Origin of the sequence: Bacillus sp. XF8 (assembly GCF_017498755.1) — a bacterium.
GTDB lineage: Bacteria > Bacillota > Bacilli > Bacillales > Bacillaceae_G > Bacillus_A > Bacillus_A bingmayongensis.
The window spans coordinates 1-46,802 of record NZ_JAGDQK010000047.1; the positions used below are offsets into that span (position 1 = coordinate 1).

Genomic DNA, 46,802 nt, shown 5'->3' on the forward strand with positions numbered 1-46,802 from the left:
CGAGTAGACGAGACGTATATTAAGGTCAAAGGAAAGTGGATGTATTTATATCGTGCAGTTGATTCAGAAGGAAACACCATTGATTTCTACCTAAGCAAAACAAGAAATCACAAGGCTGCAAAGCGTTTCTTCAAGAAAGCTTTGCAGTCTTTTCATGTTTCACAGCCTCGTGTGATAACCATCGATAAGAATCCAGCCTATCCTAAAGCAATTGAAGAGTTGAAGAATGAAAAAAAGATGCCTGTAGACATCCAAATAAGGCAAGTGAAATATCTCAATAACATCGTGGAACAAGATCATCGATTTATTAAAAAGCGAGTACGTTCGATGTTAGGATTCAAATCATTTCGTACAGCCACTTACATACTGAGTGGCATAGAAGCGATGCATATGATAAGAAAGAAGCAACTTCATCAAGGGGTAAAGTCTGCCCAAAATCAAAAAAATTTCATTGATAAATTGTTTGGTATCGCATCATAATCTGTAATTTAGTAGGAAATTCAGGTCCTACTTTTTTATAATTTATTTTTGCACCAGAACCTTATTTAATATATCCATTTCATACTCAAGCTCTTTTGTTTCTATATCCAAAAAGTCCATTGTCATTGCAAGCACTTTACCATCTTCTTTTCTTCTAGATCCCCATAAACGAACCGCTTTATTTATATTACTATCCTCAAAAGTAACTTGAACTGTTCTCAATTCCTTGCCATCTACATATTCGCGAGATATCCAACATTCTTTAAATTCTAGGGTATTTTCTGGCATACTAAAAACATAATTAAACATTGCTTCTTCTAATTCTGGAAAACCAAATCCTTTTTTCTTTAAACAAATATCATCGAATTGCTCAAGATCCCTAAAATGGTAGATAAGCTCTTTTTTAGTTTGCATCTTTTTTCTCCCCATCCTTTGAAATATTAGATCCCTATGTATAATGAATATCTGTTACATTGTTAACTCTTATATATACTACCTTATCATACTGATTCATTATCCTTAATTCATTTCGAGTCATATCATAAAAATGAATATAACCAATTACCGAATGTAATTTATGTTGTTTATGATATAAAATATTTACTTGTCTATTTTCGGCAATCGCTTCACAAACAATAAGATTCAACGATTCTAATTGCTGTTCATCTACAATTGGTATTGGAACATGATTTTGTTTTTCATATAATTCATTCAATCCCTCAAATTGTTCCTTTATTGCGGAAAACGGTACCCATTTCATCATATCTCGATCAATCATGATTGTATTCCTCCTTATGCTTTGTGAACACCAATTTTATTGTTCCTATCTCGTTGATTTGGAATCCTTACCTTGTAAGGATTCTTTAAGTGTTTGTAAAGGTATACCTTTACAAACAGGTGAAGAACATCTAGGAAACATTGAAACGTCAAGTTTATAAAGGTGGTTGTAATTGTTTTATAAACGTTTATTTTTAATGAACACCTTTATAAACAAAAGTGATATAATTGTGGTAACAAATGTAAGGAGCATCTCAAACGTGGCAAATATTTATGGATATATACGTGTAAGTACAAAAGATCAAAATGAACAACGTCAATTACATAAGATGATGGAACGAGGAGTGGAAGCTCGACGTATTTTTGTCGATAAAGCAAGTGGACGACATTTTGATCGTCCTCAATATCAATTATTACGAAAAATATTAAGTACAGGTGATATTGTTTACATAGATGCTTTAGATCGTATGGGACGCAATTATGATGAAGTAATTTCAGAGTGGAAATACATAACAAGAGAATTACAAGCTGATATTGTTGTGTTAGAAAATGAAACTTTATTCAATAGCCGTAAGTTTCGTGAAATGGGTGACATGGGTCGGTTGATGGAAGATCAATTTTTATCTTTGCTTTCCTATGTTGCAGATCAAGAGCGTAAAAAAATCCATCAGCGACAAGCGGAAGGGATTGCTGTAGCTAAATCTCAAGGGAAACATTTAGGACGTCCTCAGGTGAACCTTTCAACCCTAAGCAAACAACAAATGCATATAATAGAAGAAACTTATTCTAAATGGAAAAGTGGAGAAATAACAGCTCTTATGTTTATGGAAATTTTAGAGCTAAAGAAAAATACGTTTTATAAAATAATGAAGGAATATGAGGAAACAAAGTAGCATCTTTCCTATGAAAAATCCTACTTTCCCCCTGGCTGTAAAAATCTTGGAGTTTTTGCACCAGAACAGTATTATTCGAGAAAAAATAAAAGACAACTCTAATTAAGAGTTGTCTTTTTGTGTAATAAAATTTACAAAATATGAAGATATACAAACAACTAGAATACGTTATGGATATTATTATAACAAAATCGAATACTATTATGAATAAAAAGAATATTTAAATGAGTTTTTGAGCTGTTTGTTAAGAAAGTTTCAAAAATAAATTTTGTATAAAGGTTTCCTTTGAATATGATTATTTATTTTAAAAATATAATCATGGTTATTGTATTTCGAGGGTTTCCTTATAAACCTTAGCTATATATTTGACAAAATCAATGACGGGATAGTGTATGAGTGAACGGTGCTGCGCAAAGAGAACCCCTTCTTTTTCTATTTTGGAAATGAGTTGTTCAATTTTTAACTCTTTTTGTTGTATCCTATTATAATTTTGGTATACAATGTTTTTCCATTGATAGGAGGAAACGTGAAAATAACTCTCTCCTTTTACCCTGTGACTAAATATTATTTCTATTTTTTCTCTACGTTGTTTTTCCTTCATATGCGCTTCCGTTGACTGCATGTTTATCGACTCTTCCCTTTGAGCTGTATACTGTTTCCAAAAATACGGTCTAACTCATCATAGCCAATGTACAGTAATCTTGTTGGGGATTGTCGTTTACGGCTATCTCATCCACTGTATATATTTTTCAAGCGCTTAATCTAACATCTTGGATCTTACATCTAAATAAGTTGTTAGTCTGTATAAAATACCATTAATCTTTTAAGTTTTTGCTACCAATAACAAAATTAGAAAGTAGCGCGAACGCATAAAAGATTAATTGTTTATCAATCTTTATTATAAAACGATTCTTTATAGGTATGCACCTTTCTATAAGCACCAAAATTTACAACATGACGAGTATCTTCATCCATAAATGTTATCCTCTAATTGCTGAGGATAGTTTTTTTATTTAGGCTAAGCAACATATCGTATTGCTCAGAACCCTTTTTATAAAAAAGGACAATATATGTAACGGTTTCCCTTTTGATATGAAAAAAATCATATAGAAATAAAGCGTTCTTAAAGAGGTTTATTAAAAATTTGTTGTGTTTGACTAAAAAAAGGAAAGTAATATTTATTTGCAGAAAATTTTTAAGGATAAAAATGCATGTAAAAATAGAATGACTATCTATGATAAGAAAAGGGGGCACTTATATATGCTAACAAATGATTTAGATTTCCGATTAGAACCACGTTTAAAAGAACTGTATGAACAACATAAAATAAGAGCGCAGAAGATAGACTGGGGTTATCATGAGTTTTTACCATGGGATAAGGGAATGGACTTTAAAAGAGTTCCTTGGGATGAAAGTCAAGTTACTCTTCCTTCTGGTGTAATTACGGCCATTGAAACAGCTTTATTAACAGAAGTGAATTTACCGTGGTTTACAACGTATTTATCTGTGACTTTTAAAGGGTCCCTTTCTGTTATTACAGACTTTATTCATACTTGGACTTCAGAAGAAGATCAACATTCGAATTTATTGGAGACATATTTACTACTCACTCGAAGTGTAAATCCTAAACGATTACATGAATTAAGAAAGTCAGTCGTTGAGGGTGGATTTGAGCCCGATTTTCACACACCAATTGAAACAATGACATATACGACGCTACAAGAACTTGCAACGATGGTGTTCTACAATAATGTAGCTAAGGTTGCAAGTAAGCACGATCCAGATCTTGCTACATTATTACGCCGTCTTGCAAAAGATGAAACTCTTCATTATGCGTTTTATCGAGACGTCATTCGAACACATTTGGAATTGGAACCTAATTATTGCTATCATATTGCCAATGTGATTAGGAATTTTAAAATGCCAGGTGCTGTCATGCCTGATTTTGAAAATAGAATGGCTGTAATTGCAAAAGAAGCTAACTATGGGCCGCTGCAATATTTTGATCAAGTACTTGATGTAGTAGTTGATTATTGGGGGTTAAAAGACTTACGACCAATTGCACCTCTAGCTGAAAAAGCAAGAATTGAGATTTTGGAGTACCACACAAGATTGAAAAAAATACGGGATCGATTTGGTCGTTTTTAAGGGAAAACTGATCTACGTTAATTAGTAGAGGTTTCAGAATATACGCGAGGAAATGACCCTTCCTTTTATTGGAAATCTGACACGCTCCCTATTATTTTGTGGCTGTTATTACTTAATTTGATTTTAAAAGAAAAAAGTAATTGACGCTAAAAATAAATTTATGATATTATTAAATATTTGATAAAAAATAACATATATGTTAAGGTTAAGAAGGTTACCATATATGGAGGTGGATTATATGTTTCAAATTGGCGATAACATTGTTTATCCAATGCACGGAGCAGGTATAATTGAAGCCATAGAAGAAAGAGAATTCTCAGGGAAAAAACAACAGTATTATGTCATAAAAATGTCAATCAGTAATATGCAAGTCATGATTCCTACGGGTAAAATATTGAGTTCGAGTATACGCCCAGTTACTGATATACTTGCATTAAAACACATTATACACATTTTTCAGCATGGAGAATCAGATAGATTACTGCCGTGGAAACAAAGGTATAAAGTGAACGCGGACAAAATAAAAACGGGTGAAATACAAGAAGGTGCTGAAGTTGTACGTGATTTAATGCGTATGAAGAAAGAAAAAGCACTTAATGCAAGCGAAAAAAAAATGTTGGATAACGCACATGAATTTTTGATTAGTGAACTAGGATTAATTAAAGGGATCACTGAAAATCAAATAAAAAGTTTCTGTTAAGGTTCATTATAGATAATGTATTACATCCCCCGAAAATATCCTGAATTTTTCGGGAATATGATTATTATTAAAAGTAAATCATTTCAAAGACATTCAATTTCTTCAATTCACTTTTAGAGTAGGAACCTCTTTTGTTATTACTTCAATCTAATCCATTTTTATTTTTAAATTTCTTTTACGAACGTTCGAAGTTTCATCAAATAACTCGATCAAATAGTCACTTGATTTTTGCAATCCTGATTCACACTGGCACGGACAAGGAGCCGTAAGGATGAAAGAGAGGTAGGGCTTTCATTGTTTTAGGTATATATATCTAAGTCATTATTCCTAGAAGAAAAAACAATCAATCTCATCTCTATCTTTAAGAATTTTTTTACATTTACTGAGACAGTGAATAGTAATTGTTTATCTTCTTTTCATAAAAGAGATACGCGAGTTGCTAACATCTAAATATATGGTCAACGATAAAAAATGATGGAATTTCTAGAACTAGAAACCATTTTTATAATTCATTTAACATAATAAGATTAAATGAAACAATAAGAAGGAGTGACGATATGAAACACATGCCAACGCAAGAATTAAGTAACGAGTTAAAGAAGCGGAAAGGGATTACTTCTATTAAGGTTGAGTCTTATGAAAAAATTGAAGTTGGTGGAATTCTTGTAGATGGACCGGCTGTTATTTTAATTAATCAGGAATACCTAAAAATTGTTGAATAAACGAAGAAAAGGATGATCCTTTACGAAAAGGGATGATCCTTTTTGTTTGCTGTTGATAATAATAGGATATACATAAATTTCATCTGATGTGATGGGATTAAAAGAAAGGAGAGGGTCGGGATTATCATGGTGGAAAGCTTAATATTGGTAGTATTTCTTTTTATGTTATATAAATTAGTTGCTAAAAAAACAAACTAATTATTTGAAACGATATATTGTTTTCTTTTTAAGGGCGAGATTTATTTTATAGTGAAATGGATAATTTAAAGGAGGAATTTAGATGGATGCAAGGAAAGAACGTATAAAATACGAGAAGATGTCAAAGAACTATGACCGTATTTATTTAGTTTCGTTTCTCCTATTAATTGTACTTGTTTGTAGTAGTGTGATTATCATAGGAGCTACAGGGGGAAAATATGGAGTGTTTTTGTTGTTAGCTAATTTTACTTAACGCATGTATTACTAAAGAATCTCAAAAAAAGTATAAGCAGTATTCTAATAAAGGGCGTATATAAAATGATAAATATCTTGAAAAGAACAACCTGAATGTACATTCAAAGTATCCCTATATCATTACCTATTAACTAGTAAAAAAGAATCTTATATAAATAATTTTTTAGTAATTTAGGAATAGAAAACGTACCTTATTAAAATGTTATTTACGTTCATATAATGAATTATCCTTCTAGCATATTTATAAGATTTATATCATATATTATGAGAAAGAATGTGAGTTAGAAAGGAGTCCTATAGAATGAGTTATTTGGAGGGAAATGACTTGAGTGAACAAAATATGGTAAGTGTACCTAATCCCTACGTATATCAGACATTACAATCAGCAATTGGTAAACATGTGGTTATTGAAACTGTAAGAGGTAATGTAAGAGGAAAGTTAAAGGATGTGAAACCAGATCATTTGCTTATTGAAGATACGGTACCATATATTGTACGCATTCAACAAATTGTATGGATTATGCCAAAACAATGATCAAATTACATCTAATTTAATTTATAACAGATTGGCGTCAGACGACCAAATAAAAACACAGGGTTTTATCTCTGTGTTTCTTCAAATTTTCGTTTTTGAATATATGCTTGAGCATGAATAATTTCTTTCTGAAGCTCTTTTAATTCTTTCATAGATTCTGATTCAATAGCCATGTATGTAGTAACTAAACTGATCATCATATCCATCTTCTCTACTATATTTTGAATGACCTGTTCAGATTGCTCTTTTTTAGGGTGTTGTATTGCTGTTAATACATCTTCTATATAATTATTCTTTCTTTGCTGGATATCATAAATAAACTGTTTTGTGTTTGAGTTCATTTGTTTTCCCCCCGTTTTGGATATATTTCCATTCTATCATATTTGAATAGAAAATATTGGATTCCCCTAAAATTACACCTGTCTCGTACATCCCCTCAAATATACAAACTAATTCCTTAACGTACAGGGAACTAATCAAAATATGTCAATTTTGTGTCTAAACGTACAATTTTCTTTTTTTGATATGGTGACCCCATGCCCATCAACTTAAGGATGCATGCAAAATGAACCCCGTTCATATAAACGGAAAAACTCTTAAAATATTTTGTAGCCTAAAAAATGAACATGCCAAATAAACCTCAATCGGCCAAATTTCAAAAATTATGCAGCTTTCTTTTGCTTGTTCACTCTATTATACTCATAGACAACACCCAAGATATCAAAGACAGTCTTCTTTTCATATCGGTGAGATTTCCGTCCATTCTTCTGTAAGAGGTGAAACAGACGGATAAGAATCTTTGTTATTTCTTGGGTGTTTTGTTGTGTGGCTTGATACAAAATTTGTAAATGATCTTGAATCATTCCGATTGCTTTATATTCGCTTAATTCCTTTTGTTTCTTTTGTAAAATTAATTGGCGCATCTTAAACATAGTAGAAGAACATAGGAAAATGGCAATAAGTTTTCCATAAACATGGCATTCTAATCGTTCTTGTTTGATATTTTGCCAATGATGAATTTGAAATAGGGATTTCCAAGTTTTAAAGATAATTTCGATTTGCCAGCGGAGAGAGTAAAAATCATGTATTTGTTCCATCGGAACAATCTCCCAAGGTGTATTGGTAACATATATGTTCATGCTAGCTAATCGTTTGCTTTTTTCTGAATACGTAATACCTTTTTTACTTTCTGTATACACTTGTTTTTTCATACGCTCACGAAGTTGCTTTTCAGTTAATCGATATATAATTACCCGGGTGAATAGTTTCTTATCCTTTCCAATATAAGCTTCTTTTATTTCATAGCCCTGTCCTGGCTTTAAGGTATTCATAATGTGTTCTAAATCAACTTTAATGTACTGAGACTGTTTTTTTATTGTCCCATTTCGAAAGTATTCAGGAAATTCATTTTTGACATACACCATATTGTTTAATTTGAGCCGCGATATATAATACACACCACGTTGGTCCATTTGATCTAAATCATCCAGTGAATAATAGCCTAAATCACGAATACATAAGTCTCCAGGACGTAATGTCGCTAAACATTCTGTTCCAAAAGTTTTATCATTATTTTTTCCTGGCTCAATTTGAAAATTTAAAAACTGTCCACTATGTAAATCATATTCTAACTGAATTTTTATACCCGCTGTTTGCGCACAACCACCTGATCCAGGATATACACTAGCTAAATGTTTTGGCACTTGGAAAATTGTTGCATCTAAAATACGAATCCGTTGAAAATAAGCTATTGAAGGGTTTGGAATCACAGATGTTTCACAAATTTTATTTTTTAATAATGCAGAGAAAATATGTTTTAAAAGGCAAACGGCTTTTTTATTGAAACGCTTATTGAGTCCTTCTGGACTCATAAGAGTTCCTGTAACAGCATGAAGTTGACTACACAGTCGTACTAAAGAATCACTCGCTACCCGTTGACTTATCCAGACACAGATAGTAGCTAAATCACGACCTGAAAACTTACGCTTTCGTTGTACAAAAGCTAGTTCTCTAGCAAGTTTTTCTAAAAATGAAGGGGTAAGATGTTGATGTAATTCTTCAGCAAATAATTTTAGCTCATCTTGAATCGAAAGATTCATAAAAAACGTCATCCTTTCTAATAATCTTATTTAGAAAGAATAACGTTTTTTTGTGCAAAGATAATGTAAATCGATAATATAGTTGTTTAATTTTATTATGAAAATATAAGAGCCTTGCTACAATCTAGTGTGTGTTAAGGCTCTTTAAAGTTGTTTAATTTGTGGAAGGCGAATAAATAATCGCCCCCCTTTACAATTTTAAAAACCTTTCAATTACCAGTTGATCTGGAGGACTTATATTAATTGCTTGTTTCATTTTTGTACGCTCCTTTAATTGATTGGGATTTTTTGTTAGCGAAACGAGTTAGCGCCCGTTAGCGTATGAACAGAGTGTAGCAAGAGGCAAGTCATAGTAGATAGTGAACTTCTGTCATATTTATAAAGAACAACAAAAATTGAGTGGATGAGGCTGTATTGATAGTTATGTCATAAAAGTCATGACATTTTGACACTACCGTATGTGACAGAAAAACCCTTAGAATCAAGGAGCAGTTTTTAACGCATTAACAATAAATGAGGAGGGGAGATTTTCATTGTCTATGATAAAAATATAAAGAGGCGTGAAAAGGGAAACAAGTAGGACCTATTTATGAAAAACAAACCAGTAACAAGAGTGATTCAAGGAAAAGAAGTAATTACTAGGATTAACATACAAGTGGAAAAAGAGAAATTTACCGTTTGTTAGGACACAATAGCATTTGTGAAAATAATACTAAGTAAGATAATTGCAAATCAACTCTTGTCCATTTGTCTTTAGTTAAGATGAAAGCTGTATGACTAGTATAAAACAGCAAATAACTACCGATAAAATATGAATAGAGGAGAGGAATATCTTTATGAAAAAGCATTGTCAGATTACATCTACAGGTTTAGTCCTTTTAATGACTGGAAGTTCTCTGTTATATACAACACCAACCTCAATTGTAAAAGCAGAGCCCACTCAAAATGTATCTAGTTCGTTACAAACAAGTACCCAACGAGATCGTACTTCTGTTAAGCAAGCAATGCGGGATACACTACAACTTGGATACCCTGGAATACTTGCTAAAACTTCTGAGGGTGGAAAAACGTGGGGTTATGCCGCTGGGGTAGCGGATCTGAGCACCAAGAAACCAATGAAAACAGATTTTCGTTTTCGCATTGCCAGCGTGACAAAGACGTTCACCGCAACGGTTGTACTTCAATTAGCTGGAGAGAACCGCCTGAATCTAGACGACTCCATCGAAAAATGGTTGCCTGGTGTCATTCAAGGAAACGGATATGATGCTAAACAGATTACTATCCGGCAGATATTGAACCATACAAGTGGTATCGCCGAATACTTAAGGTCAAAAGAAGCTGATTTTTTTAAGAATACAAAAAAATCATTTACTGCTGAAGAACTAGTGAAGATTGGACTTTCACTGCCCCCAGACTTTGCCCCAGGAAAGGGCTGGTCTTATTCAAACACAGGATACGTATTACTTGGTATCCTTATTGAAAAAGTAACCGGAAACAGCTATGCGGAAGAGATTGAAAATCGGATTATTGAACCGCTTGAATTGTCGAATACATTCCTACCTGGCAATTCAAGCGTTATTCCAGGCACCAAGCATGCCCGTGGATATTTACAACCAGACGGAGCAAGTGAGCTAAAAGACGTTACTTATTATAACCCAAGTATAGGTAGCTCGGCTGGAGATATGATTTCTACTGCTGACGACTTAAACAAATTCTTCTCTTCCTTGCTCGGTGGCAAATTACTGAAAGAACAGCAACTAAAACAAATGCTTACTACAGTTCCTACAGGAAGAGAAGGAATCGATGGATATGGTCTTGGAATCTATGAAACTAAGCTTCCAAACGGTGTCTCAATATGGGGACACTCAGGTGGCATTCCAGGATTTAGTACTTTTGCTGGAGGCATACTTGGAGGCAAGCATACATTGGCCGTCAATTTGAACAACCTTAAAGCTGATAGTACCGATCCTTTTAAAAATATTTTACTTGCTGAATTTAGCAAGTAGGCAAAAAGGAAAAATGGATAAACTTTGTCATAGTTTTTATGGCTCTAGTGCAAAAAATCTAAGAAGCTTGGACATACTGATAGTATCAATCTAGGGGTACCGCCCCATCGCCATCAAGCTAAGAAAATACACCTCCCCCAGAACGAGATTTTGTCCTAACTTGTAATAAAAAAGCTCATTTTTTCGTTTTGGGGTGGATTTGTTTTCTTAAGTTGATGGGCATGTGGCGGTACACCTTTTATTATTAATAAATATGGTACGTGAAATTTTTTAGATTTCAAATTTAATAGCCCCCGTAGACCATAAATCTATGAGGGCTGCCTAAGGGTATTTCTCATTCGACTTGATTCTATTGTAGCAAGCTTTCACCAAATATCAAAAACATAACGATCCAAAACCAAATAATCAAACTAAGTGTACTCTTGAAACCTCCTCACAAAGAAAATGTTTCCTCTTTCATTTTTATCATCCTTTCTACTTATCCCTTGGTTCTCCAAACCATTCATACATTGCTTTGCGGCTTATGATCCACTCCTTACGCTTTCCTTCTGGATGCAAAAAGTACTTCACTAAACCTTCTTCTAACATACGATCTAGTTCCTTCAATTGCTTATCATTCATAATAGAAGGGCTATATTTATTCTTCAATGTTTCACGAGGAATCCTCCAATAAAAAGATGCTTCAGTTGGTGTCATGTATTTATCAATTTCTTTCATGAGAATTCTCCTTTGTTTGTGCTTTTCCTTTTATGTTACAATATATAAAGAAGGAAATGGACTAGATTTCCTTCTACGTCAGTCACTCATTAACTAAACCCTTTGTTTGCTGCTAAGCAAATGAAGGGTTTTTATTTTGTTTGTTTATATTTACTATCTATGACAGCCAGACGGATCAACTTCAACTTAATATCATTGCTAAGTGAAAGCCATTCAGATGCACCAATTTTCATTTCTTTTTCCTCCCTATTTCCTTTTCAAATTCCAAGTAAATTAACCCCTTAAAACATTCATATTTTACACCAATTTAACAACTAGAGAAGCCTCGTCATATTCATGAATGTGTAAATCATAGTACATTTCTGTTGCATCTAATACCTTGCAAAACATCTCATAGTAAGCCGGATTACTTACTTCCATGCCAATTTCTCCATTCCTGAACAGATACTGTAAATCTTCAATGATTTCTTTTACTGTATTCTCCAATATTTTCACTCCTTATTCTTATCAAATAACCCTATAAGGTTATTCTATAACAAAATCATTAACCTTACAAGGTTATTTTATGCAATTTTCAGATAGTTGCTGAAAAAACCTTAATAATATCCTACATTCTCTTAAAACCACTTATTTTTGCTTGTAACATTTTTTGTGCTGTTTGGTTCTTATGACATTCACTTCTAATTGAACATTTGTTACAACCAAATCTGAGAAGTCATTTTTTGATGAAAGCATGATTTTTTGAAAACAAATTCCTGAAAATAACAAAAGAGCTGGATTTTCATCACAGCTCAATTATTTAATGGTTCTGTATGTGTACATGTCGGATATTGTGAACATCCAAAAAACTTATTTTCGGTTTTACTTGAATTTCTCACGACTAATTGATGTTTACATACCGGACATTTCCGGGCTACAGGATCTACACCGTGATACACATCTTCAGCCGAATGCTCTGGATTAACTTTATTAATCATTTTTTGAAGCTCTACACGATCTATTAGTTTTACATGACATGCTTCCGCTAATTCTTTCGCTTGTTTTGTATATACGCTGTTCGTGACAACCCATGCCTCATTTGCTTGATAATATGCTTTGGCTGCATATATCTCCTGTACAGCACGAATACCAACTCGATTTTTCATTCCATATCGCTTCGCTTGAATGACAATGCGATTTTTCCCTTTCAATACAAGATCCGCTCCATAATCATTTGATTGTTTTGTGACTTCCGGACGATATCCAAGTTCTCGAAAGAGAGCTTTTAAGTACACTTCAAACTGATGACCGTCCATTCTATCTATATAGCGAATACCTGACTTTGCCATTCGCTTCAGTATTCTTCGCTCCTGGATCTTTCGATACACAAATTTACAAATATGAAATAAGACATAAAGGATAAATGTAAAATGACAATAAAGTTATCTAATTTTAAAAGCTCAAACAAGCATAACCCCGTTCTAAATTTAGGACGGGGTTAAAAATATAGTTGTTTAATTTTTGATGTAAGATACTTCACTACACTAAAAAATATAACAATAAAGTCGTTTGAAAATCTAAGTTTTATTCAACAATCGCGCCCGATTATTAAAGATCATTATTCAAATCTTATTGAAGAAAAGCCCCCTTTAGTGTAAGTACATCTTTTCACATTTAATCTAAATCAAACTCAAACTTAAAACCTGCAAGTTTAGCTTATCAAATACGTTTCATGAAGTCCTTTTTCGTTGGGCACATGAAACTGGACATATTTTAAAGAATCCAGTTGCAACAATATATTATGTCTTCTAGTTTGAATACCCTCTTTTTAACTTTAGTAATAAAAATAAGCCAAAACTATGCAACTCTGTATAAAAAGCTGCATAATATCGGCTCTAAGGATTTTATACGTTATAGAAGATTAGCTTTTCGTTACATTAACAGAGCCTTTCTAATTAAAAATTATAGGAAAAGTAAATGTAACGAAAGCTGCCCAAAGTCCGTAGACCGGCAAATACTTAGTAACGGCATCTTGGATAGTTGAAGGTCCGGATTTGTTTTGTAGAAAACGCATATAGGAGAGCATAATCCAAATTAGATTTGCCCAGATAAGTATGTTTACTCCTAAAATAGCAAGTCTATTAGGCGTAATCCCATAAGAAGAAAGTCTGAACACGATGGCTGACAAAGCCACACTGTCAATGATAAGCGCAAGAACAATTAAGGAAAAATTTATATAATCTGAAATGTTCTTTTTCTCGTCTGAGTCGCTCTCGGTAATGGAAAATATGGTAACGGCCAATACACCAAGGAGTATTCCGTTGAAGACTATCAGGAAATTGCGGTCCAAGAATGGATTTTTTCCGACCCATATAACCGTTATAAGATAGACCAACAATGTGACCAGGACAAGAGGACTAAAAATTTTAGCTATATATGGTGTAATATTCTTAGCAAGTTTAAGATTCATTGATACCAGGTATGCAGCCACAATAGCGAGAGCGGCAGCACCAAATAAAACGACATTACTAAAATAGAAGTCTTCTATATCCAAGCCAACAAAGCTAAATAACTGCATGGTTAATGCTGCTAGTACCATTCCGCTAACTGCCATGCTGGCGTAGAGAATACAATATTCCAAATTAAATTTAATAAAGGCTAATCTTGTACTGCCTTTTGAATATTCATTTCCTGTAAATGCAAGCCCTACCAATACCCATAAGAATATGGGAAGGTGTAAATAAGCAAGGATAATACTGTCTTTATAATTTAATGGCAGCATATTAAGATAAAACCCGGAAATTAGGAACAACGCTGCAAGGGAATAAATAACACTTTTTTTCGGAGTATTATTGTAAACAAAATAGGCAGCAATAAAGGGAATTATACCAAAAGCCAGGTTAATTGGAGCAATTGCTTCCTGTTCGACAAAATGGAAAATGATCCTGGTGCTTATCCCGGCCAGAATGGCTAAAATGCCCATGAATAAGAAACCTTTTTGAAGCAAGGAAGATTTTTCTGTATTTGCCGTCTCCTTGAAATGCAATCTTTCATACCAAACGTCAAGAACCTGAGAATCAGGATTTTGTTCCCATGCGTGTGAGAATGACTTTTTAAAAGTTTTCGGGTCCTTTCTATACATTCTCTCCAGCTCATGAGGGTTAGCAATATTTTCAATAATCAAATTGTTAATATCCATAGTTATACCTCCCCTGATAATTTTTATATTAAGTTTCATTGATTAATTTAACTGTCTTCGTCACTTTTGTATTCTAAAATATCTCCAGGCTGACATTCTAAAGCCTTACAAATTGCCTCTAAAGTGGATAATCGAATCGCTTTTGCCTTTCCATTTTTCAATATAGAAAGGTTCGCCATTGTTATTCCAACCTTCTCCGAAAGTTCTGTTACGCTCATTTTCCTTTTTGCTAACATCACATCAATATTGATTATAATTGCCATTGTTATTCACCTCAGACCGTTAAATCATTTTCTGATTTGATATTAATTGCTTCTTGTAAAAGTTTTTGGAGAACAGCCGCAAAGACTGCGATAACCATCGAAGCAAAAGGAACAACCAATCCGACAAAGATAACTCCTGGTGCGTCGTCTACTTCCGCAAAGATATAGAAGAGAGGCCAAACTAGCACATGCAAAATACTGATTGTGATGGCACAGTATTTGATTTTCTTTAAAGCTTTTACAGATAAATCGGAGAAAGCTTTATTTTTGTCAATATAGCGTAAGAGTTTGAAAGCCTGATACAAAGCAAAGTAAAAAGGTATCGCCGATGCATCAAAAGCGATGAAAACGAGATATTTTATAAAAGCAAACTCTGGAAGCAATTTTGCTGCAAGATTCGCCATCTCAGGCACCAAAAAAATACACAGAGCAAGAACTGGGACTCCTAAAAGAATAACAGCTATTTTTAAAAACAACGTTGTTACTTTTTCCATAAAAAGCACCTCACTTATTTATTCTGATTTTGATTTTAATATATATTTTATCGTTTTACAATAAATTTTTATTAATTTGGATAACATTTTTATTGTAGGTTTTTGTTTTAAGCAAAAATAAAAAGCATTCCTCATTCAAAGAAATGCTCTATAACTTTAAAGCATTAAATTTATAACTTGTACAGCTAACCTGCCAGTTAGCTTAAGTACGTTTCTTCACAATATTCTCTATATGCTTTAACAGAAATATCTAATTTTCTTATTAAGTGTTATTCCACAAAATGGCCCGATTGTTGAATGGAATGACTCACATTTTATTAACCAACTTTATTATTTTTTAAACGACTTTTTTGTAAATTAAACAACTTTTTTGTCACTTTATAATAAAACCACAAATCAAAATTTGTAGTATGTTGGGCATGGTTGGTAGATTAGACACTTCGCTCCACCTCTTTTATTGGGTTTAGTTTCTTTGGTTGTTTTGGTTGAGCTGTTTCTTTTATTTGCTTCTCTTGCTTGGCTACCTGTTTCTTACGTACATCGTTCCAATCTTTTTCATGTGTCGGGATTTCTTCTTTTAGATCCACTAAACATTTCATAGTCTGAATAAACTCTTTCCCACCTTTGTCATTATCAACTGCCATGATGACCTCTTTTATATCATGTCCTTCTTTTTTGCATCAATTAATGACTGAATGACGGTTTTTGGTTTTAATCCATGTATAGATACCAAACGAGCATTTTGTATTTGATTTTGCTTGATACTCCAATGTGATAACATGTCGATTGGATCTTCATAAAAATAGATCTTATTCGGCTTGCCTACATCGACTGTAAAACCTGCATGAATCCTTTCGTAATTCGGGACGATTTGTTTGAAACTCCCTCGTTTATTCTCCATTTTGATAGTGCCTTGACGGTTCATTCCAATTATCTTTCCTTTACCGCCTTCTTCTCTCCATTTGAACACGACATTATTTCTTTTATCCTGGGCGATAAGATCCTTTTTAATCAGCCAGTTTACCAAACGAGGATCTATTTTCCGTTCAGCAATTAAGTACTCTTTTATCTCCGTTTGCTTCTTTACTTCTAGGTTTTTGGGATAAATAAAAGGCTGCTGTCCTTTTTTTCTTTCTTCTTCCGCTTTTGAACGATCAAACTCTTTATAATCCCCCTTGTCGATGTCCATCACAGCTTGTGGAAATGTCATTTCATAGTACATCATCGCAAAGCTAATCGCTCCGTATCCCTTTTCTCCTCGACTATTCCAAGCATATTGATTCCCTTTAATAATGAGACTGTCATGTTCCGTATGACGATAATAATTCCCTTCTTTCTTAAACCTTTCTCCCTTAGCTTCCAGATACGAAATCAAGTCTACATTTCTTGCCTTCATCGAATCCTCCGTACTGACATGTGCCATTACGGAATCCCCCTTTACTCTATAAAATGAAATAAAAAAGAGGACTATTCCGTTTCATAGTCCTCTTTTTTCACCGTATTCAGTTCATTGTTATTTACCAAATAAGAATCCCCCATCAGTGGAACCCCCTATTAATCTACAATTTCATTTTGACTCTTATATTTCTTGCTTCTTATCTTTTTAATAATCCCTTGAATGAATAACAAAAAAATATTCAAACTCACTGCTACAAGTAACATACAGCCTGCAAATAGCCATGCATTCATGAGATGACCTTCCATTCTAAATCCTTTTGTAAAAACACATACAATTGTTTTTGCTCTGACAACATTTCACGTATAGATTGGATTTCGTTTTTAGATAAAGAAATAAAAATAAGTTCCTTTGCCTCATCTCTTTCAGCCCAAACACCTTTATAATCAATGTCTACAATCTCTACAATATTCCCCATTTTCGTTCGCCCCTTTCTCTCTAAAAACAAGAAAGAGGACATCATACATTGTCCTCTTTCACAATTTCCCCCATAAAAAAAGCACTTTTCGCTTCCTCTGTAGCTTTGAAATAAAGTTTAATCAAAAATACCTCGCAATTCCAAGTTTTACGATAAATAAAAAGAATCCATTTTGAAAAAAGATGAACAGCTCCCTGTCAAGTAGACAGTGGAAATAATAAAAAATACTTTAAGCGGCTTGAACCCTGTATTCCAATGGGCTTAAGCCGTTTAATCTTTCTTGGTAACGTTCGTTATTGTAAAACTGGATATAATCATCTATTGCTTGTTGTAACGCTTCAAATGTTTCATACTTATGTAAGTAATATTTTTCACACTTCAACGTTCCCCAAAACGATTCCATTGGTCCATTATCTATACATTTTCCTACACGTGACATGCTATGAATCATTTTTGCTTTTTCTATTTTTCTCTTAAACCCATGTGACGTATATTGATACCCTCGATCACTATGAATCAATGGATGTTCATTCTCTTTTAATATAGTGATAGCTTGATCCAACGTTCGAAATACCAATTTATTATTGTTTGAATGTCCCAATACATAACTAATAATGGAGCCATCGTAAAGATCTAAAATGGCGCTTAAATACGTTTTCCTTCCGTTTCCTAATTTGAACTCCGTGACATCTGTTACCCATTTTTCATTGGGCTTGCTTGCAGTAAATTCGCGATTTAGTCGATTTTCAGCGACGTATTGTGCAGGTGAAGGAACATAGCGCTTTCTTTTCCGACGAATCACGGACTGTAATCTAGCGATGTGCATTAAGCGATAAATACGTTTGTGATTAAACTTTTTATGATATATCCTATTAATATTTAATTTCATTCTTCGATACCCATAAATGCCTCCTACTCGTGCATAAATAGCTTGAATATCCTGAAGAATTGCTTCATTCTCTAATTCTCCAGCTGTTGGCATACGCTGTAGCCATTTATAATAAGCAGCACGAGATACACCGGCAATTTCACATAAAAGGATTACTGGCAGGTTTTCAGTCGCATGTAAATCTTGAATCGCTCTATATTTATTGTGTAGACGAACGCTTGTTAACGACGCCTCCTTTCGAGTTCCTCTAACTTTTTTAAAAAAGCATTTTCTGCACGTAATCGTTCATTTTCTCGCTCTAAACGTTTCATTTCCATCTTAAACTTTTCTTCATCTGTTAATTCATATTCCTCTTTCTTTCGACCGCGTTTATCTTGTAGTGCTTCTTCACCATGTGCTTCAAACTTCTTGACCCATTGATATACCTGTTGATAAGAAACTTCATAGTTTTCGGCTGTGAGCTGATAGTTTTTTTGATGTTGTATACAGTAATTTACAATTTGAATTCGTTCTTCTAACGTTGTTTTTCTTCTACTTGTCATAGAGTTTGTCATTCCTTTACCGGTATCATTTAATTCTCTATGACTATTATACTTTTTAATCCATTTTCTCAAAACCGCAGTACTGGATACATTGTATTTTTGGATAACCTTGCTTAACGAGTAGTGTCCTGATAGATAATCATTGACGGCTGCTAACTTTAGCTCTTTTGAATAACACTTCCAAGAAAGAGCTTCTTCTAGGCCGTCTTCACCATTCACTTCATACCTTCTCTTCCAATCTCTAATGGTCCCAGGATCAACCAAAAATTTAGCAGTAATGTCGGCTATGGAATGATGACCATCTTTATAAAGAGCTAAAATCGCCAGCTTTTCAGCTTTAGAATATTTCATTCGAGCCATAAAAAATACTCCTCTTAGATAAACAGATTTTTATTTTTTATCTGTCTACCTAATGGGGAGCATATCAAGATTGATCAAAATGGATTCTTCTTCAGCAGATTTTTGTTTCGGCTTTATAAAAAAGTTTGATCATTTTCTGCCTGTATTGCTCCATAATCGCGCCCGATTGTTCTCTAAAAAGTGAATAGTTTCTATTAAACTTTCTTAATATACTCATACACTTCTTTAGGTTTTATATTAAGCAGGTGAGCAATTTCCGTTATTTTTTTTCCTTCTTTCTTCATCTTTTTTACTTTTGCCTCCAATGTTTGCTCGTATTCTTCTGCAATATCAAATAATGGACTCAATAAAGAGTGCCATATTTCAAAATCAGCAAATTTATTTTTTTCCAAAAACTTATTTAGCAATGTTTTTAATTCTCTATTTTGTATAATTCTTTTTCCTTCTAACACTTGTTTCTCAGTAAGAAAATTACCTATATCTTTTATAAAATTGATAAATGAGTCCATAGAATCTGCAAGGAAACCGCCAACATCCCAACTGTCCATTCCGTGCATTAATGAAGATATAGGGTATCCATCCTCATTTAAATCAATAATAATTGGATCTCCACACATAGTTTCATATGCAATAACAATCCAATTTGCATCCCAAGTATCTTCCTCATCGGTTACAAGGGAGTTTCCATCGGTGTCAATGCTATATCCTACTTGAAATTCATCTAATTGTTCAAAAGAAAATATATCAAAATTTACATATTCTCTAATTTTTTCATGTTCTAAGTTAATAAGTTCTAAATTCCTCTTAATTTCTTCTTTTTGATGATAAGAATTAAATTTTATCATTGTCATTTTTACTACATCCCTATTCATACTTTATATTTATTCTTTTTTTATCTGTTTTTTTACTAAAAACCTAAGACAAGAATATTAATAATAGATATTGGATTACCTAGGTTCAATTATTTTCTCTCCTTAAAATAAATTACAATAATGCCCTATACTTTACCTAATAAATTCGATGTAATTATTGTAAAATCCTTTTGCTACTAAACTGCCCCTTTAGTTAAATAAAAAAGATCCTGTAAAACAGGATCTAAACAAACTTTAGAACATCGCTACATTCTTTAAAACGTCGCGACTTTATTATAAACATCGTATCTTTTTTAGAAACATCGTGACTTTATTTCAAATCGACATCCTCAATTGAGTAACAAAAAATGATTGATTGTTATCCTATATAATTGCTTATCGTTCCATTTCCATTGCTTCTTTTTTCTTACTTGGTTTTTTTGTGGGCTTTTGCTGCACTACATTACCTACTGCTACAGGTTCCGGCTCCTTATCCTTTTCTTTATGGTTTTGCTTCTCGTTTAACAGCTGATATTTCTTATCCATAGATAAGTCACTTGAAATCGTAGATTGATTAACTGTTATTCCTTCTTTCCCCAATTTCTCATCTACCTGATTTTCTAATTTGGTTACATGCTCCTGGCTTACCAGTTCATTATCAATTGAGACATATTTTGTTGTATAATACCGTTCTTCTTCCTTTACACGAGTGACAATACTATCAATATCATCTGGTGTTTCTTCATATTGTGACCGTCTGTACGCTTCATATTTCCGGCTTAAATCTTTATCTAATAGAGATGGATTCTTCTCTTCCGAAGACTGCATTTGCTTATCGCTTTTGTTACAAAACTACTGCCTTAAATTCGGTCTTCAGCTTTTCTTGAAATCTCACAAACGTTTCGTTTGAGAATCATACAGCTGCATTTGCGATTTTGCAAAGAATCTGATCAGGTCTTCTGCTAAGTAAGAACTCCCCAATACTTTCTTTTTCTCTTAATGAAAACCAATAAGCGAAGTTCCCGAAGTCTGTAATTGCTGTAAATATGCCTGATGAATCGATTAGAAATACTCCGCAGCCTTCTCCATCTACTGATGGAACTGTATAACGATATACTGTTGCATCTGCCATTTCTGATTTCCCCTTTTTAATAAAATTCAAATTTGAAACTATTTTGTTCCCGTACTACCAAACCCTTCTACTCCGACCTCACTATCCGATAACTTGTTCACTTCTACAAAGTATGCTGTTTCTACTGGCTCTATAAAGTCTTGCGCGATGCGTCTTCCTCTCTCAATTACATCCACCTTAAGTATGTAAATTATAGGTTCAAGTACTAAGTTTATCCATTGAAAATAAACCATAATAATCATTATGTAAACAAGTTACATTTTTCGTTCAATCTCTAATACACAGAATTTTTCAACTGATCGATTATATTTATACATACGATTGGAGAAAATAAATATTAATAGCTAAAAATATCTATTTTCCAAGAAACCTTTGCTTCAAAAAAACACAAAGGTATTAAGTGAGAAATAACCCACTAAATATCAATGTCTTGTAAACAAATTTACTGATTACAGCAAGGTAATTAGCATTAACGTATCAACTGACATTAACATGTTAATGCAAACAAAGATAAAAATGTTAATTTTATATCAACAGTAGCTTAATGTATTAAACTAAAATCGATATAAAGTTAATAAATATATTAATAGAGCGATTTTTTTATTCATAACTCATAATATATCGTATGCCACTAGCACTGATCGAAAAAACTATCAAACGAATAGCCCCTTGTAAAGTCTATTTAGTTGTAATAAAGAAAACACCTTCACAAATACTCTACAAATAACCTCTGGTAGATCCCTTCATTCTTAACACTATTGGTTTAAATAAACTATAAAACTTAGAAATCGTTTCAAATACTGTTTTGAATCACTTTAAATTATGATGAAAACTCAAGAATCAACTATATATAATTTCCACAGAACGAAAAACATCGATATTTATACATTCATAATTGATATAACATTAACAACAAAAGAGGATTTCATCACTATAGTTAATGTCTTGTTAATATCATCTTTGTTACATATCAATTTCACATTTCATGTTAATGTCATTCTCTCTAATGAACCTAAGTCCTATACATAAAAGTAAAATCCAATTCCCAGGCTGAATAATATTTAGTACTCAATTGCGTAAAAATGCTTACCATACGCGAATATACTATTTATAAAATTCCACCTCTAACTTATCAATGAAAGATTTTAGACGCATTGGATCGATTGTTTTTGACTGTGATAAGACATAATTTTTCCAAGGAAGAAGACTATATTAGCAGCGTAGCGATTCGTATCCAGCTTAATGTTATTACACAGTTTTAATATCATTATATTTTATTTTTAAATCTCTATTTTTCTTTTTATAAATACTGTACAGATCGTTTTGTTAATCTCGTAGTAACTTTAAGTCGTTTTACTAATACAAAATAAGCTCACTATCATCGATATGCATATAGTTTTAGTTGATATGACATTAACAATGATAATATATTCTATTTTTATAGTAATGTCTTGTTGATGCACTCTTCACTACATGTCAATTTCACATTTTATGTTAATGTCTGTTTTTAAGGGTGTTTGAGATAATAGAGAGCCCCAGTATCTAACATAGCAATCTCAATCCCTCTAATTTGCTTAAATCATCCTATAAACAACAGTTAAGTTCGCGCTATAAGCTAAACAATATCCATACTCAATTACATATGAGCACGTATCTGTACATAAGCATAATATTTTGTACGTTTTATATAAGATTACTCGTGTTAAATTAGATTCATTAAACCAACTAAATTCTATATCATGACAAAATACTCTTGCAGGTTTATATAAAATAAACAATGAAACCAATATTAAAAATAACAGAGAAGAACATACTAGTAATACAAAGATTCATATCACTTCTATAAGAATAACAGGGCTAGGTAAACATTAACTCTATTTAAAGGATCAATAACTTACTAGTATTATTAAGCTACTAGTATCATCATATTAGTAGTGTTGCCTTTTTCTATCTTTTTATACATTGAAATTGGAATTTAATAATCTACTTTTCTCATTTTCCACAGAACACGGTCATTATATCCTCATAATTTGTTTACAAAACACTTATATTTCCTTATCATTAATAATAAGAAATATACTATGTTAATCTCATGGCAACTATAAGCCATATTTCTAGCGCAAAATATACATACTATCATTAATATAACATTGATATTTATATGTTTTTAGTTAACAAAACATTAACAATCTAAATAAATTGTAGATTTATAGTCAATGTTTTGTTAATACACTCTTGGTTATATGTTAATCTCATATTTCATGTAAATACCTGAGTTAGTAGGTATTTACATTGATATCATCGAAATAACTATTAACATGTTAATTTCAGTCCACATGTTAATTTTAATTCAAGTGTGTATTGAATGATTTTTCAAGGAGGTAGGACAATGATTGATCAAAAAAGTGATTCACGAGACCATCAAAAAAGAGATGATGATATATTAAACGATAATGTTTTTGAGAAGGCATGGAGGATAACAGAATTCTCTAAATTAGTCGGACGTCACCATAATACAGTATATAATTGGTTCAATATTTTAGAAGAAAAAGGGCTACACGAAACTTTAAGAACCCATAACACAAACGAAAAGCTCTATAACACTTTAGATCTTGAAATCGCTCTTTTTATAAAACAAAAAAGAGATGAGAAGTGGTCTTTAGATGCTATTATTGAACTTTTACCACATCAATTTGATTTAAGACCAGTACCACTAGAGAATCAAGCAAATGAAGTATCTACCCAATTAAACCTTCAAGCAACTGCAGAAATCATTGAAAAAATGGTGAATAAGCAGATAGAAGAAAAAATAAAAACTATTGAGTCTCAGTATGAGGAGAAGATAGGAAATATATTAAAACAGCTGCCACAACCTGAAGATGCAGAAACTTTAAAGATACGTCAACGTCAAGAAAGACTGGATAATTTCATTATTGAACATAGAGCACGCCAGGAATTAAGAAAACAAGCAGAAAGCCTCTGGAATAGCAAACCTGATGAGGAACGTATTAAAAAGGTAGGATGGTTTAAAAAAGAAGAAGACTTAGCTAAAAAGCAACTCTTCATTGAGCAGTACATACATGATAATATCATTGATTATATGAAATCTCTCATGAATACGGTGGAATAACAAAAAGTCTGGAGCGAGCTCCAGACTTTTTGTTATTTTGTAGTACCAAACATCTTATCTGGATCTAAAAAGTCCGCTAATTCAGCATCTTCATTAGCTCCAGCTTCTGTATTTTCTTCGTCACTACCCATATCGATAAAATCACCAAAGGCAAAACCTAAGTCCTCATCCTCATCAATACTTTCTATCGTACTAATTTGAGACTTTTTATACTGAATTTGACTTTGCTTCTCTTTAAATTCATTAAATTCTTCAACTAATCCCTTAGATAATCTTGATGGTAATGCATCAGTTTTATAAAACGTATATACACTTCCCAAGAAATCATTCTTACTTACTAAATATCCATTAAAAACAGTACCGTTTATAGGTAAATTATTTGAAACTTCTACTTTAGCATCATCCATGAAGGAATCATCAATGTTTTTTTGTTCATCTAGGATAGCAAGCATACCAAAATGGTGTACTTTTGATGCTTCAACAGAACCATCGTTATTCTTTTTCATCAAATCAATTGGATGATGGAAAGAGCTTCCTCTTAATGATTCTTGAAACATTTCTACAATTGCATGGCTATTTTCAATCTGGTTCATATTACGTGAAACCTTATTAATTACTAAACAACCTGTTTTCTCAAGTAAAATACGTTTAAAGTCTTGAGAATCAAGTATTACAGATGTTCCAGAACCATTTGCAGCTGTATTTAATTCATGAATAATTTCACTAATGCGTTGATTTGCATAATCACGTGCATTGGCAATACCTTTTTTCTCATTTTCATTTAGCTCTTTAAATTCATCATAAAAGTGCTGATTATCAGCAAATACTACAAATGCTACACCTTTTGATTTATCATTAGCTAATTTCCAAATCTCCTGAGAAAACTTATTAACTTGTCTTAGTACATCCGGTCCATCTGCTCTTACTGGAAGTGTTACAACAATCCCCATTTTAATAAAATCTTTACGCTCAATAGCATTTTCAAAAGCGATTCTCGCAAATTTTGCTTGATTTGCTTTTATCTCTGCCATAGGGTATTGTTGTGCAACTTTTTGTAATTCCTGTCTAATTACAGGCTTGTTATGAAAAGCAGAAAACTCTTCAATCGCCTTAATGATTGTAGAAGTTCCTGTTCCTCCACCTAGGCCTGCAAAAAATAACACAAGTTCATCAGATGGTCTTACACGTTCCGTGATAAATTCTTTTAATTTTTCTTTTGCCTCATCATTTGAATCAAGTACCTTTACTGCACGCTCAGGATTTTTACCTAAACCACCTAATTTGAGTGACACTTGGTTGCTTTTTGGTACATTTTTTAGTTCTGCTAGATCTCCATCATTACTGTTTAATGCTAAGCAGTTATATACTGATGTTCCATCTGTATGTTTATATTCAGCAAATTTATCTACCATTCTAGTACCAGCCTGACCAAAACCAACCATCGTCATCTTAACTGCTACTTCATTCTTCAAGAAATTTTTCGCCATTATTTTATCTCTCCTTATTTACTTATTTACTTTTTTTCTTTTCCCTAACTCAATAAGTACTTGTTGTCCTCTATAAGTTGAGATTAAAAATTTATACGGGTGCATAGCCTTTTCATAGATCAAAGACATTGATGATAGTGTACTAACACTTATTTCAGCTGAACGTCTTGATATATTGGTGCGTTCAACTTCTAATGAATAAGATTTTCCTTTTGTTTTCTTTACTCTCCTATCAATGACTACATTTTCTACTATTTCATTAATTGATATGCCCCTCATATATTTGGTTTCTTGAAATTGTTTATTTACGATGTTTCCTATGTATAGAAATACACTATATAGTATCTCGTCTTGTTCAAGAATATCTGCGAACATGTTTACTACTTCATCCGTAAATTTTATCGTTTGATACTTTTCACTTAAAACCTCGTTCAAGTTGTCCCCCCCTTAAACCATTGGTTAATTATTCCTAGAAACATAGTACATCATTATAAGGCGTATATCAAGTCATTATATATAAAACTTATATATAGAACTTATAAATCTCATTATTAAAAAACTCTTTATTTTACAAGCTTTCATATATACGGCGTATATATACAGCGTATATATGGTATATTAATCTTATATTTCATGTGATTCACATTCTAAACTCTTAATAGAATAGATTTCACTAATATTACTATATTAAGTAAACATATCTCCCAAAAAACAGCACAATACGTTAACATGAAACTCACATATTAAATAACAAATTTTATATACATCGTATATATACGTTTTATTTATACGATGTATATAAAAACCTTTTTATAAAAGGGGTTTAACCTTGGATATATCAATTTTATATCAATATTAATAAGATAAGTAGTTTATATAAGACTTACATATAAAGCTTATATAAACTACTTATTACTGATAACAAAAAATGCAATGCTTTCATAGCATTGCACTCATAATATTTATACTGTTATGTAACTTTCATGTAATGCTTGGAACAACTCATTCTGGTTATCTTTCTTTGTTAGTAGTTTGGTTCTATACATTTCATCTATTGTTAGGGGAGAAGTTGTCAATTTCATGTTATATTGATGTATCTCTTCATTTAACTCTGTTGTTAGTTCACAAAATTGCATATACAGCAGGAAGAAATGTGCTTCTTTTGAATCCAATTCATAATCTTTTTCAGTCATTTCTAGAAATTTATTTGTGAATGTTGTTAATTTCATATCTACAAAATCATTCTGGCTTACCAGTAATTCCAGAACATCTTTAAAATTTATACTATTCATGATGTCTCTATTTAAATCAAATGTAATTTGTAAATCGATTTAAATATAATATTTAAAATATTTCGCAAATAATATAAAAATGGGAGTTGAGAGTTGTCAATTTCATACAATCATTACAAATAAGAGTCTGCGAACATCTCGCATTTGGTTGTGATGAAATGTTATATTGCAAATGATGTATATTAAGATATTATTACATCTATAAGATAAATACTATTAAACTATGATTACAAGAGGGGGAGTTAGAGTGAACAAAATGTCTTTGGGTCTTACTTTTGTTTCAGTAGGTATTACAGATTTTTCGAACGGGAAAGCCCACTGTGGTGCGATAGCACCCCCTTTAGGGGTGGGATGAAAGTGAGGTTAGATACGAAGTACCACTGAAAACCGTAAGGTGCGTGGTACTTCAAGTATCCAAAAGTGTATCCTCATTTTTTATATCTCTATGTTGCAGTTTGATAAACAAACTAATACAATTGGTATATGGAAAACTATAGAAGAACCAATACAACTATATCACTAATTCACTATCATTTCGTTTTTTGTCCTCGATACAGGCGAAAGATATTCTTAAATTCAGATGTAGAACAACGCTTTAAAGAGTTGGTACAAGAAATATGCGACGAATTAGAAATTGTCATTATTACTTTAGAGTGCGACAAAGACCATACACATATGTTTCTAAATACACTACCAAAATTTAGTCCTGCTGATATTATGGCAAAAATTAAAGGAGGGACTTCTAAAAGGTTGAGGGAAGAATTTCCTCACCTTAAACATTTGCCGAGTTTATGGACACGTAGCTATTTTGTATCTACCGCAGGAAATGTATCGAGTGCGACTATTAAACGATATGTGGAACAACAAAAGATAAGGGGCTGAGAAAGGTGCAAATTAAATGTAGTTATTGCGGATTTGAACAATTTATGAAAGACCATAAATTCAACAGAGAATATAAAGATGACTACAATAAAGCCTTATTTGTTCTGTGTGGGAGAAATGCTTGTGATACTTCCCAAATTAAAATCCCGAATGGTTATATCAGAGAAATGATGTGGCTTGGTTCGTGGTCAATTGTGAGAGATATAACTTTAGACGAATACAAAAGTCTTAAAAGAGCTAGATTTCTTAGGGATTTAGGTGAAGAATAATGTACCAAACTGTAACAGTAAAAATCAAGCTACTTCCTACAAAAGAACAAGCTTCCATCTTAAATGCTATGGGAAAAGAATATATCTCTACAATTAACGCACTTGTATCTGAAATGGTTGCGGAAAAGAAAACGATAAAGAAGACGACAAAAAATGTTCCTGCAAACCTTCCAAGTGCAGTAAAAAATCAAGCTATCAAAGACGCTAAGAGTGTGTTTCAAAAAGTAAAGAAGGCAAAATACAAAATAATACCAGTATTAAAGAAACCTGTTTGTGTGTGGAACAATCAAAACTATTCGTTTGATTTCACCCATATCCGTCTACCTTTAATAATAGATGGAAAAGCAAAGAAAGTGCCTGTTCGTGCCTTATTGATTGATAAACACAACCGTAATTTTGATTTATTAAAACACAAATTAGGCACGCTTCGCATCACGAAAAAATCAAACAAATGGATTGCCCAAATTTCTGTAACCATTCCCACTACTGAAAAAACAGGAACAAAAATCATGGGTGTAGACTTAGGGTTGAAAGTTCCTGCTGTTGCAATGACTGATGATAATAAAGTACGTTTCTTTGGTAATGGCAGACAAAACAAATATATCAGACGTATGTTTAAATTTAAACGTAAGAAATTAGGTGAATCGAAGAAACTGAATGCGATTCGTAATCTTAATGATAAAGAACAGCGATATATGAAAGATCAAGACCATAAAGTTAGTCGTGCGATTGTAAATTTTGCTAAAGAAAATAACATTTCTGTCATTCGCTTAGAACAATTAGCGAATATTAGACAGACGGCAAGAACAAGCCGTAAAAACGAAAAGAATTTGCACACATGGTCATTTTATCGCCTATCTCAATTCATTGAATATAAGGCAAATTTAGAAGGTATTAAAGTTGAATATGTAAATCCTGCGTACACTTCCCAAACATGTCCTAATTGTTCTGAAAAAAATAAAGCACAAGACAGAAAATACAAATGTAAATGTGGGTTTGAAAAACATCGTGATTTAGTCGGTGCTATGAATATTCGATATGCACCTGTGATTGATGGTAATAGTCAATCAGCCTAAGATGCTGTATGCACTGTCTTAGGAGGGGCAATGAGATGCCCTCATCTTGAAGGCTGTTCAAAACAGAAATGGACTGCGAACGTTTAGTCATTCAAGAATCGCACCCGTTAATCCGTAAGGGTTAGGGCTTGCGACTTTAGTCGTGGGAGTCTCAAACATGAAGATTTAATAAATCATTGGAAAATTACTGAACCAAGCCGATCTGTTCCAGTAATAAATAAGGATAACATTCTATTAATCTCCGCAAAAAATGACCAGTATGTTCATATTCAAGATACAGTTTACTTATGGGAATCTTGGGGGAAACCGACAAGATATGTATACAATGGTGGACATGCAGGAACTGTCCTAAATCGTAATAAAATTGCTACTGATACTATCCAATTTATCCGAAAACGGATAGAAGGGTAATTTTACTATGATTGCCCTAGTATTTTTGTTGTGGATGATCGCTGCGATTCTGTTTTTCACTAATCCCCAAAATGAAGCCACTAGATGGGGAAGTGCAATAGCCCTATTTGGTGGGGGGGCTTAGGTGTAATGCTAGGAGATGGACCGAATCGTGACGAAATACAGACATCCTTATATAAATGAAAATATAAAAAATAGGCTTGAGGAGATTGCCCACAACCTATTTACAAAGTGGAACTGTACAATTATTGAAATGAACGGTGAAGAGGACCACATACATATCCTTTTTGATGCACCGCCACAAATTCACTTAGCTAATATCATTAATAGTTTTAAAACCGTTACTTCTCGCTATATACGAAAAGAGTTTCCTGAGGAATTGAAACCTTTTTACTGGAAGCCGTATTTTGGGAGTAGAAGCTACATGTTATTAACAACAAGAGGCGCACCAATTGAAGTTATACGTGCGTACATAGAGAATCAAGGGAAATAAATAAAAGAAGGCTAACCTCCACTAAATCGAAGATTTTGAAGAGGAATGCGCCTTCTTTTATTGTTCAAACTTTATTACAAAGCAACATCAAAAGTCTTTCGAGTTGTTTTTCATTGGGATAACATGTTGCTCCATTCTTTCATAAAGGCCCAATAATCGCTTAATGAAAGAAAGCTTTGGTGCTATCCAATACACAAATAAGGCTGAAATAATGCCTACAAGAGCTCCTGTAACAACATCGATAGGGTAGTGAACCCCTACCCAAATACGGGAGATGGCTACACAGAATGCAAGCATAAGCCATAACCATCCTTCCTTTTTGCGAATAAGCCAGATAGAAGCGCAAAGAGAGAAAAATAAAATCGTATGGTCACTTGGAAATGAGTTATCGATTTCATGCTCAACAAGTTGATTAACATTTGGAAGTACTGCAAATGGTTGCTGATGCGAATAAAATTGACCAACAATCTTCCCAATAATTTCAGCGACAATGAATGCTAGTCCACCTTGAATAATCATCATTCTATTTTTGTTGTTTCGGGTAAACCAATATATAAGAACACCCAAGACCAAAGCATATAACATATATTCGGCAACAAAAACCATCATTGGATTTAGAGACGGGTTTTGTTTCCCTAGATCATTAATCCATCGAAAAGCATCGATATTAAACTGCGAAAACGACATGTTTAAATTCCTCCAATCATTGAAATTTCAAATCTAAAAACACATCACACATATCCAGATATTCAATTGTTTATATTAGGGAAGGGAAAAACCTGAAACTCATATTTCCATTGTAGGAAAGCGATTTTAAATGCTTCTTAACCTTTTCTTAACAATTTCTTAACAATAACAAATAAACCTTACAACAATCACATTGTAAGGCTTTACATTCATATATTGGAGAATCTATCTCAACTTTTAGGTGAGTTGATAGAACTGATTTTTGAAAGGACTTCTCTTTAAAAATATGAGTAACGTTTAGGGATGAAATCGGGGAATCACGTTCAAATATATAGTTAGATCATCTATAATTGTAAACCAAACTTCACATGAAGTATTGGCTTATTTCATTGCTACTAAAGCAAGAAATACGCAAATGTAAACTGAGTAATAACATGTGCTAAAGCGTGTGCGATTATCGCATATTGCAATCCTAACTTTTGATACAACCAACCAAAAAGTATGCCAGGAACGCCATTAAGCAAGAAGCAACGTATCAAGATAAGGGCACTCAGACCACCAAAGGTCATAATCGTTGCTGGAATATGTCCTGCTGCAAACAAGAGTGATGATACAATGTTCGCAACTACAAATACCCATACTGGAATATTCTCTTTTGCTTTGCTACGAGCAAACAGCTTCCATAGAATAAAAGCAGTCAATGACATGAAAAATAATCGCATCATGATTTCTTCTACTACTCCGCCGTAAATAACCGATGCTGCCAGATGGAGCAGAGAGTAGTTATCCCTCGTATAAACTGCCGCAACTTCGGGAATCACTTTGGCAAAAGTGAAATAATCCAATACTAAAAATAGAGCAACTATCATGCTAATTAATAAAGTAATTAGAACACTTCTCTTTGTAAAAGTCAGCTTCTTCAGCAAGTTCACCTTATCGGCTAAAATATAACCGAAAAACCCCATAATGCCGGTATATAAAACGCCCGTCTGAATACCCGAAATTAGAATATATGTTTCTTTTGGCATCTGCGCTACTATCTGGTCACCCGTTTTCAGATTCAACATCATACATCCTATCAGCATTCCAGCAATAATACCGATTGGCAACACACAAAGTGAAAATTTTAATGCCCGTTTATATAGGTTTTTCACGCTCATTCACTCCTAATTTGAATTTTAAGGTGCCAATGATACTCTTATACCTCGGTAGTTCCGCCAAGGCAGCAAATGCAGGATTATCTACAATACTTTGCAGCATATTTGCTTTGATGGTATCTTCGTGACGGACAGTCTTCGATCCAAGCTGAAACTCCTCAAACCAGCCATCAATTGCATCAAAATAAGAATCACCATGTAAGTTATATAGGGAAAAATCTATTGTACAGACAGACGAATACTTTTGCAGCATATCGAGTGCCTTTTCATGATTTTTCTGCATGCAATATACCAGTGCTGCCGCATAGTATACCTTTATAATCATATTTGGATGCAGATTTTCTATTTCATAAGCATCTGCAAGAACAAAAGCGCGTTGTAAGATTTCCTCTGTTTTTTCTACATTTGAAGCATTCAGCATCAAATAAGGTGGTATTCCTTCGATCAGCAAGATTAAGTGCTGATACATACTAATTTGCATAACCTCATTAGCTTTTTTTACATTTCCCATCATTTGATACGCCTGTGCTATCATTTCATCGTCCGGGGACTTTGGGCGGATGGTTTCACCAAGTAAGTCCAGAATCTCCTGCGGTTTTTGTAACATAAGATAGCAAATGGCTTCCATCGATACCGCATCTTTAGCGAGCGAAACATCTTCACTTTCTGTTCTCACCCGGACGCACAAGTTGACAGCTTCCTCAAGAGTTTCTATTTGTTTTTCCGATTCTGACGCTAACATATGGTGGTTAGTGAATAGTACCGCCATCTGAAGCAGTAGGGGAAAACAAGAGTAATATTTTTTGATGATAGTCCTGCTCTCTACAATCACTTCATCAAAAGGCTTTTCAGCAAAGTTAGATGCGAGCCTGTGATACAGCTTTTTAATATCATCCTGCGTCATTTGGGGCGCATATCCTATTAGTTCGTCTATACTGATATTAAAATAAGTTGCTAACTGAGGAAGAAAGGTAATATCGGGATAACTTTGGCTTGTTTCCCATTTTGAAACTGATGCTTTTGTAACACCAATATAGGTCGCTAGTTCATCCTGCGTAATACCTTTTTCTCTACGTTTTGCAATAAGTGTTTTAGCAATATTGATTTCTTTCATTTCATCACCTCAGTTATAATTATACGGGTTATGGCTGCACAAACCATGGATTTACAGTTGACTTTTGTTGATGAAATCAACCAGAGGGAAACTCGAAATTAAATTGCAAAACAAAAGATCTTATAGCGGTATCCTGGTAGTTTACAACTCCATCTTGAAACGACAACGCTTCTTTAACGTTTCAAAAATAAACATCTAAAAAATTTTCAAAAAACCTGTTAAACCCTTGATATAAAAGGATTTTTACTCAAAACTAGATTTCAAAGTAAAAAGTCTTATAGCGGTATCCCGGTAGAAACTTTTTAACAAAAACGCCTCAATTCCTTATATATAAAGGGATTGAGGCGTTTTCTTAATAAATCTTCATTTCACAAAACATGAAACGTTATAGCGGTATCGTGGTCATAAAAAAATTTTTTACCACTCTTTGAATCCCTTGGGGGACAAGGGATTCAGGACCGTTTCATCGTTTCATATTTCTTCTTAAAGGGCCGCCATTCAGCAAAATTCGATTTGATATAATCAAAAATGATATTTTGTATCCTATTTTGGTAAACATTACATTGAGTGAATGGAGGTGAAAAAGATGGCGAAACCATTTGTTATTAAAAACAAACGTAGCTTAAATGGAGAACCGACTACTGCAGTACTAGTTACAATTAAATCTTGGCAAAAACTCGTTGAGGCTATGGAAGATAAGTACTATAGCTATAAAGATTCATATTTAGAAGATACTTTAAAGTCTATGTCATACGAGGAACGACTTGCAGATGAGGAGCAGTTTGTTGAAAAAAACCAGCCATCTTTTTCACTTCAAATGAAACAAGCCTTTTCTAAAGTAAATGGGCGAAAACATATGGATAATTAGTGTTACCGTAAGTCAATGTTATTGTTAGTTTGGATTCGACTTTTGTATAGTTGACGAAATTTGATGAAAGAGATAATTCTCCAAGGTAAGATATATCCCAGCGCTAAAGTCATAAATAGTGCTGCTTCTGTTTCTGGACCTAGCCACTTTAAATAATCACGAAGTAAAAACCGGGTAATAAGTACGATGAGAAAGGTAATGATAAAGCCCTTGTTTCTTACAGCATAAATATGCTGATCGAATCGGAGTTCATAATGAGTGGTCCAAATAAGTGGAATTGACAAAAGGAATCCAAAGATAGCTGCACAAATCCATTCCCAGCCAGCGGCATGTGCTCTTGGATTTAAGATGATGGGAATGCAGGGTAATAACAAAAATAGTATGGGTAAGAGAATGCGGGTTCCGTTTCCTTTAATAGGGCGATACATGGCCAAAGTTCTACGCCATACGACCAACGCAGCAATTATGATTACAATAGAGTAAAACGAAGAGGACTCCATAATTTCACCTCTACATATAGAATATTTCAATTATATGAGAAGTATAGATAATTGGATTGTAGTATTCGTCTTGGTTAAAAAAATGTAACAATTCTTTGTGGCGATTATATATAGTTAGTTACCGTAACATACTATTGTACAATGTAAACAGAGTGGCTAATCCCTTACTCATCAAGGATAACGCCTGTGGTGATTTGCAACATGCATTTATTTGTAAAATGAAACCGCCAGTAGAACAAAAATATAATAACTCTTCTCTGACTAAACAACACACAAAGTTGTATGGCCGAAGTTGGGAAGAGTTGCAAAGACAGCATGTATAGTTATATGACGAGAGTGAAATTAAATTTAAAGTATAACATTCCGTATTCTAGGATAGGTTTTTTTCATATTTATTTTAAATTCAGTTTCTCAATAAACGAGGTAGCTACAAGGACAAACTCCATTCATTGGCTTGATTTCATAGCGCAACTAAAAATGATATGATTGTATTGTCAATATTATCTAATTATTAAAATACAATATGGGAAAACAGCAAAGGGGAGAAGAACTCATGGGCTTTTTTAGTAGATTTTTCACAAAAGTGGAACAAGTAAACAATAAAGAGGCAACCCTCAATGAATTAAATGAAGAATTATATGTTGAATCTCCAATAGAAGAAGCAAATAGCTATTGGGTATCAATGGCACAAAATTTAATTGTCAATACTGTAAAAGCCGCTGACAATAATGTGGAACGTGCTTTTATATTGCTTAATTTGAAAAAAGGTGAGGCTTCTTTTGATATTTTTTATCAAATTAACGGGCAATTGTATTTTTGGAATCAGCTAGAAGATCAGACGATTAAAGAAAGAATTAAGAATGAGTTGTTACCTCAAGCTTCAGAAGTTTCAGATGCAGTAAACCAGCAATTTTATGAAGCGGACCATCCTACAATCTCGTTTGCAGAATTGCAATTTGAATGGGAAACAAAGGCCTGGTTTTCACATATCATCTGGGAAGGCGACCCTGCCTCTCAATTACCAAAAACTCAAATATTAAACGAATGGTTCAGCCTAATCAAAAAGGAAACTCAGAATAAACCACTTGATAGTGATACAAAATTTTCTTGGTATCCATCAATCTCTTAAAAATGAATCAAGTCTATCAAAGAATCAAAAAGAAATTATAGATTAAATCATGAGGAAAATTCAAAAACATGGTCAATATGCTCATAATTTAACGAAATATTTACAACGTGTGGAAATACTAGAAACTCCATAAAAACTTCATTTTGTACAAAACAAAACCCTAGTTTCCTAGGGTAATGGGTATAACAACCCGATTTAATCGAGCTTCTATATTATAAGGTGTAATCGCAACGGTTACTAATAGTAAATATAACCAAAAAGAGCAGTTAGCTTTTGCTAGCTGCTCAAGGCTCTCCAGGGGGACGGAGAAATTATTATGGTATCTGTATTATTGACTGAATATTTAAATTTATTCAATCGATAATATTATTTATTATGTAAGTAATAAGATACAATTCCTATAAGAACTAAAGACTCACATACAATCGCAAATATATTTTTTCGCGGTTTTCGCAAATCACTTATCAATGATAATACTGCACCGATCCCTATAATAATCAAAAAAATAAGACTGTATATATCAAGCATTTTCTTCACTCCTGATGTTTGAATAATTCAATTATATAATAATTACCGTTTTGTGAGAAATGTTGTTTAACTTATTCCAAGTCACAAACTAATTCCGTAATAAAATCTAATATAAATATATATCTTATATATATTTAAAATATAAAGATAAAACTTATATAGGACGAGTAAATAGGGGAAAGCTCTTACTGTAACAAGGACTTTGAACATACTATAGCGTAAAAAATCAGAAATAGTAGTATTTAACAACGGAAAAGTAAGCATAATATTGATATAAAAACTACAAATAATCATAAACAAAATCATATATTTCTACATAAAAAATGAAACAAATTTATACATTGTTAAGCATATTTATTCAAGTGCTTGATTGCGTAATAATCCACTTTATTTCCACAATTTTATTTTATTTACCCACAAATTATTCACATTAGGTGCTAAGTCATTAACATAATCCAGATTTATCACATAACTCACACAAATATTGATGATTTTTGATAGGTAAGTTACTAGAATACCTTTATATCAGTAATTATAGTATTATGTTTTTCACATTCGACTATATTTATCTACTTACACACAAAATTTAACTTTTTTCTTGTGATTATTTGTAGGTATTTGAGTGCGCTAAGGCAGTTCATAACGTGTTTATATGAAAGTATGTGTGGAAATTTAGTTAGTTACAGTACAGTTCTTGTATAGGAGTGCATAAAAAAAGACTCTATTATTAATAGAATCGAGGAAAGTTGGTTGTTATAAGGAATTAGTGCAAGGCTTTCAAATAACAGGATCAACACGAATAGCCCTCTACTTTTAATTTTTTCAAAAATAGAGAGCAGGGTATTGTTAATTGGTTTCGATTACTTCAAGTACTTGTTCAGCTGTTGTTACTTGAATACCAGCACGTATTAACTTTTCAAAGGCACGCATAAATGGAATCAAATTGAAGTCATCTGGTACTTCAATAACACGAAGCGTTTCTTTAGGTAATCTATCTATCTTTTCAATGAACAATTCGCGAACATCACTAGGAATAAAGCGCTCTTTATGTCCTCTTGTTTTTAAAAGCTCACGTATTTCAATTTCTAAAGCCATATAAGCATTTAGATTTGTACCTTGTTCATAGGCGTACTTTCTAAACAACGTTTCTTCTTGATACTTTAGATAGTTGCGGTGATAGGATTCCTCTGTAACAGGTACAGCAAATTTGTATTTTAGTAACTCATATGTTTTACGGAACAATTTCTTGATGTTTCGGAGAGAGTACATAGAGAAATGCAATCCGAAATCAAATACAGCTTGTTCTTTTTGCTCTTTTGGTACATGTTGTGTAATAAGAGGATAGATACCTTCCTTAGCTGCCGTATCAAGAATTTGATATTGTGACGTTTGATTTAATAGTTTCTTCAGTGTATATACTAACTTACTTGGATATTCCTCATTACGATCTATCATGTCACGCAAGCTTTGAATTACACTGCGAATTTGTCGATGGCATGTATATTTAAGTACATGAATAAATTTATTCATGTCTTTTGTAAATTCACCAATATTCATATCTTGAAGCACAGATTCGATAAAACGAGCTTTACGAGCATAAGTAACCTTTGGCGTGAATGGATCACGATATTGTACTTCTCCTGCTTCTTTTGTACATAAGAAATCCGTATGTAAGGAGAGATATAAAGTCGTATATCTTTTTTTATTATTAACCCCTTTTTGTAATTTGCAAATTTTGAATAGGGGAGTTCCTGTACATGGTAGTGCAGTTGTTAATTCTGTCATAACCGCACGGATTTGATGCGGGTATTTCTTATGTAAAAAGCGGTACATCCCACCAAAATGAGTTTTATTTCCTCTTTCATCCTGTTTGTCCAAGGAACGTTTTAGTGTAGTTTCTCTGTGCTGTTGCATCGCAATGTCCAAGAATAGTTTCTTAGCTGCAACTGACAGCTCAAAGAAAGCCTTTGTAAATACCACTGGGCTAATATAAACATAAGGGTTTGCCTTTTCAGTTTCTTCATTCATAAAATGAGTTAGCTTAATGGTATAGCGGCCATCTAATTCCTTTTCAATCGTGACAATGTTATGTAGACTTAGTTTTTTTAATGCAATATAGAATTGAGAATGCTGTATGTAAGCAAACTCTTCTTTATATTGCTTGTAATCTTCCCACATCATATGTACTGTTACATTTGGAATGACCCCATTTGTGTAACATTTCTTGTGTAGGTATAAGAAGACTTCTAGATCTGCGTTTGTAATACCATATAATTTATGTTTCCTTCCTATTGTTTCAGAAACAGCAGACAGGGTACGACGTGAAAAAGATGGTTTCGCTTGTTCTACAAAGCTATCTACATCTGCAACACGTTCTTCATATGTCATATGATCTAGAATATCTTCAAGGTATGTATCTTTATAGCTGTAGTATTTCTCTTCGAACGTTTCAACAAGTTTTTGCCAAGACTTCAGTGTTACTAATACTGCATTTGTAGATTGTCCATTTAGACCACGTTGGTTATGAATAATAAATGATTTCCCCATCTTTTTCACCTCCTACCTGTAAACTCAGAAATATATGTCAGGAAACTATAAAATATACCAATTCTGATTATAGCAAATCGAAAATTGTCAAAAGGTGCTCCTTTAAGGGGAATTTTGAGAAGATGAAACACGACATAAAGCCAGTTGTGACAAGGGATACAGGATTTTCTTTATTTTTTTTTGTGTCAAGGATATGGTAAAAAACGTTTCATGTTTTGGATATGTCAAATTATTAGTGAAACAGTAGGGAAATGTTGATATACAAGGGATAAATGAATATGTTTCATGTTTTTACGTCAAGGATATGGCAAAAATGTTTCATGTTCATATATAAGTCATTTATTATAGAAACATCCATTGAATGTAGTGGTATGAAGGGTTATAAGAGAATTGAAAAGGATATTAGGTCGAGGATATGGCAAAAAACGTTTCATGTTTTAAAATTTACAAGGTCAAGGATATGGCAAAAGTGTTTCATATTTTATATGTAGTAGAAAAAAGAAAGAAACACTCATAATCCCTTGATACATAAGGGTTTATGAGTGTTTCTTATATTTGATAAGGTCAAGGATATGGCAAAAATGTTTCAGGATGATTTAGGATCTGTTTTGTAGGCAGAAGGGAAAACGGTTGATATATATGAGTTTATGGGATGTTAAAAAAATTTTTGAAAATATATAATCGAAGTAAGAAAAATTAACTAATGTTTCATCTTTTGAATTTTAGGTCAAGGATATGACAAAAATGTTTCAATTGTTTGTTTCAAATAGATATGAATGAATCTAGCTCATTATATACGTGTTATTCATGTAAAATAAAAGCTTGTATAAGGGTATGGTAGAGAAAGTGATAAGGGAAAAAGTGTGTTTCATATTTATAAATAAGGTTAGCAATATGTCCAAAAGTGTTTCAGTTATTAATTCGTTAGATTAATTGATGGTATATTGGTTGGTAATGTATAATAAATGTTATTTCACTTGTACAAACAAGACAAAAGTGTTTCATTATTTTTTTGAACATAACAGAATCGGAAAATAAGAATGATTTATATATAATTCGCTAAATATTGAGTTGTTTGAAAGGAATGTACGAAAGGAAGGAGTGACAACGTGGAGAAATTAGCGCAATTGTTTACTGATGCTTTGTTAATATCTGAACCTTTATATGGAAATAACGAAGTTATTTGGAAGAAATGGACTTCTTTTAGTGCAGATGTCGAAAAAGATAGTAGTAAGGTTATAACTTCACAATATATTTCCCCATCTTTTTCAGCATTAGTATCATGGCTTAGTAAAAAGAATGTAGAAGGAATAACCTCATTACAAATTGCTATTAAATTGAATCAGTATAAGAATGAAATCCATTCAGAAATTGAACATCTTTTAACAGAAGAGTTTAAAAATGATAATAAGCCAAAATTAAGTGATGAAATAGTAATTCAGGCAGAAGAAAACAAAGATGAAACAGATGATAAAGATTATTTTGAGGTCAATAATTCCGCGGTTTATTTTAAATTACGTGATGGGATCTCCAAGAATCATTTTGAAGAGGATTCCAATATGGGTGTTAAGTCTTATCCGATTGAAACGAAAGAAAGTAATGCGATAGCTCAGCTTTCTTCGCATCGGGATGAGGATTTGAAGCTTATTAAAGATGATGAAGCGTCCCGTTGGAACACTTTAGTTAATGATGTAATGAGTAATATGGATGATCTTACAGCGGATGTATTGGATTCAATTACTATACAATGGTTAGCTCAAGCTCAGTCACCGGATGAGTTCATCGAATTTTCATATGAGCAAGTATTAGATATGTGTAATGTACCTAAAAAGAAAGTAAGTAAGGGAGAATATTATAGACCTGAAGATAAAATTAAGGTTGCTAAGAGGATTGCTGCTTTAGCGAGTATTTTTATATATCTAAATGATGATAATGAAGTAGTAGTTTTAAATGATGAGAATGAGAATGATGAGGAATATAAAGTAAAAAGGGAAGTAATTAAAAGGTTATTTGTTCTAGACTCAGTCGTGTTATGGAGACATAATACAACGAATGAGTATATGGGTATTGAATCCTGCAGAATTAAACCGGGAAGCTTCTTGTCAAGTTATTTATATGGTTCAAATAATACTACAGCCTTATTATCTAAAAAGGCACTTGAATATAATAGTTACCGACATAAATATCATAAACGCTTAATTCGCTATTTAACATGGCAATGGAGAATTAGACAAATATATTCTACTTTAAAGCGCCCATACTCAATTGGAGGCGACAAAGGATTATTAGCTGTCATGGCAATTCCACTTACATGGAAACCAAGTCGTATTCGAGAACACTTAGAGAATGTTCTTACTGACTTAGAGAGAGAGAATGTGATTTCTAAGTGGGAGTATTCGAGTAAATTAGATGAAGAACGTTTAAATAAGAAAAATTGGTTCAAGGATTATTGGATCAATTTAAATATTACTATTCTTCCACCAGAAGAATTAATTAAGTCTATGTACAATTTACCAAAGAAAAAAACATTAGAAATAGAGAATAATAATGAAACAACTATAGAATATAGTGAAAAGACTAAAGATATTATTGATGTGCCACAAATAATAGTTAGTAAAGAACCTGACATCTTTGATGAAGAAGTTGTTCGAGAAAAAATACTAGAGCGACACAATGTTGATAATATAAGTATACGGGAGCTTGCAAAAGAAATAAAAATATCGGCACCTACGCTATCCAGATTTTGCAATAGACAAACCAAGCGTTTATCAGCTAATGCAGTTGAAAAAATGTCCAAGTGGTATGAGAGACAAATGATACTAGAAAAAATGTAATGGTAAAATATATATTCATAGAAATGTGAGAGAGCCTATTTTATGGTAGATATAAAATAGGCTCTTTAATTTTAAATGTGCTTCGTTTATCGATTAACCTTTTCTTTAACTAACACGCGGGTGTATTAGCTGAAAAAGGAATACAAAAGCAATCAATCTTTTTAATCGGTTACAATGGTTATTAGTATTAATTCGATCAATTTTTATTGAAAATCAACAGTTTGATTATTAATATTTTTTGAAGTGTTGTCTTTTTTTAAATGCAATTACATGTTGTAGAGTTTTTAGGTTCCCATTTACCAAGTTGTTCTAAAAACATAATGGGAACTTTTATATTTTTTCCATTCCTACATAGGGTACAATAACAGTTATTATCTAAAGATAAATAAGAGTTCCCAGGTCTTTTTTTATATTTCCCATCACTTCTAACCCACTTAATATCCACGAATTCACCAGCTTCTGTATGGTATTTTTTATAAACATTCTTGTTAGATTCAGATCCGTGGTGTGGAGCTGTAATTAGCATTCTATCACTCCAATGTATGGTTTGGTTAAATGAAAAATCTGAGTCAGCTGAAAATAATACTGCTGGTATATTATTTGTACATGGAGAAATAAAAACTAAACTTTCTTTATTTGCTTTTGTAAGTTTTATATACTCCAGAACGGAGGGTCTGTAGGGTGGTATAGATAAAATTTCTCTTGAATTAATAGGTTCTAATATACCTGGATTTCCACCATTACAATAGTTTTCATTAAATTCAAACCATCTAATTTTTACTCCCTTATAATATGCTGCAATTGCAATGTTCCTAATTCTTTTGGCAGAAGTTATTGCATCAAGAAACATTTTCATTTTATTTTTACTTAAAGGACGCATAAAATGTATTAGACCGTCAAAAAAATCTGTCCACAGCATGGGGTCATACTTTAATGTTGCTTGCTCAATAGCATCATAAATACATTTGAATGAATTATTAAGGGTGTAATCTGCTTCAGTGCCTTGAGTAGTATCATCATTTTGTATTTGTGGAATATCACTTACTGTATCTGTTGTTTCTAGGGAAGCAATATTTTCATATAATTTATAAACGAATGATTCAGGATGTAACAATAAATCTGTTAATCTTGTAGTCCAAGATCCAGGTAACCAAACTTCTTTACAAGTTAAGGAGCTTCTCAAAAACCCTAAGATTCCTTGTGCATGATCGGCATCATTATGAGTACAAACTAATATATCTACATGTTCACTGTTAACTACCTTTCTAAAATGCTTTGGAAAGTGGATTTCAGATCTTCCACCATCGACTAAAATGGATGTATTATTTTTTTCTAAATAAAAAGAGTCACCTTGGCCAACATCTATTGCTATAAACCTTGATTTCTGTTTTCTATTCATATAACTTTGATTCTTCATAAATGCTCTCCGTTTTTAAAAGTTTAAATTGACAATTGTTATAAAAAGTATTCATGTTTAAATTCTTAATCATTATTTTAACTTCATTTCTAAAGTGTATTTAATAAAGACAGGTAATGATAAAAGCTTGAAATTACAAATTTATCTAATAATATTGTAATATACAAAAATAAAGGTATTTTTCAATCAATACAATCATACAAAAAAGGAGAACGGCTTGCTACTAACATGCGCTCTTGTTAAGCGAACTGCTACCATCAGGTGGCAGCTATCGATTTTTAAGAAAGTCACTTTTTCTTAGTTTACGCTGGGTGCATCTGTTACTTTTGAATAAAGTTTGATTAAAAGTATCTTATAAACACGTATTTTATAGCACATTAAAAGGATTCATTTTGAGTAAAGTTTAATCAAAATGAATCCTTTTCTTTTTAAATGAACTTTCAGTTTAATAAAAAAGTATGATCAAAACTCATTTAGAAACTTTTAATTGAAGAGTTAAAGCATCGCATCTTTTTTATAAACGTCTCGTCTTTCTTACAAACATTGTGACCCTATTTTAAATCCATACAAAAAATCTCTCAAGCTTGGATATACTAATGCTATTAATTTAGAAAAGATGTGTGATCAAAGCACAGATTTTCACCTTTAAAACCTCTCGCGACTGAAGTCGTGAGATTCCTGCGAACACCAGTAAACCGAATCGGATTCATCTAATAATTGAAATCATGAGTGTTCTCAGCTCATTCATAAAGTTTGTTCAAATTACAAAAAAGGCTTCTTTGTTAATTTCGTTTAGAAATAAACGTTTTTTGTGCGGGCAATAGAACAATTTTGCTTGAGCCATTTTATTTTTTTAATAAACAAGATAAAAATAGCTTTGCCGGAAGCTACGGTAAAAAATAAAAATTTTATCTAGTTTACTTTGCTGTATATTAAATGTAAACGATTTCTTTTTTACTGAAGATACTTAGAATGGAACCTTGATGGATTTATAAAACTGAAGGAGGAATCATAAGTGGTTGAAAAAATCTTTACAATATTAGATGATGGGGGACTTCATGCGCGTCCTTCAACAACATTAGTTAATGCAGTTAGCTCGTTTAAATCAGAAGTGATGCTTGAGTATAAAGAAAAACAAGTGAATTTAAAATCTATTATGGGTGTTATGGCACTTGGTGTTCCAAAAGGCGCACAAATTAAAGTGATTGCAAAAGGTGAAGATGAAGAACAAGTACTTCAAAGTGTAAGTCAAGTAATGCTAGCACAGGGTATTGGCGCACGATAATAAGCACAGTTTGGAATGGTATGTGTAATAGAAGGAATTACCATTGCGAAAACGTATCATCTAGAAACTCCTGATTCAATAACATAGGACGGTATATCCTTTATAAAACATAAGTATTGAAATAACAACAAGATTTCCAATAGACTTAAACTCTTGGGAATCTTGTTGTTTACTAGTAAGGGCAATGTAGTGCTATGTTATTATATTTAGATAATAATATGTACCGTAAGATAGTTGAAATTTTAAAATGAACACATATAATCTAAAGTGTCAGTTATTAAGAGAAAGCAAAAATATCCTGTAAAGTAATGCATATAACATAGAAGGATATAAGAGACAGGTGAAATTCATGAATACAAGACAAAAAGAAATTTTGTTTCTGTTATTATCTGAACCTAATGACTATTTATTAGTACAAGACCTCGCGGATCAAGTAAATTGCTCAGAAAAAACGATTCGTAATGATTTTAAAGCAATTGAGAATCACCTTGCGAATTATTCGAGTGCACTTCTTGTTAGGAAACCGGGATTAGGTGTGTACTTAGAGATTGAAGAATATGAAAAGGTAGACTTGTTTAATAAGCTTTATCGTATAAATAATCGTACAAAGTATGAATCAGATGAAGAAAGAATCCTGCAAATTGCTTATAACTTGTTAATGAATGTAAAGGCAGTTACTGCACAGGATATGGCTTCTCAGCATTTTGTAAATCGGACTACTATAAAGAAAGATTTAGATAGAATTGAAAAGTGGTTACATCATTTTGATTTAACTGTCGTTTCAAAACAGCGAGTAGGATTAATTATTGAGGGAAATGAAAAAAACAAAAGGAAAGCGTTGGCTAGATTATCAGATTTAATTCGTAATTCAGAGCTAACGAATCAATTTATTAAGGCACAATTTTTATATCATGAAGTTGAATTTGTTACAAATGAATTGAAAGCGCTACAAAAACGAAATGCATTATTTTTTACAGATGATGCATTTGAAGGTTTATTAGTACATACGTTGCTTATGGTACGGAGAATGAAGCTTAAGCAATCTATTTTAACTTCCGAAAAGGAAATTAAAATAATGCAAGAAACAAAAGAATATAAATGGACGTTGGAGTTTTTAAAACGATTAGAGTGTGTTTTCGCCGTTCATGGTCTGACCCCATTTGGTGAGACAAAGAAAAAACACCTAGACAACATGTTTCCTATAAGCTATAGGTGACATATTATCTAATTTTCTCTGAATCCGTTCATTATTATAGTAGTGGATGTATTCATCCACAGTTTGTATTATACTAGCATTATTCGATTGTTTTATATTTTGCGCATAGAATCCTTCGGATTTCAAATGAGAATGAAAGGATTCTATGAGGGCATTATCATGACAGTTTCCTGTACGAGACATGCTTGTGATAATGCCTTTTTCTTTGGCATATGTTTGAAATTGTTTTGATGTATACACTTTTCCTTGATCCGAATGTAAAATCGTATCAATCACATTTCGCTTTCTTAAAGCCTCTTTTAGAGTATCTAATACAAGAGAAACATCCTGTGTCTCATCTATTTTATAACTTACAATTTCATTGTTAAACCCATCTATAATAGATGAAAAATAAAGAGTCTTGTTGCCGAACATCAAATACGTGATATCAGTGAACCATTTTTCATTAGGCTTGGTAGCTTTAAATCTCCTTTGTATTCTATTTTTAGCTACCACTGGTTCATGACCGAGCACAAATATCTTTTTCTTTTTTCTAACCCGAGATAATACGTTGTATTTTCTCATGATACGTAATACTTTTTTATGATTCATTACGATGTTAAATTGATCACGTAGACAAGCTGTAACCCGACGATAGCCATACCGATATTTATGATGTTGACATATTTCTATTACGATTTTTTCTTCATGATTAGTTACTGTTTTCTCCTGCTTTTTCCAACGATAATAAGTAGCACGTGAAATATTAAATATGGAACACAGTTCTGTAATTGTAAAAATTGATTGCCATTCCTTTATCATTTTCATTATTTCTTCTTTTCCTCCCACCTCCTTAAGATTTCTTGGCACTTTTCCAGCAATGTAATCTTTGCCTTTAAATAACGTATTTCTAATTCTTTTTGTTTAAGTTCTGTTAACTTTTTTAAGCCTTTTCCATGTGCAGATTGTCTTCCAATAGATTGTTCAAACCGATAGGTTTCACCTTCACGATACCATTTCATCCAAGTTTTAATTTGAGCCACATGTTTAATTCCTAAGGCATCCATAATTTCTTTATTTTTGAATCCTTGGTGTTTCATTTCAACTACTTTCCACTTTATTTCGGCGGGATAATGCGTCTTTTTCCCCATACGAAAAACACCTCCATTAAAATCATAACTGATACTTACGATTTAGAGAGGTGTTTTTTATCGTCTCATTCTCAGGGTTCACTCCAAATAGGAAAGGATGGCGTTTTCTTACACTTTGGGGTAGAGAAAATTCTTAAGTTGATGGGCATGTATGGTGAGGCCTAATAGGTTCCTTTTTTTAATACAAAAATTTCAAATGTATAGAGTTATGCTTCGAATCGTTTCCGTTTTCATAAA

Annotated in this window: 41 protein-coding genes and 8 pseudogenes; 20 read left to right on the top strand and 29 right to left on the bottom strand. The window is 32.6% G+C overall.

The features are described from left to right. Positions 1-480, top strand: a 480-nt coding sequence (locus tag J4P91_RS24640; RefSeq protein WP_207996177.1) for an IS6 family transposase, incomplete at its 5' end; no start/stop codon positions are given. 42 nt (positions 481-522) lie between these two features. On the opposite strand, the gene J4P91_RS24645 is transcribed toward J4P91_RS24640, so the two are convergent. Further along, positions 523-894, bottom strand: coding sequence for a hypothetical protein (locus tag J4P91_RS24645; protein WP_207996178.1), 372 nt, complete (start codon positions 892-894; stop codon positions 523-525). Between the two features lie 34 nt (positions 895-928). Then, positions 929-1,258, bottom strand: a complete 330-nt coding sequence (locus J4P91_RS24650) for a YolD-like family protein (RefSeq protein ID WP_207996179.1) — start codon at positions 1,256-1,258, stop codon at positions 929-931. Between the two features lie 229 nt (positions 1,259-1,487). Between J4P91_RS24650 and J4P91_RS24655 the strand changes: the two genes are divergently transcribed. Next, on the top strand, positions 1,488-2,150 hold the full coding sequence (locus J4P91_RS24655) for a recombinase family protein (protein WP_207996210.1): 663 nt from the start codon (positions 1,488-1,490) through the stop codon (positions 2,148-2,150). 322 nt (positions 2,151-2,472) lie between these two features. Here the strand turns inward: J4P91_RS24655 and J4P91_RS24660 are convergent, their stop codons facing one another. Beyond that, positions 2,473-2,772, bottom strand: coding sequence for a hypothetical protein (locus J4P91_RS24660; RefSeq protein ID WP_207996180.1), 300 nt, complete (start codon positions 2,770-2,772; stop codon positions 2,473-2,475). 638 nt (positions 2,773-3,410) lie between these two features. Here J4P91_RS24660 and J4P91_RS24665 point away from each other — a divergent pair. From J4P91_RS24665 to J4P91_RS24685, 5 genes and pseudogenes are all read left to right on the top strand, one after another. Continuing rightward, complete coding sequence (locus J4P91_RS24665; RefSeq protein WP_207996181.1) at positions 3,411-4,298, top strand: acyl-ACP desaturase; 888 nt, start codon at positions 3,411-3,413, stop codon at positions 4,296-4,298. A gap of 238 nt (positions 4,299-4,536) precedes the next feature. Next, positions 4,537-4,998, top strand: coding sequence for a CarD family transcriptional regulator (locus J4P91_RS24670; protein WP_207996182.1), 462 nt, complete (start codon positions 4,537-4,539; stop codon positions 4,996-4,998). A gap of 557 nt (positions 4,999-5,555) precedes the next feature. After that, complete coding sequence (locus J4P91_RS24675; protein WP_207996183.1) at positions 5,556-5,720, top strand: BC1881 family protein; 165 nt, start codon at positions 5,556-5,558, stop codon at positions 5,718-5,720. Positions 5,721-6,000: 280 nt separating this feature from the next. After that, positions 6,001-6,235: pseudogene (locus tag J4P91_RS24680) on the top strand (hypothetical protein). A 239-nt stretch (positions 6,236-6,474) separates the two neighbouring features. Further along, positions 6,475-6,708, top strand: a complete 234-nt coding sequence (locus J4P91_RS24685) for a YuzF family protein (protein WP_002114671.1) — start codon at positions 6,475-6,477, stop codon at positions 6,706-6,708. Positions 6,709-6,773: 65 nt separating this feature from the next. On the opposite strand, the gene J4P91_RS24690 is transcribed toward J4P91_RS24685, so the two are convergent. Both J4P91_RS24690 and J4P91_RS24695 read right to left on the bottom strand, forming a co-directional pair. After that, on the bottom strand, positions 6,774-7,049 hold the full coding sequence (locus J4P91_RS24690; protein WP_207996184.1) for a hypothetical protein: 276 nt from the start codon (positions 7,047-7,049) through the stop codon (positions 6,774-6,776). 321 nt (positions 7,050-7,370) lie between these two features. Further along, positions 7,371-8,807, bottom strand: coding sequence for an IS4 family transposase (locus tag J4P91_RS24695; RefSeq protein WP_207996185.1), 1,437 nt, complete (start codon positions 8,805-8,807; stop codon positions 7,371-7,373). An 836-nt stretch (positions 8,808-9,643) separates the two neighbouring features. Here J4P91_RS24695 and J4P91_RS24700 point away from each other — a divergent pair. Next, the gene (locus J4P91_RS24700) at positions 9,644-10,813 is read left to right on the top strand and encodes a serine hydrolase domain-containing protein (RefSeq protein WP_207996186.1); all 1,170 of its coding nucleotides are present in this window, start codon (positions 9,644-9,646) and stop codon (positions 10,811-10,813) included. Positions 10,814-11,287: 474 nt separating this feature from the next. On the opposite strand, the gene J4P91_RS24705 is transcribed toward J4P91_RS24700, so the two are convergent. The 14 genes and pseudogenes from J4P91_RS24705 to J4P91_RS24765 all read right to left on the bottom strand — a co-directional run. Beyond that, positions 11,288-11,530, bottom strand: coding sequence for a helix-turn-helix domain-containing protein (locus J4P91_RS24705; protein ID WP_207996187.1), 243 nt, complete (start codon positions 11,528-11,530; stop codon positions 11,288-11,290). A 297-nt stretch (positions 11,531-11,827) separates the two neighbouring features. Then, positions 11,828-12,016 carry a hypothetical protein gene (locus J4P91_RS24710; protein WP_207996188.1) on the bottom strand — a complete coding sequence of 63 codons (189 nt, stop codon included), beginning with the start codon at positions 12,014-12,016 and terminating at the stop codon, positions 11,828-11,830. A gap of 305 nt (positions 12,017-12,321) precedes the next feature. Further along, positions 12,322-12,930 (bottom strand): restriction endonuclease, encoded by a 609-nt coding sequence (locus J4P91_RS24715; RefSeq protein WP_207996211.1) that lies wholly within the window; start codon positions 12,928-12,930, stop codon positions 12,322-12,324. Positions 12,931-13,460: 530 nt separating this feature from the next. Continuing rightward, entirely contained in the window at positions 13,461-14,708 is a 1,248-nt protein-coding gene (locus J4P91_RS24720) for a DUF4153 domain-containing protein (RefSeq protein ID WP_207996189.1), read from the bottom strand. A 47-nt stretch (positions 14,709-14,755) separates the two neighbouring features. Next, entirely contained in the window at positions 14,756-14,971 is a 216-nt protein-coding gene (locus J4P91_RS24725) for a helix-turn-helix domain-containing protein (RefSeq protein ID WP_017153334.1), read from the bottom strand. An 11-nt stretch (positions 14,972-14,982) separates the two neighbouring features. After that, positions 14,983-15,465: a DUF2975 domain-containing protein gene (locus tag J4P91_RS24730; protein WP_018392447.1), complete on the bottom strand. Its 483-nt coding sequence runs from the start codon at positions 15,463-15,465 to the stop codon at positions 14,983-14,985. Between the two features lie 431 nt (positions 15,466-15,896). Next, positions 15,897-16,888 (bottom strand): annotated as a pseudogene (locus J4P91_RS24735) (DUF3991 domain-containing protein). Between the two features lie 131 nt (positions 16,889-17,019). Beyond that, on the bottom strand, positions 17,020-17,154 hold the full coding sequence (locus tag J4P91_RS29470; protein WP_279538701.1) for a hypothetical protein: 135 nt from the start codon (positions 17,152-17,154) through the stop codon (positions 17,020-17,022). Beyond that, positions 17,151-17,339 (bottom strand): hypothetical protein, encoded by a 189-nt coding sequence (locus tag J4P91_RS24740; RefSeq protein WP_207996190.1) that lies wholly within the window; start codon positions 17,337-17,339, stop codon positions 17,151-17,153. The genes J4P91_RS29470 and J4P91_RS24740 overlap by 4 nt, the downstream gene beginning before the upstream one ends. A 229-nt stretch (positions 17,340-17,568) precedes the next feature. Then, positions 17,569-19,130, bottom strand: a protein-coding gene (locus J4P91_RS24745) for an IS3 family transposase (protein WP_207996191.1) whose coding sequence is annotated in 2 segments (ribosomal slippage) — positions 17,569-18,497 and positions 18,497-19,130 — 1,563 coding nt in all. Because the reading frame shifts where the segments join, the coding sequence is not laid out codon by codon here. 194 nt (positions 19,131-19,324) lie between these two features. Beyond that, a complete protein-coding gene (locus J4P91_RS24750; RefSeq protein ID WP_207996192.1) occupies positions 19,325-19,981 on the bottom strand; it encodes an SMI1/KNR4 family protein in 657 nt (218 codons plus the stop codon). Positions 19,982-20,377: 396 nt separating this feature from the next. Beyond that, positions 20,378-20,818, bottom strand: a pseudogene (locus J4P91_RS24755) (LPD25 domain-containing protein); the annotation flags it as partial. Between the two features lie 76 nt (positions 20,819-20,894). After that, positions 20,895-21,113, bottom strand: a complete 219-nt coding sequence (locus J4P91_RS24760) for a hypothetical protein (protein ID WP_243763998.1) — start codon at positions 21,111-21,113, stop codon at positions 20,895-20,897. 38 nt (positions 21,114-21,151) lie between these two features. Continuing rightward, positions 21,152-21,295 (bottom strand): annotated as a pseudogene (locus J4P91_RS24765) (dUTP diphosphatase); the annotation flags it as partial. 2,207 nt (positions 21,296-23,502) lie between these two features. Between J4P91_RS24765 and J4P91_RS24770 the strand changes: the two are divergent. After that, positions 23,503-24,243 (top strand): MerR family transcriptional regulator, encoded by a 741-nt coding sequence (locus J4P91_RS24770; RefSeq protein WP_207996194.1) that lies wholly within the window; start codon positions 23,503-23,505, stop codon positions 24,241-24,243. 32 nt (positions 24,244-24,275) lie between these two features. Here J4P91_RS24770 and J4P91_RS24775 read toward each other — a convergent pair whose 3' ends face one another. The 3 genes from J4P91_RS24775 to J4P91_RS24785 form a co-directional block, all read right to left on the bottom strand. Next, positions 24,276-25,730 (bottom strand): FtsZ/tubulin family protein, encoded by a 1,455-nt coding sequence (locus J4P91_RS24775; protein ID WP_207996195.1) that lies wholly within the window; start codon positions 25,728-25,730, stop codon positions 24,276-24,278. Positions 25,731-25,748: 18 nt separating this feature from the next. Next, positions 25,749-26,165, bottom strand: a complete 417-nt coding sequence (locus J4P91_RS24780; RefSeq protein WP_017150243.1) for a hypothetical protein — start codon at positions 26,163-26,165, stop codon at positions 25,749-25,751. Positions 26,166-26,692: 527 nt separating this feature from the next. Next, complete coding sequence (locus J4P91_RS24785; RefSeq protein WP_207996196.1) at positions 26,693-26,959, bottom strand: hypothetical protein; 267 nt, start codon at positions 26,957-26,959, stop codon at positions 26,693-26,695. 546 nt (positions 26,960-27,505) lie between these two features. Between J4P91_RS24785 and tnpA (J4P91_RS24790) the strand changes: the two genes are divergently transcribed. The 6 genes and pseudogenes from tnpA (J4P91_RS24790) to tnpA (J4P91_RS24805) all read left to right on the top strand — a co-directional run bounded on the left by tnpA (J4P91_RS24790) (position 27,506) and on the right by tnpA (J4P91_RS24805) (position 30,153). Further along, complete coding sequence (gene tnpA / locus J4P91_RS24790; protein ID WP_207996197.1) at positions 27,506-27,904, top strand: IS200/IS605 family transposase; 399 nt, start codon at positions 27,506-27,508, stop codon at positions 27,902-27,904. Between the two features lie 5 nt (positions 27,905-27,909). Next, the gene (locus J4P91_RS24795; RefSeq protein ID WP_307802550.1) at positions 27,910-28,173 is read left to right on the top strand and encodes a hypothetical protein; all 264 of its coding nucleotides are present in this window, start codon (positions 27,910-27,912) and stop codon (positions 28,171-28,173) included. Continuing rightward, positions 28,173-29,249 carry an RNA-guided endonuclease InsQ/TnpB family protein gene (locus J4P91_RS24800; protein WP_207996198.1) on the top strand — a complete coding sequence of 359 codons (1,077 nt, stop codon included), beginning with the start codon at positions 28,173-28,175 and terminating at the stop codon, positions 29,247-29,249. The genes J4P91_RS24795 and J4P91_RS24800 overlap by 1 nt, the downstream gene beginning before the upstream one ends. Before the next feature lie 159 nt (positions 29,250-29,408). Further along, positions 29,409-29,660, top strand: a pseudogene (locus J4P91_RS29130) (alpha/beta hydrolase family protein); the annotation flags it as partial. Positions 29,661-29,667: 7 nt separating this feature from the next. Further along, positions 29,668-29,822: pseudogene (locus J4P91_RS29135) on the top strand (ATP-binding protein); the annotation flags it as partial. Next, the gene (gene tnpA / locus J4P91_RS24805) at positions 29,800-30,153 is read left to right on the top strand and encodes an IS200/IS605 family transposase (protein WP_207996199.1); all 354 of its coding nucleotides are present in this window, start codon (positions 29,800-29,802) and stop codon (positions 30,151-30,153) included. The pseudogene J4P91_RS29135 and the gene tnpA (J4P91_RS24805), both read left to right, overlap by 23 nt. 87 nt (positions 30,154-30,240) lie before the next feature. Here tnpA (J4P91_RS24805) and J4P91_RS24810 read toward each other — a convergent pair whose 3' ends face one another. From J4P91_RS24810 to J4P91_RS24820, 3 genes are all read right to left on the bottom strand, one after another. Next, entirely contained in the window at positions 30,241-30,840 is a 600-nt protein-coding gene (locus J4P91_RS24810; RefSeq protein ID WP_207996200.1) for an undecaprenyl-diphosphatase, read from the bottom strand. Positions 30,841-31,235: 395 nt separating this feature from the next. Further along, entirely contained in the window at positions 31,236-31,994 is a 759-nt protein-coding gene (locus J4P91_RS24815; protein ID WP_207996201.1) for a CPBP family intramembrane glutamic endopeptidase, read from the bottom strand. Next, entirely contained in the window at positions 31,978-33,111 is a 1,134-nt protein-coding gene (locus J4P91_RS24820; RefSeq protein ID WP_207996202.1) for a helix-turn-helix domain-containing protein, read from the bottom strand. Before J4P91_RS24820 ends, J4P91_RS24815 begins: the two co-directional genes overlap by 17 nt. A gap of 586 nt (positions 33,112-33,697) precedes the next feature. Between J4P91_RS24820 and J4P91_RS24825 the strand changes: the two are divergent. Continuing rightward, positions 33,698-33,967, top strand: a pseudogene (locus J4P91_RS24825) (hypothetical protein); the annotation flags it as partial. A 14-nt stretch (positions 33,968-33,981) separates the two neighbouring features. Here the strand turns inward: J4P91_RS24825 and J4P91_RS24830 are convergent. Then, positions 33,982-34,479, bottom strand: a complete 498-nt coding sequence (locus tag J4P91_RS24830; RefSeq protein WP_207996203.1) for a CcdC protein domain-containing protein — start codon at positions 34,477-34,479, stop codon at positions 33,982-33,984. 553 nt (positions 34,480-35,032) lie between these two features. Between J4P91_RS24830 and J4P91_RS24835 the strand changes: the two genes are divergently transcribed. Continuing rightward, entirely contained in the window at positions 35,033-35,608 is a 576-nt protein-coding gene (locus J4P91_RS24835) for a hypothetical protein (protein WP_207996204.1), read from the top strand. A 1,374-nt stretch (positions 35,609-36,982) separates the two neighbouring features. On the opposite strand, the gene J4P91_RS24840 is transcribed toward J4P91_RS24835, so the two are convergent. After that, complete coding sequence (locus J4P91_RS24840; protein WP_207996205.1) at positions 36,983-38,683, bottom strand: hypothetical protein; 1,701 nt, start codon at positions 38,681-38,683, stop codon at positions 36,983-36,985. 1,109 nt (positions 38,684-39,792) lie between these two features. Between J4P91_RS24840 and J4P91_RS24845 the strand changes: the two genes are divergently transcribed. Next, the gene (locus tag J4P91_RS24845) at positions 39,793-41,517 is read left to right on the top strand and encodes a helix-turn-helix domain-containing protein (protein ID WP_207996206.1); all 1,725 of its coding nucleotides are present in this window, start codon (positions 39,793-39,795) and stop codon (positions 41,515-41,517) included. 256 nt (positions 41,518-41,773) lie between these two features. On the opposite strand, the gene J4P91_RS24850 is transcribed toward J4P91_RS24845, so the two are convergent. Next, a complete protein-coding gene (locus tag J4P91_RS24850) occupies positions 41,774-42,934 on the bottom strand; it encodes an MBL fold metallo-hydrolase (RefSeq protein ID WP_207996207.1) in 1,161 nt (386 codons plus the stop codon). Positions 42,935-43,949: 1,015 nt separating this feature from the next. Here J4P91_RS24850 and J4P91_RS24855 point away from each other — a divergent pair. Continuing rightward, the gene (locus J4P91_RS24855) at positions 43,950-44,219 is read left to right on the top strand and encodes a phosphocarrier protein HPr (protein WP_207996208.1); all 270 of its coding nucleotides are present in this window, start codon (positions 43,950-43,952) and stop codon (positions 44,217-44,219) included. Between the two features lie 349 nt (positions 44,220-44,568). Further along, positions 44,569-45,366: pseudogene (locus J4P91_RS24860) on the top strand (BglG family transcription antiterminator); the annotation flags it as partial. Between the two features lie 36 nt (positions 45,367-45,402). Here the strand turns inward: J4P91_RS24860 and J4P91_RS24865 are convergent. After that, positions 45,403-46,565, bottom strand: a protein-coding gene (locus tag J4P91_RS24865) for an IS3 family transposase (RefSeq protein WP_207996209.1) whose coding sequence is annotated in 2 segments (ribosomal slippage) — positions 45,403-46,295 and positions 46,295-46,565 — 1,164 coding nt in all. Because the reading frame shifts where the segments join, the coding sequence is not laid out codon by codon here. Positions 46,566-46,802: the final 237 nt, after the last annotated feature.

Bases quoted from the DNA above. Each gene is read 5' to 3' on its own strand.
- J4P91_RS24690 (WP_207996184.1), bottom strand. From the start codon at position 7,049: ATGAACTCAAACACAAAACAGTTTATTTATGATATCCAGCAAAGAAAG.
- J4P91_RS24770 (WP_207996194.1), top strand. From the start codon at position 23,503: ATGATTGATCAAAAAAGTGATTCACGAGACCATCAAAAAAGAGATGAT.
- J4P91_RS24700 (WP_207996186.1), top strand. From the start codon at position 9,644: ATGAAAAAGCATTGTCAGATTACATCTACAGGTTTAGTCCTTTTAATG.
- J4P91_RS24810 (WP_207996200.1), bottom strand. From the start codon at position 30,840: ATGTCGTTTTCGCAGTTTAATATCGATGCTTTTCGATGGATTAATGAT.
- J4P91_RS24800 (WP_207996198.1), top strand. From the start codon at position 28,173: ATGTACCAAACTGTAACAGTAAAAATCAAGCTACTTCCTACAAAAGAA.
- J4P91_RS24720 (WP_207996189.1), bottom strand. From the start codon at position 14,708: ATGGATATTAACAATTTGATTATTGAAAATATTGCTAACCCTCATGAG.
- J4P91_RS24750 (WP_207996192.1), bottom strand. From the start codon at position 19,981: ATGACAATGATAAAATTTAATTCTTATCATCAAAAAGAAGAAATTAAG.
- J4P91_RS24685 (WP_002114671.1), top strand. From the start codon at position 6,475: ATGAGTTATTTGGAGGGAAATGACTTGAGTGAACAAAATATGGTAAGT.
- J4P91_RS24760 (WP_243763998.1), bottom strand. From the start codon at position 21,113: ATGGCAGATGCAACAGTATATCGTTATACAGTTCCATCAGTAGATGGA.
- J4P91_RS24645 (WP_207996178.1), bottom strand. From the start codon at position 894: ATGCAAACTAAAAAAGAGCTTATCTACCATTTTAGGGATCTTGAGCAA.
- J4P91_RS24695 (WP_207996185.1), bottom strand. From the start codon at position 8,807: ATGAATCTTTCGATTCAAGATGAGCTAAAATTATTTGCTGAAGAATTA.
- J4P91_RS24670 (WP_207996182.1), top strand. From the start codon at position 4,537: ATGTTTCAAATTGGCGATAACATTGTTTATCCAATGCACGGAGCAGGT.
- J4P91_RS29470 (WP_279538701.1), bottom strand. From the start codon at position 17,154: ATGAATGCATGGCTATTTGCAGGCTGTATGTTACTTGTAGCAGTGAGT.
- J4P91_RS24785 (WP_207996196.1), bottom strand. From the start codon at position 26,959: ATGAAATTAACAACATTCACAAATAAATTTCTAGAAATGACTGAAAAA.
- J4P91_RS24820 (WP_207996202.1), bottom strand. From the start codon at position 33,111: ATGAAAGAAATCAATATTGCTAAAACACTTATTGCAAAACGTAGAGAA.
- J4P91_RS24730 (WP_018392447.1), bottom strand. From the start codon at position 15,465: ATGGAAAAAGTAACAACGTTGTTTTTAAAAATAGCTGTTATTCTTTTA.
- J4P91_RS24650 (WP_207996179.1), bottom strand. From the start codon at position 1,258: ATGATTGATCGAGATATGATGAAATGGGTACCGTTTTCCGCAATAAAG.
- J4P91_RS24830 (WP_207996203.1), bottom strand. From the start codon at position 34,479: ATGGAGTCCTCTTCGTTTTACTCTATTGTAATCATAATTGCTGCGTTG.
- tnpA (WP_207996199.1), top strand. From the start codon at position 29,800: ATGGACCGAATCGTGACGAAATACAGACATCCTTATATAAATGAAAAT.
- J4P91_RS24660 (WP_207996180.1), bottom strand. From the start codon at position 2,772: ATGCAGTCAACGGAAGCGCATATGAAGGAAAAACAACGTAGAGAAAAA.
- tnpA (WP_207996197.1), top strand. From the start codon at position 27,506: ATGGAAAACTATAGAAGAACCAATACAACTATATCACTAATTCACTAT.
- J4P91_RS24725 (WP_017153334.1), bottom strand. From the start codon at position 14,971: ATGGCAATTATAATCAATATTGATGTGATGTTAGCAAAAAGGAAAATG.
- J4P91_RS24775 (WP_207996195.1), bottom strand. From the start codon at position 25,730: ATGGCGAAAAATTTCTTGAAGAATGAAGTAGCAGTTAAGATGACGATG.
- J4P91_RS24840 (WP_207996205.1), bottom strand. From the start codon at position 38,683: ATGGGGAAATCATTTATTATTCATAACCAACGTGGTCTAAATGGACAA.
- J4P91_RS24835 (WP_207996204.1), top strand. From the start codon at position 35,033: ATGGGCTTTTTTAGTAGATTTTTCACAAAAGTGGAACAAGTAAACAAT.
- J4P91_RS24675 (WP_207996183.1), top strand. From the start codon at position 5,556: ATGAAACACATGCCAACGCAAGAATTAAGTAACGAGTTAAAGAAGCGG.
- J4P91_RS24850 (WP_207996207.1), bottom strand. From the start codon at position 42,934: ATGAAGAATCAAAGTTATATGAATAGAAAACAGAAATCAAGGTTTATA.
- J4P91_RS24705 (WP_207996187.1), bottom strand. From the start codon at position 11,530: ATGAAAGAAATTGATAAATACATGACACCAACTGAAGCATCTTTTTAT.
- J4P91_RS24740 (WP_207996190.1), bottom strand. From the start codon at position 17,339: ATGGGGAATATTGTAGAGATTGTAGACATTGATTATAAAGGTGTTTGG.
- J4P91_RS24665 (WP_207996181.1), top strand. From the start codon at position 3,411: ATGCTAACAAATGATTTAGATTTCCGATTAGAACCACGTTTAAAAGAA.